At 67.9% G+C, this 57,671-nt stretch carries 40 protein-coding genes, 1 tRNA gene and 1 other RNA gene (2 of these 42 cut by a window edge); 27 read left to right on the forward strand and 15 right to left on the reverse strand.

The window, feature by feature from the left end; genetic code table 11:
* A protein-coding gene (locus RIA68_00520) for an AbiV family abortive infection protein (GenBank protein ID MEQ8315915.1) crosses the window boundary here: on the reverse strand, positions 1 to 64 show its beginning. The gene continues 650 nt to the left of window position 1, outside the view; 64 of the gene's 714 nt are visible here — the first part of the coding sequence; its start codon is at positions 62 to 64; its stop codon lies beyond the left edge, outside the window.
* Positions 65 to 932: 868 nt separating this feature from the next.
* Between RIA68_00520 and RIA68_00525 the strand changes: the two genes are divergently transcribed.
* Complete coding sequence (locus RIA68_00525; GenBank protein ID MEQ8315916.1) at positions 933 to 1,211, forward strand: hypothetical protein; 279 nt, start codon at positions 933 to 935, stop codon at positions 1,209 to 1,211.
* An 11-nt stretch (positions 1,212 to 1,222) separates the two neighbouring features.
* Here RIA68_00525 and RIA68_00530 read toward each other — a convergent pair whose 3' ends face one another.
* Positions 1,223 to 2,629 carry a hypothetical protein gene (locus RIA68_00530; protein ID MEQ8315917.1) on the reverse strand — a complete coding sequence of 469 codons (1,407 nt, stop codon included), beginning with the start codon at positions 2,627 to 2,629 and terminating at the stop codon, positions 1,223 to 1,225.
* A 248-nt stretch (positions 2,630 to 2,877) separates the two neighbouring features.
* On the opposite strand from RIA68_00530, the gene RIA68_00535 reads away from it, so the two are divergent.
* Entirely contained in the window at positions 2,878 to 4,068 is a 1,191-nt protein-coding gene (locus tag RIA68_00535; GenBank protein ID MEQ8315918.1) for a N(4)-(beta-N-acetylglucosaminyl)-L-asparaginase, read from the forward strand.
* A gap of 10 nt (positions 4,069 to 4,078) precedes the next feature.
* Here the strand turns inward: RIA68_00535 and RIA68_00540 are convergent, their stop codons facing one another.
* The 3 genes from RIA68_00540 to hrpA are packed head-to-tail and all read right to left on the reverse strand — an operon-like array spanning position 4,079 to position 9,158.
* Entirely contained in the window at positions 4,079 to 4,564 is a 486-nt protein-coding gene (locus tag RIA68_00540) for a hypothetical protein (GenBank protein MEQ8315919.1), read from the reverse strand.
* A 59-nt stretch (positions 4,565 to 4,623) separates the two neighbouring features.
* Positions 4,624 to 5,142 carry a hypothetical protein gene (locus RIA68_00545; GenBank protein ID MEQ8315920.1) on the reverse strand — a complete coding sequence of 173 codons (519 nt, stop codon included), beginning with the start codon at positions 5,140 to 5,142 and terminating at the stop codon, positions 4,624 to 4,626.
* 17 nt (positions 5,143 to 5,159) lie between these two features.
* Positions 5,160 to 9,158: an ATP-dependent RNA helicase HrpA gene (hrpA, locus tag RIA68_00550; protein ID MEQ8315921.1), complete on the reverse strand. Its 3,999-nt coding sequence runs from the start codon at positions 9,156 to 9,158 to the stop codon at positions 5,160 to 5,162.
* A gap of 169 nt (positions 9,159 to 9,327) precedes the next feature.
* On the opposite strand from hrpA, the gene RIA68_00555 reads away from it, so the two are divergent.
* Positions 9,328 to 10,134, forward strand: coding sequence for a GC-type dockerin domain-anchored protein (locus RIA68_00555; GenBank protein ID MEQ8315922.1), 807 nt, complete (start codon positions 9,328 to 9,330; stop codon positions 10,132 to 10,134).
* Position 10,135: 1 nt separating this feature from the next.
* On the opposite strand, the gene RIA68_00560 is transcribed toward RIA68_00555, so the two are convergent.
* On the reverse strand, positions 10,136 to 11,371 hold the full coding sequence (locus RIA68_00560) for a hypothetical protein (protein MEQ8315923.1): 1,236 nt from the start codon (positions 11,369 to 11,371) through the stop codon (positions 10,136 to 10,138).
* Between the two features lie 173 nt (positions 11,372 to 11,544).
* Between RIA68_00560 and ffs the strand changes: the two genes are divergently transcribed.
* The 3 genes from ffs to RIA68_00575 all read left to right on the forward strand — a co-directional run bounded on the left by ffs (position 11,545) and on the right by RIA68_00575 (position 17,289).
* Positions 11,545 to 11,644, forward strand: an RNA gene (gene ffs, locus RIA68_00565) — signal recognition particle sRNA small type.
* Between the two features lie 117 nt (positions 11,645 to 11,761).
* Positions 11,762 to 14,254, forward strand: a complete 2,493-nt coding sequence (locus RIA68_00570; protein MEQ8315924.1) for a hypothetical protein — start codon at positions 11,762 to 11,764, stop codon at positions 14,252 to 14,254.
* Complete coding sequence (locus tag RIA68_00575; protein MEQ8315925.1) at positions 14,251 to 17,289, forward strand: VWA domain-containing protein; 3,039 nt, start codon at positions 14,251 to 14,253, stop codon at positions 17,287 to 17,289. Before RIA68_00570 ends, RIA68_00575 begins: the two co-directional genes overlap by 4 nt.
* Positions 17,290 to 17,410: 121 nt before the next feature.
* Here the strand turns inward: RIA68_00575 and RIA68_00580 are convergent, their stop codons facing one another.
* On the reverse strand, positions 17,411 to 18,040 hold the full coding sequence (locus RIA68_00580) for a hypothetical protein (protein MEQ8315926.1): 630 nt from the start codon (positions 18,038 to 18,040) through the stop codon (positions 17,411 to 17,413).
* Positions 18,041 to 18,124: 84 nt separating this feature from the next.
* Positions 18,125 to 20,338 carry a GC-type dockerin domain-anchored protein gene (locus RIA68_00585; protein MEQ8315927.1) on the reverse strand — a complete coding sequence of 738 codons (2,214 nt, stop codon included), beginning with the start codon at positions 20,336 to 20,338 and terminating at the stop codon, positions 18,125 to 18,127.
* Between the two features lie 336 nt (positions 20,339 to 20,674).
* Here RIA68_00585 and RIA68_00590 point away from each other — a divergent pair, with 336 nt between their 5' ends.
* From RIA68_00590 to mnmG, 3 genes are read left to right on the forward strand one after another with little or no spacing between them, the layout of a single operon-like run.
* Positions 20,675 to 22,336: an ATP-binding protein gene (locus RIA68_00590; GenBank protein ID MEQ8315928.1), complete on the forward strand. Its 1,662-nt coding sequence runs from the start codon at positions 20,675 to 20,677 to the stop codon at positions 22,334 to 22,336.
* Positions 22,333 to 23,013, forward strand: a complete 681-nt coding sequence (locus RIA68_00595) for a response regulator transcription factor (protein MEQ8315929.1) — start codon at positions 22,333 to 22,335, stop codon at positions 23,011 to 23,013. Before RIA68_00590 ends, RIA68_00595 begins: the two co-directional genes overlap by 4 nt.
* Positions 23,014 to 23,038: 25 nt before the next feature.
* Positions 23,039 to 24,961, forward strand: coding sequence for a tRNA uridine-5-carboxymethylaminomethyl(34) synthesis enzyme MnmG (gene mnmG / locus RIA68_00600; protein ID MEQ8315930.1), 1,923 nt, complete (start codon positions 23,039 to 23,041; stop codon positions 24,959 to 24,961).
* Positions 24,962 to 24,964: 3 nt separating this feature from the next.
* On the opposite strand, the gene RIA68_00605 is transcribed toward mnmG, so the two are convergent.
* From RIA68_00605 to rpsB, 3 genes are all read right to left on the reverse strand, one after another.
* Complete coding sequence (locus RIA68_00605; protein ID MEQ8315931.1) at positions 24,965 to 25,561, reverse strand: hypothetical protein; 597 nt, start codon at positions 25,559 to 25,561, stop codon at positions 24,965 to 24,967.
* A gap of 22 nt (positions 25,562 to 25,583) precedes the next feature.
* Complete coding sequence (tsf, locus tag RIA68_00610) at positions 25,584 to 26,399, reverse strand: translation elongation factor Ts (protein ID MEQ8315932.1); 816 nt, start codon at positions 26,397 to 26,399, stop codon at positions 25,584 to 25,586.
* A gap of 106 nt (positions 26,400 to 26,505) precedes the next feature.
* The gene (rpsB, locus tag RIA68_00615; protein ID MEQ8315933.1) at positions 26,506 to 27,357 is read right to left on the reverse strand and encodes a 30S ribosomal protein S2; all 852 of its coding nucleotides are present in this window, start codon (positions 27,355 to 27,357) and stop codon (positions 26,506 to 26,508) included.
* Positions 27,358 to 27,706: 349 nt separating this feature from the next.
* Between rpsB and RIA68_00620 the strand changes: the two genes are divergently transcribed.
* From RIA68_00620 to RIA68_00630, 3 genes are read left to right on the forward strand one after another with little or no spacing between them, the layout of a single operon-like run.
* Positions 27,707 to 28,300, forward strand: coding sequence for a thioredoxin family protein (locus tag RIA68_00620; GenBank protein MEQ8315934.1), 594 nt, complete (start codon positions 27,707 to 27,709; stop codon positions 28,298 to 28,300).
* A 60-nt stretch (positions 28,301 to 28,360) separates the two neighbouring features.
* Entirely contained in the window at positions 28,361 to 29,008 is a 648-nt protein-coding gene (locus RIA68_00625; GenBank protein ID MEQ8315935.1) for a YceI family protein, read from the forward strand.
* 6 nt (positions 29,009 to 29,014) lie between these two features.
* Positions 29,015 to 29,995: a hypothetical protein gene (locus RIA68_00630; protein MEQ8315936.1), complete on the forward strand. Its 981-nt coding sequence runs from the start codon at positions 29,015 to 29,017 to the stop codon at positions 29,993 to 29,995.
* Here RIA68_00630 and RIA68_00635 read toward each other — a convergent pair.
* Together RIA68_00635 and RIA68_00640 are read right to left on the reverse strand one after the other, a co-directional pair.
* Positions 29,989 to 31,695 (reverse strand): pseudouridine synthase, encoded by a 1,707-nt coding sequence (locus RIA68_00635; protein ID MEQ8315937.1) that lies wholly within the window; start codon positions 31,693 to 31,695, stop codon positions 29,989 to 29,991. The two genes, RIA68_00630 and RIA68_00635, sit on opposite strands and share 7 nt — an antisense overlap.
* Positions 31,692 to 32,444, reverse strand: a complete 753-nt coding sequence (locus RIA68_00640) for a phosphopantothenoylcysteine decarboxylase (GenBank protein ID MEQ8315938.1) — start codon at positions 32,442 to 32,444, stop codon at positions 31,692 to 31,694. The genes RIA68_00635 and RIA68_00640 overlap by 4 nt, the downstream gene beginning before the upstream one ends.
* Positions 32,445 to 32,674: 230 nt before the next feature.
* Here RIA68_00640 and RIA68_00645 point away from each other — a divergent pair, with 230 nt between their 5' ends.
* From RIA68_00645 to RIA68_00715, 15 genes are all read left to right on the forward strand, one after another.
* Complete coding sequence (locus RIA68_00645) at positions 32,675 to 34,399, forward strand: ATPase, T2SS/T4P/T4SS family (protein MEQ8315939.1); 1,725 nt, start codon at positions 32,675 to 32,677, stop codon at positions 34,397 to 34,399.
* Between the two features lie 59 nt (positions 34,400 to 34,458).
* Positions 34,459 to 35,604 carry a type IV pilus twitching motility protein PilT gene (locus RIA68_00650; GenBank protein ID MEQ8315940.1) on the forward strand — a complete coding sequence of 382 codons (1,146 nt, stop codon included), beginning with the start codon at positions 34,459 to 34,461 and terminating at the stop codon, positions 35,602 to 35,604.
* Between the two features lie 184 nt (positions 35,605 to 35,788).
* Entirely contained in the window at positions 35,789 to 37,519 is a 1,731-nt protein-coding gene (locus tag RIA68_00655) for an ATPase, T2SS/T4P/T4SS family (protein ID MEQ8315941.1), read from the forward strand.
* 61 nt (positions 37,520 to 37,580) lie between these two features.
* A complete protein-coding gene (locus RIA68_00660) occupies positions 37,581 to 38,864 on the forward strand; it encodes a type II secretion system F family protein (GenBank protein ID MEQ8315942.1) in 1,284 nt (427 codons plus the stop codon).
* Positions 38,865 to 39,015: 151 nt separating this feature from the next.
* Positions 39,016 to 39,909: a hypothetical protein gene (locus RIA68_00665; GenBank protein MEQ8315943.1), complete on the forward strand. Its 894-nt coding sequence runs from the start codon at positions 39,016 to 39,018 to the stop codon at positions 39,907 to 39,909.
* Positions 39,906 to 41,039, forward strand: coding sequence for a prepilin-type N-terminal cleavage/methylation domain-containing protein (locus tag RIA68_00670; GenBank protein ID MEQ8315944.1), 1,134 nt, complete (start codon positions 39,906 to 39,908; stop codon positions 41,037 to 41,039). Before RIA68_00665 ends, RIA68_00670 begins: the two co-directional genes overlap by 4 nt.
* A 2-nt stretch (positions 41,040 to 41,041) precedes the next feature.
* Positions 41,042 to 42,244, forward strand: coding sequence for a hypothetical protein (locus RIA68_00675; GenBank protein ID MEQ8315945.1), 1,203 nt, complete (start codon positions 41,042 to 41,044; stop codon positions 42,242 to 42,244).
* Between the two features lie 86 nt (positions 42,245 to 42,330).
* Positions 42,331 to 44,178, forward strand: coding sequence for a hypothetical protein (locus RIA68_00680; protein MEQ8315946.1), 1,848 nt, complete (start codon positions 42,331 to 42,333; stop codon positions 44,176 to 44,178).
* A gap of 53 nt (positions 44,179 to 44,231) precedes the next feature.
* The gene (locus RIA68_00685; GenBank protein MEQ8315947.1) at positions 44,232 to 48,980 is read left to right on the forward strand and encodes a hypothetical protein; all 4,749 of its coding nucleotides are present in this window, start codon (positions 44,232 to 44,234) and stop codon (positions 48,978 to 48,980) included.
* Between the two features lie 147 nt (positions 48,981 to 49,127).
* Positions 49,128 to 49,201 (forward strand) — tRNA-Pro (locus RIA68_00690).
* Positions 49,202 to 49,302: 101 nt separating this feature from the next.
* Positions 49,303 to 50,529, forward strand: coding sequence for a hypothetical protein (locus tag RIA68_00695; GenBank protein ID MEQ8315948.1), 1,227 nt, complete (start codon positions 49,303 to 49,305; stop codon positions 50,527 to 50,529).
* Positions 50,530 to 50,625: 96 nt separating this feature from the next.
* Positions 50,626 to 51,705, forward strand: a complete 1,080-nt coding sequence (locus tag RIA68_00700) for an anhydro-N-acetylmuramic acid kinase (protein ID MEQ8315949.1) — start codon at positions 50,626 to 50,628, stop codon at positions 51,703 to 51,705.
* A 23-nt stretch (positions 51,706 to 51,728) separates the two neighbouring features.
* On the forward strand, positions 51,729 to 52,616 hold the full coding sequence (gene murQ, locus RIA68_00705) for an N-acetylmuramic acid 6-phosphate etherase (protein ID MEQ8315950.1): 888 nt from the start codon (positions 51,729 to 51,731) through the stop codon (positions 52,614 to 52,616).
* Positions 52,610 to 54,061, forward strand: coding sequence for a hypothetical protein (locus RIA68_00710; GenBank protein ID MEQ8315951.1), 1,452 nt, complete (start codon positions 52,610 to 52,612; stop codon positions 54,059 to 54,061). Before murQ ends, RIA68_00710 begins: the two co-directional genes overlap by 7 nt.
* Positions 54,058 to 55,116 (forward strand): glycoside hydrolase family 3 N-terminal domain-containing protein, encoded by a 1,059-nt coding sequence (locus tag RIA68_00715; GenBank protein MEQ8315952.1) that lies wholly within the window; start codon positions 54,058 to 54,060, stop codon positions 55,114 to 55,116. The genes RIA68_00710 and RIA68_00715 overlap by 4 nt, the downstream gene beginning before the upstream one ends.
* A 372-nt stretch (positions 55,117 to 55,488) precedes the next feature.
* On the opposite strand, the gene ccoS is transcribed toward RIA68_00715, so the two are convergent.
* On the reverse strand, positions 55,489 to 55,629 hold the full coding sequence (gene ccoS, locus RIA68_00720) for a cbb3-type cytochrome oxidase assembly protein CcoS (protein MEQ8315953.1): 141 nt from the start codon (positions 55,627 to 55,629) through the stop codon (positions 55,489 to 55,491).
* Positions 55,626 to 57,671 carry the 3' portion of a heavy metal translocating P-type ATPase metal-binding domain-containing protein gene (locus RIA68_00725; GenBank protein MEQ8315954.1) on the reverse strand. It continues 402 nt past the right edge of the window, so 2,046 of the gene's 2,448 nt are visible here — the last part of the coding sequence; its start codon lies off the right edge, out of view — the gene reads right to left on this strand; its stop codon occupies positions 55,626 to 55,628. Before RIA68_00725 ends, ccoS begins: the two co-directional genes overlap by 4 nt.

Raw genomic sequence — 57,671 nt, forward strand, 5'->3', positions numbered from 1 at the left:
GCAGGATCCTGGCCTCAGAGTAAAGCTGTTCCGCGTTATCGCGCACCTTGCTTGCTGCGTCCAAGATTTCGCGTAAAGTGTCCGTCTCGCTTGTGGAGTTCTCAGGCGGCGTTGGGTCCATATGACACCTATCAGCTCATCGCGCAAGGTTGCAGCTATGCACGGCTGTCGACCATGCGACGCGTAATCCAGTATAGGGGAGGGCCCGATGAACTCCGCGAATAGCGACCGCCCAACCCCTTCCCCCGCCCCGCCGTGGCGGCTCGCGAAGCGGAGTCGCTTGCGCCGGTTGCGCCGGCCCGCTTTACGTGACGGCTGCATTCGTGGCTCCAGCCCGTCGCCCCTTCGGAGCGGAAGACCCCCTCAGTCTCGGAAGACCTCGACAAACCCTCCACGGAGTGGCCCCGCTGGGAGCGGGGGAGCGGGTGCAAGACCCCTCACCCCAACCCTCTCCCCGCGGACGGGGCGAGGGAGCAAGATGGGCCGAGAACCCGGGTGCCGGTGGCGCGTCGAGCACGACCGCCCAAAGCCGTCCACGGAGTGGCCCCGTGCGGAGCACGTCCGATCACGAAAGCCGCCCTCACGGCCCGCCAGGGCCATCGGCGGCCCGGGGAAAGAGTTTTCCTCGCGAGGGAAATGATTTCCGTCGCGAGGAGAACTCCTTCCCCCGCAAGGACAACGGTTTCCGGCGCAAGGAGAACGCCTTCCGTCGCGGGGAGAACAGTTTCCGATGCGACGAGAACTTCCTCGATCGCGAGGAGAAGAGTTTTCGGTGCACGGAGAACGCCGTCCCTCGCGACGAGCAGGTGCGGCGTCGCCCCGACACCGCGCGCGCTCGCGACTCGCGTATGGCCCCGCACCCCCGAGAACGAAGCACCTCGGACCCAACCGGCGGCCGCTCGCGAGCGTCCGGCGATCTCTACACTCCGCCCATGGACGGCCAGCACGTGGGCATCGGCTTGGCGATCGGCAGCGGCCTCGGGGTCGTGCTCGGCTCGATGCTGGGGGCGCTCTCAGGCGACCTTGGCCTGTGGATCGCCCTGGGCGTGCCGCTGGGCGCGGGGCTGGGGCTCGCGGGGGCGCTCGTGTGGCACGAGATGACCCGGCCCGCCCCGCCGGACGCCTGCCCCAACTGCGGCTACGACACCAGCGGCCTGCCCCGCCGGCGCGGCGCCGTCACGTGCCCCGAGTGCGGCGAGGCGTGCACGTAGAGTCGCGTGGCCTACCGGGCCTGCAGGAACGCGTTGCGCGTCGAGACGACGTTCACCGGTTCGCCCGTCACGGGCGCGAAGCCGCCCAGCGGGAAGCGCTGCGTGTAGACGTCCAGGGTCGGGTTGGCCACCTGCCAGCCCCGGCTCCACAGCGGGCCGAAGCTGCGGCTGATGGTCGTGTCGTAGATCAGGCTGTCGAACTCGAAGTCGAAGTTGCCGCGGGCGACCTGGGCGGCGAAGTCGACGTCGAAGGTCAGGTCGGTGTCGTTGGTCAGCTCGGCCGCGAGCGTGTACGTCGGGCGGATGGCGACCTCGGTCGTGCCCATGTTCGTGCCGACGCGCACCTGCGGCACGTCGGCCAGCGGCAGCGGGCCCACGCTCGTGCCGCTGGTGATCGTGCCGTCGGGCCAGCGCAGGTCGACCGACCGCGAGAAGTCGAGCGTCACGAGCACGCCCGCGTCGAGCCCGAACGCCTGGCGGTAGCCGATCGCGTAGACGTTGTCGAAGTCGATGACGTCGTAGCCGGTATCGAGCACGATGTTGTCGCTCATGCTCACGCGGATGCCCGCGCCCGTCGCCACCGAGCCGCCGGTGATGGCCGAGTCGACGTCGATCAGCGCCGTCAGCATCGTGATCTCACCCTCGGCCGCGAGCCGATCGGGGCCGGCGACGCCGCCCGCAGCGTCGATGCGCCAGTCGCCGACCGTGATCTCGGCGGCGGGGGCCAGGGGGCTGCCGATGGTGATGACCTGGCCCACGCCGCCCACGTCGACGCCCTTCCAATAGAAGCGGCCGTCGCCATCGGGGTTGAAGCCGAAGAGCGTCTCGCGCAGGTCGATGTCGATGAGCGGGTAGCTGCGGTGCTGGAACGTGCCGCGCTCGATGCCGCCGAGGATGGCCGTCGCCGTGCTGCAGCTGACGATGGCCTCGGCGAACAGGTTGTTGGAGACCGCGAAGATGGCGTCGAGGTTGGCGTAGGCGTCGGGCGAGCGCGTAATGAGCTGCGAGGCCGGCGAGAGCGTGGCCTCGAACTCGAGATCGAAGAACCCGCCGCCGAGCACGAGGGTGGGGGCGGTCATGTCGATGTCGTAGAACATCGCCGCGTCGACGGTGCCGCTGTCGAGCCCGAAGCCCACGCCCACGCCCAGCTCGGCGACCGCGCTCACGGCGAACCGCGTGTCGACCGTGACGCCCGAGGCCGAGACCGGGGGCGGGTTGATCGGCAGCGAGCCGGTCTCAGCGCCCACGGTGTAGTCCTGCGCGAAGTCGTACACGAAGCCGCCGCCGCTGGCCCACATCGACTGCTCGATGCTGGTGAAGCGCGCGGTGGTCCGCGAGGTCTGCTGCGCGACGGCGGTGCCGGCGACGGCGAGCAGGGAAATGGCGGTGGCCAACGGTCGGAAGTTCGTACGCGGCATCGTTTCACCCTCCACGATCTCGACCACATCGGCGACGCGGCGGGGCCCATCCGCGCTGCATCCCCGGATCGATGGTAGCGATCCGCCCGCGACGGCGGTCGGAGCATGCCCCCCGGAACGAGGCGGTCGCGGCGGCTCGCACGCGTCGGTTCGGCCGCCGATCTCCCCGCCGATCACCCGCCCAGAACCCCAGCATGCACGCACTACCCGGCACCCCGCCGGCCATGCCCCCCCGGCTACGCTGCCCCATGACCATCTCACGGCGTGACGTGCTCTCGGGCGGGGTGATCGGGGCGGCCAGCATCGCCGGGGCGTCCATCGGCCTCGGGCTGCCCAGGCGGGCGTTGGCGGGGGCGCCGAAGCCGCGGCAGGATGGTGGGGGTGGTGGGGGTGATGGGAAGCCGGCCGGCCCCGTGGTCGTCGCCAGCGCGAACGGGCTGGGGGCGGTGGAGCGGGCGTACGGGCTCATGGCCAAAGCAGAGAGCCCGGCCGATCCGGCCGACGCCATCGTCGCCGGCGTGTCGCTCGTCGAGGATGATCCGAACGACCTGACCGTCGGCCTGGGCGGCCTGCCCAACGAGGAGGGCGTCATCCAGCTCGACGCGTCGGTCATGCACGGGCCGACGCACAAGAGCGGCGCGGTCGCGTGCATCGAGGGCATCAAGAACCCCGCCGCCGTCGCGCTGCTCGTGCTCAAGCGCACCGACCACTGCCTGATTGTCGGCGAGGGCGCGCGGCGCTTCGCGCTCGCGCACGGGTTCGAGAGCGAAGACCTCATGACCGACCGCACCCGCGCCCTGTGGATGCGCTGGAAGGCCAACCTCAACGACCGCGACGACTGGCTCGACGACGACCAGCTCGACTGGGACCCGCAGGACCCCATGAACCGTGGGCGTGGGCCGATCGGGAGGAACGAGATCGGGCAGGAACTCGAGCGCCTCGCCGCCGACCACGACGTGCGCTGGCGGCGCGGCGTGCCGTACACGACCGGCACCATCAACTGCTGCGCCGTCGACGCCAACGGCGACGTGGCGAGTTGCACCACCACCAGCGGACTCTCGTGGAAGATTCCCGGCCGCGTGGGCGACTCGCCGATCACCGGGGCGGGCATGTACTGCGACAATGAAGTTGGCGCCGCGGGCGCGACGGGCCGGGGCGAGGCCGTGATCCTGAACTGCGGCGGCTTCAGCATCGTCCGCGCGATGGAACGCGGGCTGGCACCGAGCGAGGCGTGCCTGGAAGTCGCCGGCGACATCGTCCGCCGCACGAAGGAGAAGCGCCTCCGCAGTGACGACGGCCGCGTCAACTTCGACGTCAAGCTCTACGCCGTCCGCAAGGACGGCGCCTTCGGCTCGGCGTCGATCATGCCCGGCGGCCGCTTCGCGGTGTGCGATGCGCAGGGGCCGCGGATCGAGCGGTGCGCGTCGGTGTACGAGTAGGGCGTGTCGACTAGTGGCCGCTGAGGAAGAGCATCGAGCCGACGTAGGCGATCGGGCACGCGACGAGCGGGCCGAATACCCACAGCCAGAACGCCGCCGGGGTCTCGATCCCTTGCATCAATCGACGAATCCGTAGGCCCACGATGATCGGCCCAACCACCCACGTCGCCAGCCAGAGCAGCAGGCAGTACAAGGCGCAACACGCGGCACAGGCCCCGAGTACGTCGATCCACGGGTAAGGCCCCGAGCCCGGTTGTGATGCCAGGAACATGTCCACGCCATAGACCAGGCGCGCGACAGCGTACGTCGCGATGGAAAAGGGCACGGCGAGCGCGATCGGGATCCACAGGACGGCGTAGACGATGCTAAGGACCTTGAGATCCTGGTCCGGCCGCCGAGAAGCGTCGGCGCGATCGCCCGGGTCCATGCCGCACTCAGGGCATGCGAAGTCGTCGGGGATGCCAAAGAGGTCATACTGGCAAAAGGGACAGCGCACGGCACTGGTACCGTGATAGTCTTGCTCGTGTTCGTCCCAGCACTCGGAACACGAAGCCGTCAATCCGGAAAGATCATCCAGCCCATCACGACCCAGATCACGAACGGCAACGCGAGGGGCAGTGGGAGCACCAGCCAGAGCCACCATCGGGGGAGTCGCTGGTGTCGCTCGGTCCACCGGATCCACGCGACGTATGCGAGCAGCACGAGCAGGAAGGGCCACAGCAGCACCGAGCCCATCAGGCCCAGCAGCGTCAGCCCCATCGTGACGTCGAGGATCACGAACTCGCCGGTCTCGGTGTGCCGCCAGCCCGGTCCGCCGGGCCGGGACCACAGGTAGGCCATGCCCGCCACGATGTTGATGGCCGCGGTGACCAGCGGTAGGGCGGCGAAGAACGCGATGGCCCAATAGCACGTCAGCCAGTGGAAGCGGTCCTCGCGCCGGTCGCGCATCTCCTTACGCGTGGCCGCGTCGGTGCCGCACTCGGGGCAATTGGCGCCCGAGTCGATGCCGCCGAGCTCGTATCCGCATCGCGGGCAGCACCGGCGGCGGGCGAGCGTCTTGAGCGCGAGACCCATGGCACCTCCGCACGAGGCTACGCGACGGTCGCCAGCTCGGGCGCCACGCCCGCGGCGTCCTCGAGCACGCGGCGCCACAGCGACTCGAGCTTCGCGTCGCTCACTGGCACCGCGACGCCCAGCTCCTGCGCATAGGTTGCCACGCGCAGCTCCTCGCACATCCAGCGATACTCGGCGAGCGCCGGGCAGCGGTCCATGGCCTCCTGCGCCGCATCGGGCCCGAGCGCCAGCACGCGCCGGCGGCGGGCCTCGTGGTGGGCGATCTGCTGCATCGCGCGGTGGTCGCGGTCGATCGCCGTGCCGCGGAGCTTGTCCAGCCGCAGGCGGTCGGCGTCGAGGTACCTCGGGAGCCGCGCGAGCCAGACCGGCGGCGTGCGCGACAGGAAGCCGCCCGGCGTCAGGGCGCGCACGTGCTCGGCGACGTCGGCGGCGGCCGGCCGCTGCGGCGGGGGGATGTCGGCTTCGGTGCGCGCCCGCAGCCGAACGGCCCTCGCCAGCACCTCGTCGGCGAGCGTGACGGCCGTGTCGGCGGCGCGGCCGAGGTCGTCCAGCCCGTCCTCGATGGCCGCGTCCATCTCGTCCTTCGTGCGTGGCAGGGGCTTGCCCTCCATGAACGCCACCTCGGCCACGAGCGCGAGCAGGTCGCCGCGGAGCTGGTCGGCCGCGCCCAGGACGGAGTAGGTCGCCAGCAGCCCGTCCATCGCCGGAAGCTTCTCGACGTGCTGCTTCAGCGCGCGGCGGGCGGCGAGCATCATCAGCCGGCGCACCCCGCGGCGGTTGACGGCCTCGGCCGCCTCGGGTCGCTCGAGCATGGCGGTGCGCACCGAGTCGCCCATGTCGACGACGGCCGGGTAGGCAACCACGTGCACGCCCGGCCTTCGGATCTCGAGCTGCTCGGGCAGGCGGCCGAAGTCCCACGACGTGATCTCGCGGCGGTCGGGCCAGCGCCGGTCGGCCTTGAGCAGCGCATCGCGCAGGCGGTTGGAAAGGCGGGCCTTGAGGCCCATCAGGTCGCGGCTCTGCGCGAGCTCGTGGCCCTTGCCGTCGATCACGCGGATGTTCGGCCGCGTGTGCTCGGGCACGGGGGCCGATGCGAGATCGTTCGCGTCGACGTCGACGCCGGCGAGCTTCGCCACGTGCGTCGCGAGCGCCTCGGCCAGCGTGGGCGCATCCGCCTGGTCCTTGGGCTGGTCCTTGGTCTGGGCGTTGGCCTCGGCGAACGCCTGGGCGACGGCTTTGGCGTCGATGTTCCGCCGGACGGCCTTGGGCAGCGCGCGGAGCATTGCCTGGGCGCGCTCGGCGAGCAGTCCCGGCACCATCCAGTCGAGGTCGCTCGTGCGCAGCCGACCGAGGGCCTCGATGGGTACGTTGACCGTCACGCCGTCGTCGGCCTCGCCCGGCTCGAAGCGATAGGTCAGCGGAAGCCGCGTGCCGCTGACGTCGGCCTTGTCGGGGTAGCGCTCGGGCGTAATGGCCGACGCGTCGTTCAGGAGCAGGTCGCCGGTCGTCATCTCGAGGCGGCCTGGTTCTTCCTTCTCGGCCTGGCGGCGCCAGGTCTCGAAGCGCTCGGCCGTCCACACGTTGTCGGGCAATCGCTTCTCGTAGAAGGCGAATCGCCGCTGGACGTCGGCGACGAGGTCTCGCCGTCGGGCCTTGTCCTCCAGCGTGCGGAGCTCGTCCTGGAGCTGCTTGTTGGCTTCGAGGGCCTTGGCGTCGGTCTTGAGCTGGCCGTCGACGAGCCCGTGGTGAATGAACAGCTCGCGCGCCTCGGCGGGGTTGACGCGCCCGTAGTCGACGCGGCGCTTGGCGATGATCTCGAGCCCGAAGAGCGAGACGCGCTCGAAGGCGTAGACCTTGCCGCTGCCGGCGCGGAAGTGGGGGTTTTCGTACGTCCGCTTGCAGAGGTCGCCGGCGACCTGCTCGATCCACGACGGCCGCACGCGGGCGCACGTGCGCGCGAACAGCTTGGTCGTGCGCACGAGCTCGGCCGACACGATCCAGTCGAGCGTCGGCGCGTCCTTTCGCTTGGCTCCCTCGAGGATCGCGCTGCTCGGGTGGATCACGAAGTTCTGGCCGACACCCTGGAACTCCTTCTTGTCGCCCCGTTTGCCGATGCCGCCGAGGAACCCCGCCAGGATGGCCTTGTGGATCTCGCTGTAGGTCGCCGGCTTGCTGTTGATGTGGTAGCCCAGCTCGGCCATCAGCCCGCGGAGCTGCTTCTGCGTGTCGATCCACTCGCGCATCCGCGTGAAGCTGAGCATCCGGCTGCGGCAGAGGTTGCCCAGTCGGCCGGTGGTGATGTTGCGCCGCCCGCCGTGGGCGATCTCCCAGAGGTTCCAGTACGCCAGGAAGTCGCTCTCGGGGTGGTCGTACTCGGCGTGCAGCTCGTCGGCCTGGTCGCGCTTGTCGAACGGGCGTTCGCGCGGGTCCTGCACGCTGAGCGCGCTGGCGATCACCAGGATCTCGTTGAGGCAATCTTCCCGGGCCGCGGCGATGAGGATGCGGCCGATGCGCGGGTCGATCGGCAGGCGCGCCAGCTCGCGGCCGATCTTCGTCAGCCGCTGCTCTTCGTCGATCGCGCTGAGCTCGCGGAGCGTCTGCAGGCCGTCCTGCACGGCCCGTCGATCCGGACGCTCGAGCAGCGGAAAGTCCTCGATGTCGCCCAGCTTGAGGGCCTTCATCTGCAGGATCACGCCGGCGAGGTTCGTGCGGACGATCTCGGGATCGGTAAACCGCGGCCGGCTCTCGTAGCTGTTCTCGTCGTGCAGGCGCACGCAGATGCCCGGGCCCACGCGGCCGCAGCGGCCGGCCCGCTGGTCGGCCGAGGCCCGGCTGATGTTCTCGATGGGCAGGCGCTGCACACGCGTGCGCGGGCTGTAGCGGTTGAGCCGCGCAAGGCCCGGGTCGACGACGTAGCGGATGCCAGGCACGGTGATCGACGTCTCGGCGACGTTGGTCGCCAGCACGATGCGTCGCCCGCCGCCGGGCCTGAAGACGCGGTTCTGTTCTTCGGCCGACAGTCGCGAGTAGAGCGGTAGCACCGAGCGGCCAACCTCCTTGCCCTTCTCCAGGCTCTTGGCGACCTCGCGGATCTCGCGCTCGCCGGGCAGGAAGACGAGTACGTCGCCCTGACCTTCATGGCAGACGTTGTTCACCGCGTCGACCGTGGCCTTGACCAGCTCCCGCGTGTCGGTCAGGTCGACGCCCGGCGGCTCGTATCGCAGCTCGACCGGATACGTGCGGCCCGAGACTTCCAGGATCGGTGCACCATCGAAGTGCTCGCTGAATCGCTCGGGATCGATCGTGGCGCTGGTGACGATGATCCGCAGGTCCGGGCGCCGGGGCATGAGGCGCTTGAGGTAGCCCAGCAGGAAGTCGATGTTCAGGCTGCGCTCGTGCGCCTCGTCGACGATGATCGTGTCGTACTTCTCAAGCCAGCGGTCGCGCTGGGTCTCGGCAAGCAGCACGCCATCGGTCATCACCTTGACGGCCGTGTCCTCGCCGTGCCGCTCGTCGAAACGAACCTGATAGCCGACGAGCCCGCCAAGGTCGACGCCCAGCTCTTCCGCGATGCGGGCCGACACGCTGCGCGCGGCGATGCGGCGTGGCTGGGTGTGCCCGATAAGCCCGCCCGCGCCCCTACCCAAACCAAGGCAGATCTTGGGTAGCTGGGTGGTCTTGCCCGAGCCGGTCTCGCCGCACACGACGACGACCTGGTGCTCGCGGATCGCCTCCTCGATCTCGGTGCGGGCCGCGAGCACCGGTAGGTCGAGATCGAAGTCGGGCTTCGGGATGGCCTTGACGCGCTCTGCACGGCGATCAATGGAGGCCTCGAGGGCGTTCTGGGCCCTCAGGAGGGCCTCGGATGCGTCCGAGGTGCCTTGGCCACGCGAGATCTCATCCCGCAGGGTGCGCAGCTGGCGACGCAAGCGGCGACGGTCGGCGACCATCGCGTCGTCCAGGCGACGGAGCAGGCCACGGACGCTCCTGAGAATATCTGGCTGGCTGTGACTCATGCGGCGAACAATCGTAGTTCGCATTTCGGCGGGGCCCGGACGCGTCGGCTTTGCGCGAAGATCTCCGTCGGATTGGTCCGTGTTCGGCGTTTCTTCTTCCCGCGAACGGGTGGATCGATTACAATGGCCGCGAGAGGGATCACTGGAACAGCTCAGTGGAGGTGCAGCCATGGTGTGGAAGTACGGGCCCTGCGTGTGCGTGGCAGGACTGGTCGTGTGCCAGTTCGCGGCGGCGCAGCAGCCGATCAACCCGGTCGATCGATCAGCCTCGGCCTCGGCGTTTGCCGACGGCGAGCAGCGCGTTCGCTTCGAGCAGCTCTACCGGACGTTCGATGTTGAGTTTTCCGTGGGCGAGGCTCCGGCCAGCGTCGCCTCGATCGACCTTGATGCCGGGCCGACGGGTGACCTGAGCTTCGTCGTCGATGCCGTTCTGGACGTGGACGCGACGACCGAGGGCGTGCCAGACGGTCGCGCCACGTCGTTTGCCACCGAAAACCTGTTGTTCGACGTCGACATCGCCACGCCTTTCACGCTCGCTGCCATCTACGGCCGGTCCGAAGCGGTCGGAGCTGCGGCCAATAGCGGCACCATCCGTCTGATCGTCGAAGGCGAGGGCGTCATCGTCCTCGACTCGGGCCAGCGCGTGTCCGAGGTCGTGCTTCGGACCAGCGACAGCGCAACCGGAGAGACGGCGGCCGGCGACCTCGAGCCCGGGCAGTATCGGCTTCGGGTTGACTTCTCGAGCAACGCGGCGGCGATCGGCGGCGACGCCTCGGCTCACTTCGAGGCGCGGGCGTTCTTCGCGACGACGTGCCGTGCGGACGTAACGGCGGATGGCACGCTCGACCTGTTCGATTTCCTGGATTACCAGATCCTGTTTACGAACCGCAACCCGCGCGCCGATTTTACGGGCGACGGCGTATTCGACATCTTCGACTTCCTCAGGTTCATCTCCGCCTTCCAGGACGGGTGCTGAACTAGCGCCTGGGATTGCGGCCCGTGCGCGGGCGTGCGGGCGTTCGCGGAGGGGGGCCGAGCCGCCGAGTGGGCTGGGGCGATGCCGGTTCTGGCATTGGCTCGGCATCTTCCGTGGCCTCGATGGGCGATTGGGCCTCCGGCGGCGCGCCCGAGCCTTCCTCGTTCACGCGAGCGAACACGAGCCGGCCCGCCGATGTCTGCAGGGTCGAGCGCACCGTCAGCACGACCCGCTCGCCGATGCAGTCACCGCCATCCTCGGCGACGATCATCGTGCCGTCGTCGAGGTAGCCCACGGCTTGGCCCTGCTGCTCGCCGGCCCGGAGCAGGTGGACCTCGATCCGCTCGCCCGGCATGACGTTCGATCGCATCGACTGGGCAATGGAATGAAGGTTGAGTACGCGAACGCCGTGGATGCTGGCGGCGCGCTCGAGGCCGCTGTCGGTCGTGATGATGGTGGCGGGGGTGCGCTGGCCGAGTTCAATAAGAGCCTGGTCGACCTCGGCTGCGTGCTGGGTGACCGATTCGACGCTGACCTCGATGGCGCTGGACCGCTGCAACCGGCGGACGGCGTCGAGCCCTGCCCGGCCCCTGGTCCGCTTCATCTTGTCATGGCTGTCGCTCAGTCGCTGGAGCTCATCGAGCACGAACTGCGCGACGATGAGCCTGCTCTGGAACAGGCCCGTCTCGGCCATCGCGATCACGCGGCCATCGATGAGTGCGCTCGTGTCGAGCAGCCACGGCTGCGGACCGCGGATCTGCCGGCTGAACTCGACGTAGGGGATCACGAGGCGGAGGTCGTCCTGCGTCTGGAAGACGGTGACGATGGCGAGGTAGGCAAGACCAATGCCCAGCAGGATCTTGCCCATGGCCATGAGCTCGGGTAGATCGATGCCCCAGGCCTGCACGACGACGTCGATCACGGCCCACAAGACCAGCGTGGCGACGGTCGCGAGCACGAGCCCGACGAACACGCTCACGAGCGTTGCGATCTTCTTGCGGGGCGTCAGCAGGTCGACGGCGATCGCCGAGGCCGCGATGACGAACGCGGCGATCATCGTGGCCCACCAGTAGAGGCTGGCCAGCGGGGTCTCGTCAGGGTCGCCCTCGATGGGCGGACGCAGCACGAACAGCAGGGCCACGGTCAGGAAGAGCGCGAAGAACCCCACGCGCACGATCGTGACCAGCAGGAATCGCTGGCGACGCTGGCTCTCAATAGGATCGATCGGTGCCGACATGGGGTCCCCGGGTGCTCGTGCGGCAGGTCGCTCGCGACCGCCATACCCACCATCGACCATACGTTGCCAGCGGCCGCCGTGTTGCCCGCGGGGCCGGCGGGGGCTTCTCGGGGCCGTTGCAATCTGCTACAGCGTCCGGTATCATCCGCCCGCCCGCACCCCCTCTGGTTGGTGGCCGGGCCCGGTGCGTGGGTGGCCTCGTGAACCGGGTCAGGGCCTGACCGCAGCAGCCCTAAGCGGCGGTTGCCCGGCGCCGCCGGTGTCCTGGCCACCAACCACGGTGGGTGCCGCAGATGCGTCAAGGGTTCCCCGTCTGCCCGGCCCGGGCCGCACCGCCCGGCGTTCGTTGTCGTATCAATGCGTGTACGGACGATGGATTCTCGTACGCCCATGACCACCGAGCGCCCCAACCTCCCGACGCCCACACGCACGCTGCGGCTTGCCAGACTGATCGTCCGCCGACGGAGACTCTCGCACGCCGTGTGGTTGCTGGAGCGAAGCCTCGTCGTTGCCGGGCTCGCGGCTCTCGTGCTCGTTGTCGTGGCGCGGGGCCTCGGGGATGCGGCATGGGCGACGCCCGCCGTTGCTGGACTGGTCATCGTGTCCGCGCTCGCTGCAGCCGTGTGGGCCTTGTCGCGGCGCCGCTCAACCGAGAGCGCGGCCGCTGAGGCCGATGCCCACGCGGGGCTTCGCGATGCGCTCGTAAGCGCCGTCTTGCTCTCGCGTGGCAAGCCCAGCGAAGATCCGGGCTTCTCAGCGCTCGCCGTGTCGCGTGCCGAGTCGGTTGCGAGCCAGATCAAGCCAACCGAGGTTGTGCCGGTGCGGCTGGGCCGTGGCTCGATCGTCGGTCCGCTGGTCGTCGCGGTTGCTGTTGCGGCGGCCGCCTTGCTCCCGCCTTGGGGACGACAGCCGATCGCCCAGGAAGCGTCGGTCGTACGAACCGATCCGCAGCAGGTCGAGCAAGCACGGCAGGGCATCGAGGGCCTGGCCGAGGCGCTGGAGCAGCAAGCCGCCGAGGCAGGGCTCGACGAGCAGGACGAGGCGAGCGATCGCGTGCAGCGAGAGCTCGAACGCCTGCGCGAAATCGAGGACGAACTTGCCCAAGGATCGCGTGATCCGCAGGAGGCGATGACTGAGGCGGCGGCTGCCGCCACAGAAGCCGCCGAGGCGATTGAGGACGACGCCCGACGCCGTGAGCTCGCCGACGAGGCACTCCGGGACGCCCTGTCGAGGCTCGAGCAAACCGCCGACGCCGAGCGACTGGCGGAAGACTCGCTGCGCGGCGCCGCCGAGCGACTGGCGGACGCGATGGAGCGCGGCGACCTGGAACGGGCCGCCGAGGCCGCCGAGGAATTGCGCGAGCGGTCCGAAGATGCCGGCGTCACCGAAGAGGAACGGCGTGAGGCCGCCGAGCGGCTCCGCGATATGGCCGAGCGCCTCGATCAGCAAGCCGGCCGGGCAGAGCCCACGCCGCCCGCGACCGAGCAGCAAGACCCAGCGACGCCGCAGGATCCTCGGCAGAGCCAAACGCCGCAACCGGAGCAGTCGCCCGAGCAGGAACCGCAAGATCCCGGTGACTCATCGGCGCCGCAGCCCGAAGACCGCGATGCGCAGCCGGGCGAGCGGGATCAAGGAATCAACGATCAGCAATCGGATGCCCAGCAGGAGCCGGCGCGCGACGAGCAATCCGGCGACCGCGAACGAAGCGAACAACAGGACCAGACCGGTTCCGAGGCCAACTCCGAAGAGCAGCAGCGCGAGCAGGCCCGGCGCGACGCCCAGGACCAGCAGCAGCGGCTCAGCGAGTCGATCCGCGAGCAGGCCGACGAGATCGAACAGCAGCCCGGCGAGTCACAAGAGCAACCGCAAGAAGGCCAGGAGCAGTCGCAGGAGCAGGGGCAACCGGAGCCCGGTCAGGGCGAGCGGCAAGGGGCGCAAGATCAACGCGAGCAGGCGGGCGAGCCGTCCGAGTCCGGGCAACGCGAGTCCGGCCAGACCGAGCCGAGGCAGGCCGAGCCGGGTGGAGAGCAACCCGGAGAGCAACCGCAGCAGCCCAGCCAGGAACCGTCGCAGTCCGAGCAAGGCCAGTCCGAGCCGGGCCAACAAGAGCCGGGTCAGCAAGAGCAAACGTCTCGAGAACTAACGCCGGGCGCTTCGTCCGATCCATCGCAGACGGGTGACCAGGCGTCCGAGCAGCGACCGGGCGAGCAACCCGGCGAACAGTCCGGCGAACAGGCCCAGGAACAGGAAGGCGAGCAGGAAGGCCGAGAGCATGGCGAGTCGCAGGGTGATCAGCGACAAGGCCTGTCCGAACGACTTCGGGACCTTGCCGACCGGCCGCGCGATGCCCAGCGTCAGCAGCAGCAAGCCGAAGACCTGCGGCGTCGGGCTCGCGAAGCGTTCGACAACATGTCGCCCGAGGAGCAGCAGGAGTTGCTGGACCGCCTGCGTGAGCAGGGACGCCAAGACCCGGAGGGCCAGGAGGGCATGGCGCCCGGCGGCGAGCCGGGAGACGAGCAGGGCGGACCGGGCGAAGAGCTCGTGCCCGATGACGATCGTCGGCCGGGCGAAGGGCCAGACGACGTCGATCCCTGGCAGCGCGAACTCATGGACATGACTCGGTCCGAGGCAGGCCAGGACGAGGCCATGCGTACCGTGGCCGAGTGGTTCGGCGAAGGACGTGACGTACCTGGCGACGGGTCCTCGCCAGCAGCGCAAGACGTGCAGCGAGCCGCGCGAGGCGCCCAAGACGCCATCGAGCGGGAACGCGTGCCGAGGCGTCGCAGCGAGCTCATTCGCAAGGTGTTCCAGCGGTACGCCGAGCGATTCGGCCAGCAGGCGCCGACGCCCGCCGGCGAGTCCTCAGGCGGTGGTGGCTCGTGAGGCAGTTCGCGTTCGAGAACGCCTGGTGGCTAATGGCGGCGATTGCCGCAGTGCCCCTCGGCGTGATGGCGCTGGCAGCGTTCCGCACCATGACACGCACGCGGCGGAGCACCGCGGCCATCGCACGGCTCGTGCTCTTCTCGTTGATCGCCGTCGCGCTGGCCGGCATCAGCGGCATTCGCGAGAACGATCGCATGGCCGTCGTGATCGCCGTCGACGTGTCCGGGTCCGTACTCCGCTACGGCCCATCCGACGACGCGAGCGGCTCGCCCGTGCTGAACGCTCGTCGGTTCATCGAACAAGCCGGCGAAGACCGCGAGCGCGACGACATGCTGGGGGTGCTTGCTTTCGCCGATCAGCCTGCCCCCGTGCTGTCCCCCTCGTCTGGCCCGGTAGCCGACCGTGGCCTGCCCGAACTCGGCGAGGCCGGCACCGACATCGCTTCGGCCCTCAACGCGGCGGCCGCGATGATTCCGACCGACGCGGCCGGGCGAATCGTGCTCATCACCGATGGCAACGCAACGATCGGCGACGAGCTCGCCGCTGCCGAACGCCTCGCGCGTGCACGCACGCTCGGCGAGGCCGCTCGCGGCGGACTACCGATTGACGTGGTGCCCATCGAGTACTTCGTGCGACGCGAGGTGCTCGTCGAGTTCGTTGACGCGCCGCCGCGCGCCGCCAGGGGCTCGGTCACACCAATACGCGTCGGCCTGCGCGCAACCGCGCCCGCCGCCGGCACGCTCCGACTCCTGCTGAACGGCCGGGACATCGGCCAGGAGCGACGCGTCCTGCTCGACGAAGGGCGGAGCGTCGAGCTCTTCCAGGTACCTCTGCCCGAAGGACGCATCCATCGATTCGAAGCCGTATTCGAGCCCGAGGAACGCGAGGGCGTCGTGGCCGACACGACGCTTGCCAACAACAGCGGCCGGGCCTTTACCATCTCGCCCGGCGACGGAGCCGTGCTTTTCGTTCGCGGCGACGGGACCGCCCAGGGTCAGACACTGATCGAGACGCTCGAACGCCTGGGCCTGACAATCGAACGCCGCTCGCCCGTAGGCGTCCCAACCGATCTGGTCGAGTTCGAGGCGTACGACCTGGTGTTGCTGGTCGGCGTCGGCGCGGACGAAGTGCCCCAGGATGCACAGGAAGCACTCGCGACGTTCGTGACCGAGTTGGGCGGCGGATTGATCATGGTGGGCGGCGACCGCTCGTTCGGCTCGGGCGGCTGGCGTGGCTCTCCCATAGAGGCAATCCTTCCCGTCCACCTCGACCTCCCGCAGCGTGTCCAGACGCCCGAGGTCGCCATCGCCATCGTGCTCGACAACTCCGGCAGCATGCGACGCAGCGTGCTCGGCTCGGCGCGGTCGCAGCAGCGCATCGCCAACGAGGCCGCATCGCTGGCCGTGCTCAACCTGCACGACACCGATCAGGTCGCGGTCATCTCCTTCAACAACTCGACGAACCTGGTCGTACCGATCGGCCCCAACACCGACCCGCGCGATACTGCAGCCAAGATCCGGGGCATTCCTTCGGGCGGCGGCACGCGCGTCGGTCCAGCGCTCCGCCTCGCAGCCGACCAGGTTGGTAGCGTCGAAGCCAAGAGCCGGCACATCATCGTGCTGACCGACGGACTGTCGACCGATGCGCAGGTCCTGCCAGGGTTGGCGTCGCAGATCCACGCGCGAGACATCACGATCAGCACGATCGCGGTGGGGGATGCCGCCGACACCGACACCATGAAGCAGGTGGCCGAGGCCGCCGATGGCACGTTCTATAACGTCATCAACCCAAACGTGCTGCCGCAGGTGTTCCTCAGCGAAGTGCAAGTCACGCGCTCGCCGCTGGTGCGCGAGGGGCAGATCACGCCGGTCTTGCTGCCTTCGCCCTCGCCTGCCACCGTCGGCCTGGGGACACCACCGCTGCTGGCGGGCATCAACCTGACCCGCGCGAAAGACGATCCGACCATTACGCTTGCGATGGCGACCCGCCAAGGCGAGCCGCTGCTGGCTCACTGGAATGCCGGGCTGGGCCAGGTCGCGGCGTTCACTTCCGACACCGATCGATGGGCCGAGCGGTGGGTTTCGTGGGCAGGATACGAGCGGTTCTGGGGCCAGCTCACGCGGGCGATGAGCCGGAACACCGAGGATGCCGGGCTGACCATGCGTGTCAGGCACGACGATGGTCGGCTGACGCTGCAGGTCGAGGCCTACGACGAGGACGGCGTGCCGATCGATGGCATTGCCGCGACGGGCACGATCTACGACCCCCAGGGCCGGGCGTTCGACGCCGCATTGGGCCAGGTCGGGCCGGGCACGTACGAAGCATCGCGGGCCATCACGGGCGCCGGCTCGTACGTCGTGGTCGTGCGACCGACGCGCGAGGGGCGGCCGTTGCCGCCGATGCTCGCTGGCGTTCCTGTCTCTGGTGGCGTCGAGTATCGCAGCCTGTCTTCGAATGCTACTGCCGTGCGCGCGATCGCCGAGGCAACCGGCGGCCGGGTACTGAGCTTCGCCGACGCAGAGCGCGTCTTCGATCGCGGCGACGTCCGCCCGAGCGAATCGCGCAACCCACTCTGGCAGATCGCGCTTGGTTGGGCCCTGGCCGTCCTGGTGCTCGACATCGGCACGCGCCGTGTTGCTTGGGATCGGCTGCTCAGCAGCGCGTTCGGGGCCGACTGGCTCCGTGCGACGGCGACGCTCACGTCGCAGGGTCGCGCCGCCGGCCGATCGATCGGTGCCCTGCGGACCCAGGCTGGTGCGAAAGCCGACGACCGCGTCCGCCGGACGCGGAACGCCGACGTCGACGTTTCGGCGACCGCCGCCGATGCACAGCGATCGGCTCACGAGGCTCAGCAGCGCATCCTCCGCGCTCGGGCCGAGCGGCTGGCGGCCCGAGCCAGAGAGTCCGCGGCCCCATCTGATCCGAGCGTGCCGACTGAGCCGCGGAAAACGCCGCCGCCCAAGGCCGAGCCCGAGGCCGAAAGCGGGTTGCTCGCAGCCAAGCGACGGGCGCGGCAGAGGTTCGAGGAAGATTGACCGACCCGGGCCGTACGCCTCACAACGCGGTCGCACGAAATACGCCCCGTGGCCTTTCGACCACGGGGCGTGTGTCAATCAGGTACGGCCGACGAGCGGACTCGTCAGCAGAGGGTCGGGCTCAGTTGCCCGCGGTCTGGCCCGAGCTCGCCTCGAGGGCGACGGCCACCTCTTCCTCCTGCGGGCTGAAGCGGCGGATCTGGGCGGCGACATCGTCGAGGATGCCGGCCATGGACTGCTCGCTCAGCGTCTCGTTCTGGGCCAGCAGGCCGTCGATCTTGTCGGCCGAGAACGGCTTGATGCCCGCGGCGTCGGCCAGGGCCGACTCCTGCGCGATGCGGTTGGCATCGACGCGCTCGGGCAGTTCGGGCGTGCCGAACCAGATCTTGACCTTGCTCAGGTCCATGGCCTGCTCGCCGGTGATCTCGGCGCCGACGACGGCGACGACATGGCCCGAGCGATAGCCAACGTTGAGGCGCTGCGCGGTGGTGTCGCCGACGTAGAGCACCGGCTCGGCGCTCTGACGCGGGTACACCAGGTCGGGGTTGACCTTCAGCACGATGATGTAGCCGCTGTCGACGACCGGGCGCTCGGCGCGCCAGGTGCTGACCTCACCCTGGTCGAGGGTGAACGGCTGGGCAAAAACGATGTCCTGCACCGCCGCCGGCGTTGCAGGCGTCTGCGGGGGAGCGGCGACGACGACGGCAGCAGCCAGGACGGACGCCGCGAGCGTGGTGTTCAGAAACTTCATGGCTCTCTGACTCCGATTGTTATCGGTGATCGTTCAGTTTAGTCCGCGTCCCGAAGGACGCGGACCCCGTGGTGAGGTGCAGGGTTAGCGGAGCAGTTCCAGGTCGTCGAACCCGATGCGGCCGCGGTTGGAGCCGAAGGACGGCCCGAACTCGAAGCGGACGCGGTCGATGTTCGAGAGGTCCAGGGTCGTTCCGTCACGCAGGAAGTCCTGCACGTTGATGCGGAACGTCTCGAACTCGTTGCCCCAGCCCGCGCCCGAACCGGCGCCGGTGCGGGGGAAGGGCTCGTTCAGGCCCGCGTTGCCGTAGGCGCCGATGTTGATCGAGCTGCTGTTGCCGTCGCCATCGATGACCGTGACCGTGAAGGTCTGGTTGGCGGAGATCGCCACGGTATCGGGGTGACGCGTGCCCTGGCAGGCCCGGAAGCTCAGCGTGCTGTACTGCGTCCAGTCCGTGAACTGGGCCGTGCCGAGCAGGTCCCACTGCAGGAAGCGGTCGATGTTGTAGTCGAACACGATGCCACGGGTCTGATCGCCGCCGTTGTTACCGCGGGTCATGCCGTTCATCGGGTCGGACGCGGTCCACGTGAACGACGTGTTGTTGTCGTCCAGGCGTCCCTCGGTGAAGTTGGTGACGTTGAAGCTCACCGTCGCGCCAGAGCTGGCGATCGTCGAGGACGACTGCGTCTGGAAGTCATCGATGATGGTCTTCTCGGACAGGTCGAACGGCGCCTTGTACTCGTTGACGACGTTGGTCGAACTGCGGACACCCAGGGGTCGGGTCGACTCCTTCTCGCGCTGGACGTACTCCATGGCGACCTCGTTGCCGCGGGCCGCGTTCTGGATCAGCACCAGCCACGCGATCTTGGCAACCTGCTGGGCCTCCGCCCGACCGATCTGCAAGGCAGCCGGTCCGCGGTAGTCGTTGAAGCCGCAGCAGTTGAAGTCGTTGTGGTCAGCGCCGAGCACGTACGTGTTCGTGCGCTGGTTGTCGCCCACCTCGGTGTTCGCCCGCTCATAGATGGCGAAGTACTGGACGATGGGCGAGGTCGGCCCACCGTTCACGTCGCCATCGCCCGAACCGGCGATGTGGTGGTGGTTCGAGCCGTGCGGGTTCGAACGCGTCGTCAGCAGGAAGTCGGTCGGCGCGATGCTCGACACGAGGTTGATGTCCGAGATGTCGTAGTTGACCGGGTTGTACGCGCCGTCGAGCAGCTTGTCGTACGCGCGGGCCACGCCCTCGCCGCCACGGCTGTGGCCGATCCACGAGGTGTTGCTCTTGTCCAAGCGGCCATTCAGAGCGCCGCCGGCGATCGTCGCCAGGTTGCCCCAGAAGTAGTCGGTGTGGCGCAGGATCGTCTCGCTGGCCGTCTCGATGCCCGGAACGGTGTCGTTCTGGTGGCTCATCACGACGAAGCCGTGGCTGGCGAAGTGATCATGCATGTAGTCGTACCAGCGGTAGTCCTGGCCGTTGCCGTGCGCGATGATCACGACCGGCACGTCCGTGCGGCTGCCGATGTCGCTCGGGTAGGTCAGGCGCTGCTGGTTGCGGCTGCCCGGGATGCCCGGGAACGATGCCGTGTAGGTTTCCACGCGGGTCCGGGCGGCCGGGCCGAGCGTGGTCAAGTCCTTGAAGAGCCACATGCCGGCATCATCGAGGCCATCGATGATGTCGCCCTCGTCGAGCATGCCGTTGCGGTTGGCATCGACCACGATGTCGTAGGGAACGCCGAGGTTCTCGCCAGCGTCGGCGTTGAGGAAGGCAATGCCACCCTGCTCGAGCTGGTTGTTCGCGGTCGAGGCGCCTCCGCCGAAGGTGCCGGGCTGCGGGAAGCCGCGGGCATCAGTCAGTGAAGGATCGCTGCCCCACTCGGACGCGGTCTTGTCTTCGACGATGTAAACGTCCACGACGCCAGTGGGGGGCGTCACCACGCCGGGGTCGATCGACACCCAGAACGACCGATCGGCCTGGAACGCCTTGACGTAGTCGGCATGCGGGAACTGCGACAGGTCCTCCGAGGCCAGCTCGGCCGAGACGATCTCGCCCGTCGGGCAGCCCATCGCGAACTCGTTCTGGAACTGCAGGAAGTCGAAGATGTCCAGGCGACCGTTGCCGTCGAAGTCGGCGCGCAGGTCGCCAGCCGCGAACAGGTTCTGGAACTCCAGGAAGTCGAAGACGGTCAACTCGCCGTCTCCGTCAAGGTCGGCGCGGCAAGTGCCTTGGGCGTTCGCCGTTGCGGCGAAAACAAGGCCAGCCGCGGCAGCCAAAGAGGCCGCGCGACGGAATTGCATCGGCATGGGTGCTCTCCTCTGAAATTGGGTGTATCGTGATCTCTCTGTACCGGTCCGCTGGTCCAGTGTACCAGCAGCCCCCCGCAACCGGGAGGAAAATGCGGATAATTGACGGGGCTCACAAGGTTCTGGGACCTGACAGTCCCACCCCTGAACTCCCTCCTTCTAATGCTACAAGGCCGCAGTGCGACCCGTTACCCCCTGCATGGCCCGGGAGCATGCCGGCTCTGGCGGTCGGCCGGAATACCTGATCACCCGTAAGAGTTCACCGCATCGTATAGGGAATGCCCTCTTTCGGCCGCATGGCCCTCGGGGGTGGTTCTTGAATAGGGGGTGGCCACGATGAGCCCATCTTCGCCACGCAACCAGAACGCACGCCCACAACGCAACTTCGACCCGATGATCCGCAACGACCAGCAACCCGACCAGCCTCTCGACGCGACGCCAACGACGGCGTCGGCGCGGCTCTTGGAGTGTCATCCAGCGCCGGCCTACGCCGTGCGGTGGAGCGACGGCAAGATGGTGGTCGACTGGGCCAACGCGATCGCCCGCAGCCTGGGCAACCCTTCTGCAGCATTGGAGGCATTCGGCGTCGACGAGCACGTTCGCACCGAGATGACCGACGCGCTCCGCGAATGCCGAGCATGTTGCCTGCGAGATGCGGGCAACCGGGAGGTTCGGGTCGAGTTGGTCCGCCAGCCCGGGTCCGAGGACGCGGCATGGTTGCTGATGATCGAGCGCGATCGTGGCCCCGCGGCCGGCGATATCAAGGCCGGACTGAGCGGCGGAGCGGGCGGCACGATGGAACTGCTCGTGGCCGCGCTGGACGTCATGCCGGCCGAGGTTGCGCTGCTGGACAACTCGGGCCGGATCATGGCGGTCAACAAGGCCTGGCGTGAATTCGCACGCCTCAACGGTCTCGAATCAGACGACGCGTGCATCGGCTCGAACTACCTCGAAGCGTGCGATCAGGCCGACGGAGAAGCCGCGATCGAGGCCAACGCCGTCGCGAGCGGACTTCGATCCGTGCTCGCCGGCCAGAAGTCGGCCACGTACGTTGAGTATCCGTGCGACAGCCCGGACGAGCAACGCTGGTTTCAGGTGAGAGCCTCTGGATTCGAGTGGAGCGGAACGAGATACGCGGTCGTCGCGCACGAGTCGCTGACCGAGTCGAAGCGTGCCGAGCAGCAGCACCGCCAGCAACTCGACGAGATGACGCACCAGTGGCAGAAGAACTCGCTGGGAGAGCTCGCCAGCGGCATCGCGCACGAGCTCAACCAGCCTCTGGGTGCCATCACGAACTACATGAACGGATGCCTGCGCCGCCTGGAGGCGGGCACCATCGATCGGGAGCAGCTCATCAAGACCGTGCGGGGCTGCGCCGAACTCGCCGAGTTCGCCGGCGGGATCATCAAGCGGATGCGCGGCTTCGCGTCGACGACTTCATGCCAATACCAGCCCATGTCGCTCAACGACTCGGTTCGTCAGGCAATCAAGTTCTTCAAGGCGAGCCCCGAGAGCGCGAAGGTCCGGCTCCGAGCCGAGCTCGCCCAAGACTTGCCGATCGTCCGTGCCGACGAAGTCCAGATCCAGCAGGTGGCGCTCAACCTGCTGCGCAATGCGCGGGACGCGGTTCTCGCTGCGGGCTGCTCGCCGGCCATCGTCCGCGTGCGGACGTACGTGGACGACGAGAACATGGTGTGTCTCGCGGTTTCCGATAACGGCAAGGGGCTGCCCAACGGCGTCGAGGGCCGGCTGTTCGAGCCATTCTTTTCCACGAAGAGCAAGGGGATGGGCTTGGGCCTGTCCATCAGCAAGACCATCGCCGAAGTGCACGGCGGTCGTTTGACCGCGTGCAACGCAAAGGGCGAAGGGGCGTTGTTCGAGCTTCGGCTGCCTGCGCATCAGCGGGCCGCAGGCATCAACGGAGATCGGACCGCCGAACGGGGCGACTCGCTCGCCCAACATTCATCACGATCCAAGAACCAAGGAGGCGTCGCATGAGCCAGGTACAGACAGAAGAAACCCCCATGACCAAGGCGGCGACCGTGTTCATCGTCGACGATGATCCGTCGATGCGTGACTCGCTCCGCTGGTTGATCGAGTCGGTCGGCCTCAACGTCGAACCGTTCTCAAACGCTGACGCGTTCCTCGAAGAATTCTCGGGCGACGCGCCCGGCTGCTTGGTACTCGACGTACGCATGCCCGGTACGAGCGGCATGGAGTTGCTCGACATGCTGAAGGGGCGTGGCGTCAAGCTGCCCATCATCATGATCAGTGGCCACGGCGACGTCCCCATGGCAGTGCAGGCACTCAAGCGCGGCGCGATCGACTTCCTCGAGAAGCCCTTCCGCGACCAGGAACTGCTCGAGCAGATCTCCCGCGCGATCGAAGTCGACGAGGAACGACGCTCGCAGGCCGCCAGCGTCGCTGGCATCCGTGGCCGGCTCGAGAAGCTGACCCCGCGCGAGCGTGAGGTCATGGAGCTGGTGGTCGACGGCTACGCCAACAAGCAGGTGGCCGCCAAGCTGGGCCTGAGCGAGAAGACCATCGAGGTCCACCGCTCTCGGGTCATGAGCAAGATGCGGGCCCGGACCCTGCCGTGCCTGGTCAAGATGGCCGTCGCCGTCGGCGTGGCCGAGGCGACCGATTGCGCCGAGCAGGACACCAGCACGGTCTGACCGGCTCGCTTCTACACTTGGCTGTATGACGAGCCAGTCGGCGGGCCATGAGCATCAAGTGATCGTGATCGGCGGCGGACACGCTGGCGCAGAAGCCGCGTGGGCCGTCGCCAATCTGTTGGGCGGCGAGAAATCCGTCGCGCTCGTCACGCTCCGCATCGACACCATCGGAGCGATGAGCTGCAACCCGGCCATCGGTGGGCTCGCCAAGGGCCAACTCGTCAACGAGATCGACGCGATGGGCGGGCTCATGGGGCTTGCGGCCGACGCGACGGGCATCAACTTCGCGCTGCTCAACCGCAGCCGCGGGCCGGCCGTTCGGGGTCCGCGCACCCAGAGCGACAAGCTGGCCTATCCGCGGGCCATCCGATCGATGCTCGACGCCCGTCCGGAAATCGAGATCATCGAAGCGGCGGTCGAAGCGTTCGTGCTCGAGGGCGATCGCGTGGTCGGCGTCCGGCTCGGGCCGGGGACCGGCGAGCAGCGCTCTTTTCCTGCGGAACTACGCACCAGCGCCGTCGTCCTGACCACCGGGACGTTCATGCGCGGGCTCATGCACACCGGCGAGCAGAAGTCGGCCGGCGGCCGTCACGGCGAAGCGCCGTCCGTTGGCATCTCGGCGGAGCTCACCAGGCTTGGCTTCGAACTCGGCCGGCTTCGCACGGGAACGCCGCCGAGGATCCAGAAGTCCTCGATCGAGTGGGATCGCCTGGAAGACCAGCCGCCCGACGATAGCCCCGAGCCCTTCAGCCGCCTCACGCCGCTGCCTGGACAGGCGGTCGGCTGGACGGTGGGGGGCGTGGCGGCGCCGCACTTCCCCGTTCTGACGCCGACGCCCTGCAAGAAGACGAGCACGTCGCCCGTGGCCCACGAGTTCGTCCGCCAGAACCTGCACCGAGCACCGATGTTCCGCGGCGACCTCGCGCCCGGCCCGCGCTATTGCCCGAGCATCGAGGACAAGGTCCATCGGTTCGCCGAGCGCACGTCGCACACGGTCTTCCTCGAGCCCGAGAGCCTCAAGAGTGACTGGGTCTATTGCAACGGCATCGCGACGAGCCTGCCCGCCGACGTGCAGGACGTCGTCGTCCACACCATGCCCGGTTGCGAGAAGGCCCGCGTCTACCGCTGGGGCTACGCCGTCGAGTACGACATGGTCCGCCCGCACCAGATCGAGGCGACCGGCCGCACCAAGCGGTACGAGGGGCTCTTCCTCGCCGGACAGATCAATGGCACCAGCGGCTACGAAGAGGCGGCGGCCCAGGGCCTCGTTGCCGGCATTAACGCGGCGTTGCTCGCGAGCGGTTACGAGGCCAACTTCGTGCTCGGCCGCGACGAGGCCTACGTCGGCGTCTTGATGGATGACCTCGTGACGCGGACGCCGGTCGAGCCCTACCGGATGTTTACCAGCCGGGCCGAGCACCGCCTGCTGCTGCGGAGCGACAATGCAGCCGAGCGCCTCACGCCGAAGGCGATCGAGCTCGGCCTGCTGCAGTCGACCGAGATCGGCCGGCAGCGCATCGAGAGCTTCGAGCGGAGTACGAGCGAAGCTGATGCACTCCGCTCGCTCGTTGCCTCGGCAACCATCAACGGCCGACCAATGTCTCACGCGCTCCGCCAACCGCAGTACGACGACGCCAGCTTCGAGCGCGACGTCTCGCAGATCGCAGGCCGATCGTTCGACCCGCGCGTGCTCCGCATGGTTGCGGCCGAGCACCGCTACGAGCCCTACATCAAGCGGCAGGCCAACGAGATCAAGCGGCAGCGCGAGATGGAGCGTCGCCGCATCCCCTCGCACGTCGACTACAAGACGATGTCGAGCCTGCGTACCGAGGCGCGGCAATCGCTCGATCGTTTCCGTCCCGCGACGTTCGGCCAGGCGTCCAGGCTCGAGGGCGTGACGCCGGCCGATCTCACGCTGCTGGCGGTGCTCGTCGGCCGGCAGGGCTAGGCGTTAACTCCTCTGGCGGCCCTCGATGACCGCCGTCAGCACGCCGATGCCGATGAGCATGAGGTCATCGAGTTGCTCGCTATCCTGCAGCACGGCCACGCCCATCTTGAAGACGAACGGATTGAAGTGCTGGCGGAAGATGGCGATCTCGCCGCCGCTCATATCGGTCAGGTAGTACTTCTGGGGCATGAACGTCGCCGCCGCGTCGATCGTCCGGCGGAGCAATCCGCGAAACGTCGAATCCTCGCGAAGCGTGCCGATCTGCTCGCCCCGGTCGTCAAAGACCATCCATTCGTCGCGTACGAACGTGCTCTTGAGCCCCTTGCGCCGGAGCGAGCCGATGGACTGGCCGTTGGGCAGCACGACGTCGTAGGTCGCGCCGAAGTCGATGATCTGTCGGGCCTTGATGCGCAAGAGTTCGGTATCACGCGAGCGGTCCGTAAAGAGGACGATCTCCTCCTTGAACTTAAACAGCTTCTGTCGGCAGTAGCCGACCATCTGGCCGTCGCGGTCGGTAATAAAAAACTGCGGGACAAGGTCGAAGACCTTGGCCCGGATGGTGTACTGCTCGTTGTGGTTGCGAGAGTGGGTGGCGGCCATGGTGGCCCATGTTAGGTCCGGCTCAGTCCTCGGCGGTCTCGCCGACGACCCACCGCTCGAAGTGCACGAGCTTGCCCTTGGAGCCCACGAGGTCCTTGATCTTCGTGGCCGGGTCCTTCACGAAGGGCTGCTCGACCAGGGCGACGGTCTCGAAGAACTTGCGCATGCCGCCCTCGACCATCTTCTCGGCGATTTCCTGGGGCTTGCCGCTCTCCATGGCTTGGGCAAGGCGGAACTGCCGCTCCTTCTCCACCAGCTCGGCCGGCACGTCGTCGGGGTTCACGCCCGCGGGGGTGGGCACCGCCGCCACGATGTGCATGCAGATGTCCTTCATGGTCGAGTCATCGACGTCGCCCTCGGCCTGCAGCAGCACGCCCGTCTTGCCGTCGTGGTGCACGTAGCTGGCGAACTTGCCGCCCTGCAGGGCCTTGCCGCGGGCGTAGCTGATGTTCTCGCCGGTGGTGATGCGGATCTCGTCGAGCGTGCCCGACGCCGAGTCGGGCATCGCGACCTCACCGGCCCCGGCGTCCTTGGCGGCGCTGGCGATGTCCTGGGTCATCTGCACGAACTTCTCGTTCTTGGCGGTGAAGTCGGTCTCGGCCCGGATCTCAACGATGGCGGCCTTGTCGCCGTCGATCGCCACGCCGATGCGGCCCTCGCCCGCGGCCCGATCGGTCCGAGTCTCCATCTTGCCCTTGAGCTTCTTGCGCAGCAGCTCCTCGGCGGCGTCCTGATCGCCGCCCGCCTCGGTGAGTGCCTTCTTGCACTCCATCATCGAGAGGCCCGTCTTTTGACGCAGCTTCATGACGTCCTTTGCGCTCACTTCGACTTGTGCCATGCTCAGTCTTCTCCGGCTCGATGGGCCGACCGCTGCTCGGGGTCGGCGGGTGTCTCGTGGTTCGTGTTGGGCCGCGATCCCGGGAGCGGGGCCGCGGGGGAGTGGCTCAGTTTTCGGTAGCCGTCGCGGCGGGCTGGTCGGCCTCACCCTCGGCAGCGGGGGTGGGCGTGGGCGCATCGGCCGAGTACTGGGCCCGGCGGCTGCGGCGGCGGGGCTGCTCGGCGGCGCTCTCGTCCTTGTCGCTGGCGGCTTCGCTCACGCTGCGTCCCTGCTTGCCCTCGGACACGGCCTTGCACAGCTCGCGGATGATCACATCGATCGATCGCATGCTGTCGTCGTTGCCCGGGATCGGGATGTCGACCACGTCCGGGTCGCCATCGGTGTCGATGAGCGCGATCGTGGGGATGCCAAGCTTGCGGGCCTCGCGGATGGCGGTCATCTCGCGCTTCACGTCGATGATCATCAGGGCGCCGGGCAGCTTGTCCATGCCGCGCACGCCGTCGAGGTTGCGGCGGATCTTGGTCATCTCGCGGCGGAGCTGGCTCTCCATCTTCTTGGAGTAGCTGGCGAAGTTGTCTTCCTGCTCGATCGCCTCGAGCTCTTCGAGCCGCTTCAGCCGCGTGCGGATGGTGCGGAAGTTGGTCAGCATGCCGCCGAGCCAGCGCTCGGTCACGCAGTGCATGCCCACGTCCTTGGCCCGCTCTTCGAGGATGTCCTTGGCTTGGCGCTTCGTGCCCACGAAGCACACGTCCTTGCCCTCGGACACCGTCTTGGCCAGGAACCGCTTGGCCAGCAGCAGGCCCTTGACGGTCTCCTTGATGTCGATGATGTGCAGACCGTTGCGCCGGTCGTAGATGTAGCGGTTCATCTTCGGGTTCCAGGCGCTGGAGCGCTGGCCGAAGTGGATGCCCGCTTCGATGAGGTCCTTGACGAGAGAGTTTTCGGTTGCTTCGGCCATGGCGAGAGCCTTTCGTGCAGCGTCACCGGCGGTAGCAAGGCCCGACCCCGACGCTCGGCACGTGCCGGCCTCAAGGGTGCCCCGCCCAGGGCGCTTCTCGTGGGACGGCCGGACTCGGCCGCTCCGGAATCAAAAAAGCGCCGGCTCCCATCCCGTAAGCCCGCCTCCGAACGAATGGGGCGAGACTCGGGGTTCGGGATTGCCCGCGTCGGCACACTCGGACCACCGTGCCGAGGCAAAGTATAGCCGTTGCCGAGGGGCCTGCCCTTGCATGCGCCCACCCGATCGACGGCCATAGGCTGAGGCCGACGCCCATCCCCGAGTTTGGCTTCCGCCAGGAGACCCCGCCATGCCGCCCGTCGAGTCAACGATGCTGCCCCTGGGTTCGAAGGCCCCCGACTTCAGCCTGCTGGACTACTCGGGCTCGAACCCGCCCGGCACCGTCATCGACCTCGACGGGTTCCAGGGTGCCAAGGTGCTGGTGGTGGCCTTCATCTGCAACCACTGCCCCTTCGTGAAGCACGTTATGGACGAGCTGGCCCGCCTGGGACGGGATTGCACGCATAAGGGCGTCGCGTTCGTGGCCATCATGCCCAACGACGTCGACACCCACCCCGACGACGCCCCCGAACGCATGGCGGAGATCGCCCGCGAGCAGGGCTTCGAGTTCCCCTACCTCTACGACGCCGACCAGTCGGTGGCCAAGGCCTACCAGGCCTCGTGCACGCCCGACTTCTTCGTGTTCGACGCGAACTTCGAGCTGGCCTACCGCGGCCAGCTCGACGACAGCCGCCCGGGCACCGACGAGCCCGTGACCGGCCGCGACCTGCGGATGGCCATCGAGGCGGTCATGACCGGCGAACCCATCGACTGGCCCCAGAAGCCGAGCATCGGCTGTTCGATCAAGTGGAAGCCCGGCAACGAGCCGGAATACGCCCGCTGAGCCATCGGTTGCCCGCACACCCCCCGTGGGAGCAGCGAACCCTCTTTGGAGATCATCGACATGCAGATTCGAAAGATCCTCGCAGGCGGCGGCCTGGTCGCCCTGGGCGCCATCGGCGCGACCGGCGTGGCGGTCCTGTCCAACGGCCAGCCCCCGGCCGCGGCGTCGGCCGCGATCACGCCGGCGTCGTTTACTGCAGCGGCGGCTGCGGGAGAGATCGACGGCGTGCATTCGGGCGTGGTGTTCCGCATCATGCACGGTGGGTCGTCGCCCTTCCACGGCATCTTCCCGGGCATCGAGGGCACGCTCGACCTCGATCCCTCGAACCCTGAGGCTGCGTCCATCGACGTGACCATCGACGTCACGCGCGTGCTCACGGGCAACAACTCCCGCGACGAACACCTCCGAGCCCCGGACTACTTCAACGTCCGCCAGTTCCCCACGAGCACGTTCAAGGCCAACGGCGGCACCGCCAACGGCGACGGCAGCGTGACCGTCGACGGCGAGCTCACCCTGCTGGGCAAGACCCTGCCCGTCTCGGCAACCATCACCAAGACCGGCGAGGCCGACTTCCGCGGCCAGCCGTACTCGGGCTTCGAGGCGACCATGAGCTTCGATCGCAGCGACTTCGGCATGATGACCGCGATCGAGAACGGCGGGCTCGGCGACACCGTCGAGCTGACCGTGTTCGTCAAGGCCGCCCAGTAGCGCCGCATGGATCCTCGCATCAACGCTGCGCTGTACGGCGGCGTCGTGCCGGGCGTGATCGCCACGCTCGTGCTGCTGCTGGCCGGCCTGCTGGTAGCGCTCAAGCGCGGCCCGCTGCCCCCGCCGACGGCGCCGCCGTTCAAGCGGTGGCCGATGACCCCCAGAGGCGCCGTCGAGCGCGGCATCGTCCTCGTCGCGACGCTGCTCGTCGGGGCGGGGGCCGTGCTCTCGATGCGCCTCGTCGAGAGCTACGACGGCTGGTGGCCCGAGAACGTCAACCTGCGCACGCCCGCGCTCGTAGCGATCGGAGCGATCGTCGCGGCGCTCGTGGCGGCGGGGCCGGCCCGGTGGTGGTTTGCGCTGCCACTGTGCCTGCTCGGCGGCGTGGCGATCAGCTACGGCATCCGAGAGCCGCTGTGGTTCACCGAGAACCTGGCGCTCGACATCGCCCTCGATGCGCCCGCCATCGGCGTTTCGGCGTTCCTGGTGCAGGTGTTGCTGAACCGCCTGGCGAACCTCGACCGCGGCGTGGTCACGCGGCCCGTACCCGTTGTCGTGTTCGCCGCGTTGCTCGTGACGATTCCGGCGATCATTTTCCACTTCGGCGTCAGCGTGTCGTCCCAGCAGGCGGGCATGGTCCAGGCCGTGCTCGTGTCGGGAGCGATCGCGTTGGGCCTGTACGCGCACTCGGCGGGACACGTCGTCGTACGTGGGCTGGGCGTGCTGGCCGCGATGGCCATCAGCGTGTGGATGCTGCTGGGCCGGACCGTGGGCTCGCCGCTGCTGACCGAGTGGTCGGTCGCGCTGCTCCTGATCGCCGCGTTGGGCTGCGGCGTTGCGGCCCTCGTCGTCCCCCGGCTCAAGAGCTGGTGGACGCCCGCGTTGCTCGTGATCGTGGTGGTCGGAGCGCCGTTGGTCGCCGCGACGCTCGTCCAGCACGCCGCGTTCACCAAGAAGGAATCGGCCTCCGAGGACTACGGCTACTGACCCTCGGCCGTCGGCGCGAGCCGAGCCCGCCACGCCAGGAACAGCGGAATCTCCCGCCGGGCCCGGTTCTCCTCGTCGGCCCTGGGGCCGGGCTCACTCTGCCGTTGGCTGGGCCACTCTTCGAGCGCCTCGATCACGAAGCCACAGCGCGCCAGCGCCGATACATAGGCCTGCATCGGGCGGTGGTGGGTCGTCGTCGTCACGGGCCGACGGCCACGGGCCGCGGCGCCGGGATTCATCACGATCGGGTGCGCGTACGGGGTGAGGTAGCCATCGACGCGGCGGTACTGCCGCTGGTCTGATTTGGGGGTTCGCCCCGGACCCGAACTCTCATGCTCATCCCACTCCCAGCTCGTCTGCCCCGGCGCGCGAAACGCCGGGTGCAGCACGACGGCCACGAACCGTCCGCCCGGCTTGAGCGACTGCGCCACGCCTCGGAACACCGCCTCGAGCGTGTCGATGTTCATGAGCGCCATGATGCAAGCCGCGGCGTCGTACTCGCCGCCCAGCTTCAGTGCGTCGAGCTGCCGGGCATCGCCAGTCTCATAGCCTTCCAAACCTCCCGCTCGCTTCTTCGCGGCGTCGATCAACCGTCCCGACGCATCGACGCCCGTGACGCGTACGCCGAGCTGGGCCGCAGCCCGCGCCAGCACGCCCTCGCCGCAGGCAACGTCGAGCAGCTGCTCGCCCTCGCGCAGGTCAAGCAATCGCAGCGTGCCCGGGATGATGACCGCAGAGTGGTGGTCGCTCTGCCCCTCGCCCACCAGCTTGTCGTACCACGCGGCCACGTGGTCCCAGCCCTTGGCCGCCGATTGCTGGGGCTTGGGTCCGGGTTCCCTGGGCTTCTCGATCGACTCGTCGGGCGCCTTCTCGCCCACGAGCGTGTAGAACCGGGCAGGCGGGGGCGACTCGAACACGAGCCGCTGGCCCGTGCCCGGGTGGTGCAGCGAGAGCTTGCTCGCGTGCAGGCATAGGCGCAGGTTCTTGTTCTTCTTCTCGGCCGGCGTGGGCTCGGGGCCATAGAGGCGATCGCCCAGGATCGGGTGCCCGGCGTGCTTGAGCTGCACGCGGAGCTGGTGCCGCCGGCCGGTTTCCAGCCGAAGCGTGACCATCGCGCGCCCCTTGCCCGCGTGCAGCACCCTGGCGTGCGTCACGGCGTTGCGCGCCGTCGTCGACGTCGGCGGCGCCACCAGCACCGTCCGGTGCTCGGGCCCGTCGAGCAAGCGATCCGCCAGCGTGAGCTCGCCCTGCCACTCCGGCGCGCCACTCACGACGGCCGTGTACTCCCGTTCGACACGGTGGGCCCGGAGGTCTTCCTTCAGCCAGGCGTAAACCTCGGGCGTGGTCGCGAAGAGCAGAAGCCCGCTGGCGTCCTTATCGAGCCGGTGCACGACCCACACCCGCGCGTCGGGCCTCGTGTTCTTGAGCCACCGCTTCACGTGCGCGAGCACCGAGTCGCGGGTGGGGTCCTTGTCGGCCGTCACGATGCCCGGGGGCTTCTCGACCACCACCACGCCGTCGTGCTCGCCCAGGATGGTCGGCCGAACCTGCGGCGCCTTGGGCCGGGGGCTCGAGCCGCGCACGTGCTGCCTGGGCCGGAACTCGACGTGCTGCGAGCGGTCGCTACGCGGCGGCTTGCGCTTGGGCTTGCCGCCGCCGTTGCGCGGCTGGCCGGCTGGCTTGCGAGGGGCTGGGCTCACGATGCGGATCCTTGACGATGCGCCCACAGGCCAAGCGAAACCTCGATCAGGCGGCGGGCGAACGCGTCCTTCGAGAGCGGGCCGGGCACGAGCGGCGGCGACCCGTCGGCGAACAGGATTGTCGCGTCGATGCCCGGCGAGTCCATCGTCGCCAGCGGATTCAGCACGATCGCGTGGCAGCCCTTGCGCGCCATCTTGGCCATCGCACGCTCGTGGCTTCCGGCATCTTCCTCGAGGGCGAAGCCGATCGCGATCGCCCCCGGCTTGAGCGTCTTGGTCGCCATCGCCAGCAGGTCTGGCACGGGCTCGAGCGCAAGCGTGAGGGTTTCGCCGGTCCTCGGGAGCTTGCCGGCGACCGGGCTCGTCGGCCGATAGTCGGCGACCGCGGCCGCCATGATTAGCACGTCGCACGCGGGCGATTCCCGCGTCAGCAGGGCCTCGAGATCGGTCGACGAGCGGAACCGATGCACGGCAGGCCCCGAATCTGGTGCTTGCTCAGGGTCGGCGTTCGCGGGCCCAGTTTGGGTATTGGTCAGTACATCTCCGAGTCCGCCGACGGGCCCGAGCAGCAGCGTCGTCCGGCATCCCTGCCCCCGCGCGGCTTCGGCCAGCGAGAGCCCGAGACGGCCGGATGATCGGTTGGCCAGATAGCGGACCGCGTCGATCGGCTCGTGCGTGGGCCCCGCAGTGATGAGCACCGAGGGCGGCGCGGCTTCGTGCGGGCGATGCGATGGAGTACGGCTGGGCATGACGGCTCGAAGAGGGAGGCGGCGCTCGGGGCGGTCAAGGCTAGGTTTGGCGGAGGTTGGACCGGTGCAATGTCTGCTAGCACCGCCCCAGCGGCGGCCTCCGGGCGTACGCTGTCTGGGAGCACCGCCGGGCCAGTCGGTTCGTGCGGGGCTATCACAGACTTCACGCTGGATCGGCCGAGGTCGGTCGGCGTCCGAGTTCGAAGCGTCAATCGGGACACAAGGGCGTTATGGCACGAAATCGCAAGAAGCTCGGTGAGATCCTGGTGGCCAGCGGCGTGGTCACGCAGGAAGACATGGACAAGGCCGTCGGCATCGCCAAGGGCTCGCGTCGGCGCGTCGGCCAGGCGCTGGTCGAGGCCGGATTCGCCACCGACGAGCAGGTCGCCCAGGCACTGGCCGAGCAGTACGGCGTGCCCTACGTCAACCCCAACGACCCGGCCACCAAGGAGACCGTCCAGGTCGACCTGATCCCCAAGGAGATCGTCCGCAAGCACATGGTGCTGCCGGTGGCCAAGGACGGCGGGCGGCTCAAGCTGATCGTCTCGGATCCGATGGATCTGGAACTGCAGGACATGCTGCGGTTCCGCCTGAATCTCGAGATCGATCCGTTGCTTGCTTCCAAGTCGGCCATCCGGACTTTTCTTGAGGGCGGCCCGGAGAACGGCCAAGCACAAGCTGCGCCCGACCAGCAGCAGGAGGGCAAGCCCGGCGAGAAGGGGCTCGTCACCGCGTCGATCGACCGGTCGGTGGACCGCTCGGTCGACAAGTCGATCGACGTGGCGTCCGAAGACGCGCCGATCGTGAAGCTGGTGAACCGCATCCTGAGCGAAGCCGTCCGCATGCGAGCGAGCGACGTGCACATCGAGCCCATGAGCGACCGGGTCCGGCTGCGCTACCGCATCGACGGCGTGTGCATCGAGCGTGACAATCTGCCCAAGCGCATGCAGCCCGCGCTGCTCAGCCGCGTGAAGCTGAGCGCGGGCATGAACATCGCCGAGAAGCGCATCCCGCAGGATGGCCGCATCAAGCTGCCCGTCGACCAGACTGACATCGACTTCCGCGTCTCGGCCTGCCCGACCTACCACGGCGAGAGCGTGGTGCTGCGTATCCTGCGGCCCGACGCCGTCCGCATCGGCCTGGTGAACCTGGGATTCGAGCAGGACAACCTGGACGTCTTCAACAAGATCATCCGCCGGCCCAACGGCATCTTCCTGGTGACCGGTCCCACGGGCTCGGGCAAGACCACGACGCTGTACTCGGCGCTCGATGTGCTCAACCGACCCGACCGCAAGATCATCACCGCCGAAGACCCGGTCGAGTACAACTTCGAGGGCATCAACCAGTGCCAGGTCCGCGAGGCCATCGGCCTGACGTTCCCGGCGATCCTGCGAAGCATGCTTCGTCAGGCCCCCAACATCATCCTGGTCGGTGAGATCCGCGATCGGGAAGTGGGCGAGATCGCCATCCAGGCGGCCCTGACCGGCCACCTCGTGTTCAGCACGCTGCACACCAACGACGCCCCGAGTGCCATCACGCGCCTGATCGACATGGGCATCAAGCCCTTCCTCGTGGCCAGCTCGATCCAGGCGGTCATGGCCCAGCGGCTCATCCGCATGCTTCACCAGCCCAGCAAGGTGCTCGACGACAACCCCGACCCCAAGTTCCTGCACCTGTGCGGCATCAAGGCCGGCGAGTGGGAAGGCCGGATCTACAAGCCCGGCAACGCCCCCGAGGCGCCGACCGGGTACAAGGGCCGAAAGGCCATCTTCGAGATGATGCTCATGAACAGCAACATCCGCGAGATGGCCTTCCGCAAGGCCCCCGTAGCCGAGCTCCGCGTTGCGGCGCTCCAGAGCGGCATGAAGACGCTGACAGAGGACGGCAAGCGGAAGATCCTCAGCGGGCAGACCACGCCCGACGAGGTCGCCCGAGTGACGCAGACTAGCGACTGACGAACACCCCCGCGAGCTGCATCCATTCGGGCGGCTCGTTCGACTTGAGGAGACCATGCATGGCCTCGTACGACGATTCGGGCGACCGCGGAGGCGCCACCGTTCAGATCGACCGACTGCTCGACACCGTGGTCCGCACGGGCGCGAGTGACCTCCACCTGACCGTTGGTCGCAAGCCGACCGTCCGCCTCCACGGCGGGCTCAAGAACCTGGAGACCAAGGTCCTCGATTCGGATGACATGGTCTCGCTCATGAAGTCGATCACGCCCGAGCGCAACCAGCAGGAAATCAACGAGATGGGCGGCACGGACTTCGGGTTCGGCTACGGCGACGCCGCCCGCTTCCGCGTCTCGATCTTCAAGCAGCGCGGCGACCTGGCCCTGGTGCTCCGCCTCATTCCCAACGAGCTGCTGACCTTCGAGCAGATCGGCCTGCCCGAGGCCGTCCGCGACCTCAGCCGCCGCCCCCGTGGCCTCTTCCTGGTGACCGGGCCGACCGGCTCGGGCAAGACGACCAGCCTCGCGACGGTGCTGGACTACATCAACACCTACTACGACCGCCACATCGTGACGATGGAAGACCCCATCGAGTACTTCCACTACCACAAGAAGAGCGTGGTGAACCAGCGCGAGGTCGGCAACGACGTGCCCAGCTTCGCCGAGGCCCTCCGCCGCGTGCTCCGCTCAGACCCCGACGTCATCCTCGTCGGCGAGATGCGCGACCTGGAGACCATCGAGGCGGCCATCCGAGCCGCCGAGACGGGCCACTTGGTGTTCGGCACCCTGCACACCACCGGCGCCGCCAAGACCATCGACCGCGTGGTGGACGCCTTCCCGGTCAGCCAGCAGAACCAGATCCGCGTGCAGCTCTCCACGGCCCTCATCGCCGTGCTGAGTCAGGCCCTGCTCAAGCGGGTCGACAAGCCGGGCCGGATCGCGGCCTACGAGTTCCTCCTGGTCACCCCGGCCATCGCGAACCTGATCCGCGAAGGCAAGACCTTCCGTATCGATTCCTCGATCCAGACGGGCGCCAAGTTCGGCATGCAGCTGCTCGATGACCACCTCTGGAACCTGTACACCAAGGGCATCATCAGCGCCGAGGAGATGGTCGATAAGGCCAAGGATCCAGGTGCCCTTCGTGATCGCGTGCACCAGGCTGGCAAGACCATCGGCCGTCCGGAGCTCGACGAAGACGACGTGGCGTGATCGAAGTGTTTGCAACATGTATGGATACTGGCTGAATCAAGCGATTGATTTAGCCAAGTATCCATGTGTCTTATATCATTTTGTCCCGAGAATCGTCCGAGTTCCTGGCATCATCACGGCGTGATGGGCGAAGATATCTGGACGCCCGCTCGTGCGGGCTCTCGGGACACCGAAGGACCCTGGCATGGCCACAACAAATCCCGAAGAGCTGAAGGGCCGGAAGATCGGCCGCGTGCTCACCAAGATGGGCAAGGTGTCTCGCGAGCAGGTGCACGAGGCGCTGGCCATCCAGCGGACTCGCAAGAAGAAGATCGGCGAGGTGCTCGTCGAGCTCGAGTACTGCACCGAGGCCGACGTTCAGGCGGCTCTGGCGGGGCAGGCCGGCATGGCCTACGTCGACCTAGCCGGCAAGTCGCTCGATGACGCGACGGTCGATGCGGTGCCCGCCGAGAGCGCGAGGGCGTACGGGATTGTCCCGATCGAATTCAACCAGACGGCCCGCCGCGTGAAGATCGCCATGAAGAGCGCGAACAACTTCCGGGCGGTCGACGACCTCCGGCTGTTGTTGGGCATGACCGTTGAGGCGGTGGTGGCCGATCCCGAGCAGATCGACGCGCTGCTGGCCAAGCACTATACCAAGAGCGAGTCGGTCGTCGACGTGGTGAGCAACCTTGCCTCGGACAGCAAGTTCGACGCGCTGGCGGGCCATAGCAGCGACTCGATCGACCTGGACGCCATCGCGACGGCCGCGAGCGACAACCAGGTGGTCAAGCTGCTGAACCTGGTGCTGCTGCAGGCCATCAAGGACAAGGCCAGCGACATCCACTTCGAGCCCTTCGAGGACGAGTTCAAGATGCGATACCGCATCGACGGCGTCCTCTACGAGATGGTGCCGCCACCGAAGCACCTGGGTCCGGCCATCACGAGCCGTATCAAGGTCATGGCGAACCTGGACATCGCCGAGCGGCGCCTGCCCCAGGACGGCCGCATCGAGCTTCAGGTCGGCGGCAAGCCAGTCGACCTCCGCATCGCGGTGCTGCCCACCATGCACGGCGAGAGCGTCGTGATGCGTGTGCTCGATCGCTCGAACGTCGAGCTGAACCTCGAGCGCATTGGCTTCCGCGAGGACGACCTGGTCCGCTTCCGGGCGCTCATCGAGAAGCCAAACGGCATCGTGGTCGTGACCGGGCCAACCGGTTCGGGCAAGACGACCACGCTGTACGCGGCCCTGGCCGAGCTCAACCGCATCGAGACCAAGATCCTGACCAGCGAAGACCCGGTCGAGTACGACATCGACGGCCTTTGCCAGGTGCAGGTGAACGACGACGTGGGCCTCACGTTCGCCAAGGCATTGCGGAGCTTCCTGCGTCAGGACCCCGACGTGATCCTGGTCGGCGAGATCCGTGACCTCGAGACCGCGCAGATCGCCGTGCAGGCATCGCTGACGGGCCACTTGGTGCTGAGCACGTTGCACACCAACGACGCGCCGAGTTCGATCGTGCGCCTGATCGACCTGGGGCTCGAGCCCTTCCTGCTCACCGCGACGATCGAGGGCATCGTGGCCCAGCGACTCGTGCGCAAGATCGCACCGTCGGCCCGAGAGGCGTACGAGCCCACCGAAGAAGAGCTCATGGAGCTGGGGCTGCGCCCCTCGGACGTGGCCGGCAAGTCGTTCTACCGGCCACGCAGCGACGCGGAGTACGGCGGATACAAGGGCCGGATGGCGCTCTTCGAGATCATGACGATGGACGACACGATCCGCGACATGGTGATGCGCGAGGAGAGCTTGAACCTCGTGCGCGAGCATGCTCGTGGACGGGGGATGCGTTCGCTCCGAGAGAGCGGATTGCTGGCGATCTACGAGGGGCAGACGTCGATCGACGAGGTCGTTCGCGAGACGCTGGTCGAGGAATAGAGCCCGGGGGCCGAGACGGGAATGGATGCGGCGATGAGCCGTGGATCAGGAGTTCGAAGGCATGGCAACGTTCACGTACGAAGCCCGCGACGCCCAGGGCAAGATGCGCAAGGGCACCCTGGAGGCCAACACCGACGAGGAGGCCATCGGCCGGCTGAAGAGCCAGAGCCTCTACCCCACGTCGGTGCGCGAGCAAAAGGTGAAGAAGTCCGAGGGCGCGGAAGGCCCGGCAGTCAACAAGAAGAAGCGCGGTGGCGGGATCGTGCTCTTCGGCAAGGTCAAGAAGAAGCAGCTCACGCAGTTCACGCGTCAGTTGTCGACCCTGCAGGACGCGGGCCTTCCGCTGCTCCGGAGCCTCCAGATCCTTGAGGGCCAGGCCAAGCCCGGCCCGCTCAAGAACGTGCTCATCGACCTGACCGACGAGGTGCAGGGTGGCTCGAGCCTTTCGGAGGCGATGGCCAAGCACCCCAAGGCGTTCGACCGCCTGTTCGTCAAGATGATCGCGGCCGGCGAGGTCGGCGGCGTGCTGGACATCATCCTCCAGCGCCTGGCCGAGTTCATGGAGAAGGCCCAGCGGCTGAAGCGGCAGATCCGCGGCGCGCTGGTCTATCCGATGGTGGTCGTGTTCGTGGCGGTGGCCATCCTGGTCATGATCATGGTGGTCATCATCCCGCAGTTCCAGAAGATCTTCGAGGACTTCGGCGTCGAGCTGCCCTGGCTCACCATCTGGCTGACCGACACCAGCATGTGGATGGCCGGCCGCCAGCCGGGCCAGGTCGTCCCGGGCGCCGTCATCTTCGTGGGCACCCTCGTTGCCATCCCGTTCGTGTGGAAGATGGTCCGCCTGGCCAAGCCCGGCCGGGCGCTGACCGACCGGATGGTGCTGTGGACGCCGGTAATCGGCAAGGTGAGCCGCAAGTCGACGGTTGCCAAGTTCACTCGAACGCTGGGCACGCTGATCTCCGCGGGCGTGCCGATCCTCGAAGCCATCCGCATCACGGCCGACACATCGGGCAACGCGGTGTTCGAGAAGGCGCTGCTGCGGGTGCACGACGCGGTGCGCGAGGGCGAGAGCTTTGCCGTGCCGTTGCGCGAGAGCAAGACCTGCGAGCCCATCGTGGTGAACATGGTGGACGTGGGCGAAGAGACCGGTGAGCTGGACGTCATGCTCATGAAGGTCGCCGACAACTACGACGAGGAGGTCGACGTGGCGGTGAAGGCCGCGCTGTCCCTGCTCGAACCCATCATGGTCGTCTTGATCGGCGGCATGGTGGGCACGATCGTGATCGCGATGTTCCTGCCGATGGTGGCGATGATCGAGTCGCTCAACGGCGGGGGCCTGTGAATACGTCGGGGCTGCGTGCCGGCGCGAGGCGGCTTGGGGAGGGCGCCTTCGCGTCGGCACGCCCCGGCGGTTTTGGGGGACCGGGCCGGTCGGCCCAGATGCATCGAAGGGGCCGCGGATTCACGCCGGCCCATGGAAGGAAAGACGCCCGATGGCAGGACTGACCCGGACAACTCGGACGGCTTCGCACCAGGGCTCGGCCGCGCGATCGGGCTTTACCATCGTTGAGCTTGGCGTCTCGATCCTGGTGATCGCCATCCTGATCGGGCTGCTGCTGGTCGGTCTCAATCGCCTCTCGCGGACCGCCCAGAGCGGGGCCGAGCGGGCGAACGTGAACGCGCTGAAGATCGCCATCGAGTCGTTCAAGAACGACTTTGGCTTCGCGCCTCCGCTGGTCAAGGACGGCCTGACCTATCCCGGTGGCACGCCGACGACCTCGCCGCTCGTGAGCATGAGCGGATCGAACTTCGTCGACGTCTACCGCACCGACGTCGACACGGATGTCGAGTTCTTGCAGGGCGACGTTTCGGGCATGGAAGACATGCGATTCAGCGTGTACAGCCTTTCGTACTACCTGATCGGCGTGCTCGATGCCGACTACGACGGCAACGATGGCGTGGGCTTCCGCGAGCCGAGCCGCGATGGCACGTTCCGCAAGGCAGGCGGCCGGCTGACCGATCCGCTATTCGACGCGGCGGGCGACTCCGATCGGCTCGTCGAAGTCGACGCCGAGGAGGGGCGATTCGAGCTCCGCGATCGCAACGGCGTGCCGTACCGCTACTACCGGTGGCTGCCCATCGATTCCTCGGCGGCAAGCAACGTGACGGACCTCCGCCGCGTGCCGAGCCTGGTCGGAGATCCGGCCGAGAACATCGAGCTTCGCGATGCCAAGTACGCGATCGTGGCGGCCGGCCCCAACCGCGTGTTCGGCGACCTGTCGACCGAAGACCGCGAGCTGCTCGAAGCCGAGCTCGGGCGCGGCCTGACCGATGCGGAACTCGAGGCCGCGGGTCGCGCCGACAACATCGTGGAGGTGGGGCGATGAGGACGACGCGCAACTTCGAGCGTGAGCATCGGGGCCTGCATCGACGGGCGTTCACGCTGGTCGAGCTGATCCTGGTGATCATCATCATCCTGATCCTGGCGGCGATTGCCATCCCGGCGTACGCCTCGCTGACCTATAGCAGCAACCAGAGCGGGGCGGCCAACGCCGTGCAGGCGGCGCTCCAGAGCGCTCGTGATGCGGCCGTGCGGGCCGGCTCGGGCCGCGACGCGGCGGCCGTGTTCCTGCTGGGCGACGACGGCCGCGTGCGCATCGTGGTGGCCCAGGCCGAGGCGAGCATCCTGGACGACGCGGGCGGCGGAAGCGAAGTCCTTCGCGACATCCTCGTGCCGTCGCCGGGCGTCGAGGTCGTGGTACTGCCGCGGAACTGGTCGGTGCGGGGCTACGCAAGGTCGACGGCGCTCTCGACCGCCGGCGGCTCGCTGCCCGACAACCTGGGCTGGTACGAGGACACGTATACCGGAGGCGACCGCGACGTCGGCCAGTGGGTGTTTCCTGAGACGATCTTCTACGACCAGGCCCAGGGCAACAACGGCGACAAGCGCCAGTCGTTCATGGTGCGGTTCGAGGGCGGCACCGGTCGTTTCCTGAGCTCTGCCAGCGGAAAGGCGCTGTACATCGATCCCGCGCCGACGCTCGCGTTCCGTGACCCGGGCACGCCGCCATGGAGTGCGAACCGGGTCGATCGCGAAGAGAACCTGGGTCGGTTCGTACGCAAGGTGCTCGCCGATCCTTCGATCTCCATCGGGGATAAGCGTCTGCTACTCGGCGACGTGTCGAGCGACACGGTCCTGGTCGGGCCGGTCGGGCAGATCGCCGTCTACAACGAGAAGCGGCTGGCCAACGCCATCGGCGCCGATGGCCTGAGCCGCAACACCGACACGCTCTACAGCCCGATCGGTGGATCGGTGAGCGGACCCGAGTACGACAGCGCGATCTTCGGCTCGGTCACCGATCCAGAGATCAACCTGCGCATCGGCCTGTGGATGCGTGCGAGCGGTCTGGAGGCCGGGGCGCTTCCGGCGTCCGAGACCTCCGACGCCCGCATCTTCCTGGTGTCGCGGTACCTGGGCCAGCCCATCGAGGCCGCCCGCCTTGCGGAGGGAGACTGAGCATGCGCGGTCGGACCATGAGCCAGCGGCAGCGACGACGCACCCGCGCGGTAGCGGCGTTCACGCTCATCGAAGTGCTGATGTCGATTTTCGTGCTCGCGCTCGGGCTGCTGGGGCTCGGGGCGCTCATCCCCGGCATCATCCGCGAGCAGCGCGTTGCGTCGGACCGCACGCTGGGCATCGTCGTCGCCAACGACGCGAAGACCTACCTCAACGCACGGTCGGACCTGCTGCGCCTTGGTCTCAAGCCGCCGGTCGGCACCGGCCTGAGCACGGGCACCGGGCGCGAGTTCGGCTTCGGCTCGCTGCTGCTCGACGACGAGTGGTCGCCGACGTACACCTGGGATCTTGCCTCGCTGGACGTCAACCTGTACGAGGACGAGGGCAACGTCGTTATCGGTGACCCTGTCGACACCGTCGATCCGGCCCGCATTCCGCTCAGCGATCGGCTGTATCCGACGGCCTCGTCGAACCTCGACGAGCCGCAGTTCGTGTGGGACTTCGTGGCGCGCCGGCTGCCGCCGACCGAGGACGACGGCTTCGCGCTGCTGGCCGATTCGGAGTACACGCTGACCCCGTCGACGCCCGAGCAGTGGCGGGCCGGTCTTGAGATCGCCGTGTTCGTGCGGCGCGTCGATACGGGCATCCGCGTTCCCGCGGGCGAGACCGGGTACACGGTCATGCTGGGCTTGGCGTCGACGACGGTGTTGCCGGTCGGCATCACCGAGATGGGTGCGTTGACCGGCGCCGGAGGCGACACGGGCCAGAACCAGATCTACGCGCCGCCGATGACATTGGCGGCGGAGTACGACGGCGTGCGTTCGAACGTCCTTCGTCTCGATGGTGATGCCGCGCCCTCCGGCGCGATCCCGGGCGGATCGGTCACGCTCGAGAACCGGCTGCGGCTGGCGAGCCAGGTCGGCCAGCAGCTTGTCGACAACCTGGGCAACGTCTACACCGTTGAGGAAGTGTTGAGCTCGGGTTCGAGCTTCGCCGAGGTCCGCGTGCGGCCGGGCATCGAGGGTTGGATCCCGCGGACGTCGGGCAGCCCGTCGGGTTGGGACGACGAGCGAGCGTGGACGCAGGTCCGGCAAGTGGTGTTCGTGCCCCAGCCGCCGGCGACCGTCGTCGTGTTCCGCGTGGGCATCGATCCGGACGAGATCGAATCGCCGTCGGGTTCGGGCGCAGGGAGGCTGCCGCTGTGAAGAAGCTAAGGGGAGCCAAGAGAAGCAACCGGGCACGGGCCCTGGCAAGCGCGAGCGGCCGGGCGGCAGGCTTTACGCTCGTCGAGATGCTCGTTGCCGTCGGTGCCGTGGCGTTCGTGGCCGTGGGCATCGCGAGCATCTTCGGGTCGGTGGGCGACACGGTGTCGCGCGGCCGCAGCGTGAGCGCGATCACGCAGTACGCCGCCGTGCTCGAGCGCCAGATGCGCGAAGACTTCGAGGCCATGACCCGCGACGGGTACCTGATCATCCGGCACGAGTCGGCCGACAACGGGAACGACGTCCCGCTGTATGCCGACCAGCCGATCGGCGACTGGCGTCCGCGGCGGATCGACGAGATCATGTTCTTCATCGACGAGCCGTCGGCCTCGGCCCGCGAGCCGCTCGTTCCGGGCTTCGTGCCCGAGGGAGCGAGCGCCCGGATCTACTACGGCATCGGTCAGCGGATGGAAGTCGATCCAGACCAATCCAGTCCGTACGCGCGACCCGACGTTACGACGCTCAACCGCACACCGGACACGACGTCCGGCCACCTTCCGGGGTCGACCGTGCCGGGCAACGCGAATCGCCTCGCCAACCAGTGGACGTTGCTGCGCCACTCGACGGCGCTCGTGAGCATCGGTGGAGGCGTGGGCGATGCGCCGTTCTCTTCGGGGCCGTTCTCGGCTCCGGCCGTCTGGCGGGACAACCGCCTGCAGGCCGGGCTGCAGCCCGCGGCCGAGAGCATCTTCCGATCGATCAACGCGCTCGACTATTCGAGCTGTCCGAACATCTTCCCGCTCGCCGAGGGCGTTCGCGAGACCGCCGGCGTGAGCGACCGCAACGTGAGCCCCCGGTTCGAGTCGGGCCTGGTCGACGTCGCGACGACCAACCTCGAGGAGATCCGCGGCATCGTGCAGTCGTCGCCGGGCCTGCTGGTCGATACCGCGACCACGCCCTTCCAGTATGCCTATCTCTCGCCGGCCCAGCTGACCGACTGTGCGCTGTACGTCGGGCCCGGCAGGGTCGTTGGCCCGGTGGGCGTGCAGCAGGCCTGGATGCGCGATGGCATGCCCGCGCCGAGCCACCGATCCGAGATCGACTTCGATCCCTCGCAGTTCGTAAGCCCGGGCCAGGAGCTGAACTACCGGTCGGTCAATCTGAACATCGATCAGGTCGCGCGCATGCGGTACGAGCCGGCGCCGCCCGACCTGCACAGCCAGCTCTTCGAGGCCAGCGATCCCGCGCTGGCGGTCCGCGGCGGCATCCGCCTGGCCGACCAAAATGCGCTGGCGTCCGCGGCGTTCATCCCGCGCGTCTCGGAGTTCATCGTCGAGTGGAGCTTCGGCAAGACCGACGAAGAGGGACGAATGATCTGGCACGGGGCCGAGCGAGAAGTCGACTACGACGACGACGGCACCCCCGAAGAGACCATCTTCCCGTATCCGGCGTACGACCAGACGGTGCGCGGCACGCCCGCGGACCTGGCCGGCTCGTTCTTCGTGCCGTATCGCCTCCAGCAGTCCTTCGGCAGCGGCGTGATGGGCGTGGGCGACGAGCCGCGCGAGTTCACCAGCCTCCCGAGGCTCGGCCCACCGCTCTTCACCTTCCTGGCGGGCGACTTTGCCGATGAAGGCGATACGCACGCCAGCTATCCGGTCTTGCCCGAGGTCATCCACGGCGTGCAGACGTCGGCGCTGGGCGGCAGCGGTCCGGCCAACGCGGTGGTGTCGTACTTCGGCTACACGCTGCCGTTCTTTGATGCAGACGACCCCGACGGCGATGGCAACCTTGCGGACGCCGCGGCGGTCGACACGCTTGACTGGCCCTGGCCCGAGCTCGTTCGCGTCACGGTGACGCTGACCGATCCGGGCGACGAGACCATCGAACGAACCTTCCAGTACGTCTTCCCCACGCCGGGCAACCCGGTGCGATGACTGGAGCGAGCGACGCCGCGAGGCGGAACCACGCAATCGGGGAGGGAATGAACATGCGACGCATGCGAATGAACATGGGAGCGACCAAGGCCTTGCGGGCCGCCAGCGGCAACCTCGCCGCGCGACGGGGCTCGACGCTCATCCTCGTCGTGGCCACGCTTGCGCTGCTGGCCGTGCTGACGGTTGCTTACGTCAGCATCGGCGGCGGTGACCGGCGCTCGGCCCGCACCACGACGCAGGCGGCCGAGATCGAGCGGCAGGCCGAGCACATCGGCGACTACCTCGTCGGCATCGTCGGCGACGATGCGCTCTCGGTCTACTTCGAGGGCTTCGATCCCTCGGGCCAGCCCGTGTTCAAGACCGAAGCGGTCGACATGCCGCGGACCGACTTCAACCGCACCTTCGACGGCGAGCCGGCCAGCGGTCCGTCGACGCCCCAGCCCCAAGACAACTACTACGGCCTCGCGTTCACGCCCACGGGCTCGCTGCCGCCGCTCCGCGCGAGCGATGACCCGAGCGATCCGGCGATCTCCCTCTTCACCGCGAACGGCGACCTACTGCCCTTCGGCCCCAGCGACCCGTGGCTGGCCGCAAGCGAGCCGACCTACGTCCGCGAGGCGAGCGGCACGTTCAGCTCGCCCGCGTACGTCGATCGCGTCGACTGGGCGAAGATCTCCAACATCGGTCCCAACGGGCTGTTCAGCAACCTGTTCAACATGCGCGGCAACTTCGACGCGGCGCCGGGCGTGGGCTCGGGCGAGATGAGCGACCCGAGCAGGATGTACGTGACCGATCGCAATGGCGATCCGGTGCAGGTCTTGATCTACGGCGGATCGGCGACGCCCGAGATTCCGGCCCATTTCGACAGCCTGCAGGTCGGCTCGTTCCGGCCCGTGAACTTCGACAACGGCTTCGGCGTCGGTGACGCCGAGTACATGCCCTACATGTGGGCCGACGCCGACGGCGACGGGTTCTTTGACTCGCGCTGGCAGGAGCTCGTCGACGTGACGGTGCCGGGCGCTTCGGCGGGCACGTTCATCCCGCGATCGGTGATCCCGACCGAGGGCCAGCTGCGCTGGTTCGTGGCGGCGCGCATCGTCGACCTCTCGGGCCGCGTCAACATCAACACGGCCCGGGGCCTGCTGCAGCCGATCGTGACCAGCGCCGGGTACGACGGTGCGCCGACGAATGCCGACCGTCTCGGCGCCTCGCCAGCCGACATCGATGCGCGACGCGTGCTGACCCATGAGAACGCCTGGGCACAGTTCAACAGGTTCCTGGACGAGGCCCCGCAGCCGGCAACGGCGGGCGCCCAGGACTACGAGGACTACGAGGACGAGGTCATCGCCCGCGACGTCGGCGAGCAGGGATTCATCGCCGTGCGCCGCGTGCTGGACGGCGAGCAGCCTCCGGCCGGCTTCTTGATGCCCGAGCCGCGAGACGAGCCGCTCATGCCCGATGAGCGTCGATTCGAGTACAGCGAGTTCCGGCGCAGCGGCGGCGGCATCCTGCAGAACGACGTCGAGGGTACCTATCGGCAGTACGGCTTCGGCCTCGAGGACCTCGCCGACCTGCTCGCCTTCGAGGGGCTGAATAACCCGCAGAGCCTCTCGAGCCTCGAGCGTGCGGTCGGCGGTCGCGATGGTGCCGAGGACAACCTGAGCCCGCTGCGCGAGAACCGATCGCTGCAGGTCGAGCGCGACCTGTCGGACCCCGACGCCGCGCTCGCCCAGAAGCACATCGGCGTACGGCAGCACCTCACGACGCTCAGCGGAGGCATTCCTCGCGTTCCCTCGCGGGTCCAACTCGTGTCGTCGCCAACGGCGCTGGACGTGTTCACGAGCATCTCGTCGCTGCCCGACAGCACGGTGGCGCTCGATCCGCTGAGCCAGGATCCGACCGTGCTGCAGGACGGCTATCGCCTGCTCGGTCTCGCGGCGCCGCAGGACCTTCCGACGGGCAGCACGACGGGCGAGATCTCGGCTCGGCTGCGTCGAAACGTGCACCCCATGTTCCGCACGTACGCCAGCGCCCTCGTGCCCTCGGCCGAGGAATCCGGCGCGTGGTCCGACGACGCGTGGCAGACCACGTTCTACGGCTTCGATCGCCTCTTCGCGCTGCGCACCGCGGCCCACGCCGTGGCGAACACAATCGACATGTTCGATGGCGACGACGTACCCAGCGCCTTCACGCTGCTCGTCGACGGCGACGGCTCGACCCGCGCCGACCTCGAGAACGATCCTGCGTGGCAGGACGCGTTCCCCTGGTGGAGCCAGCCCGAGGTGCTGGGTTCGTCGGCCCCTCCCGGCGTGAGCGGGCGCCTCGACTTCGGCGATGCGCGACTGCCGGCTGGGCTCATCGAAACCGATGGCGTCGCCGCGATGAACGTGTATGGGCTCGAGGTCCATCCATTCATCACGCAGGTATCGCTGTACAACATGTTCACCGATGCACCGGAAGCGGTGGGTGGCGACATGGAGTACGTACCACCGACTGGTCCTGGTGGTGGTCCGATCTTCGGGCCCGGTGGCGGCGGTGGTGCCCAGCCGATCACGATCGACTTCGACACGAGCACGTCAAACACCGACTTTGTCGGACAAGTGCTCGCTGTCCAGCTCAGCAACCCATACACGACCGACATTGTCGTCCGGAACGATCAGTACTACGTCCGATTCGGCGAACTTGGCGGACCCGTGGCGATCCCGCAGCTGCCCGATGGTCTCGAAGTGCCGGCCGGAACGCGCATCCCCGCCGGTGGCAGCATCGTGCTGTACGTCGACACGCAGGTCAGCGCGAACGAGCGAGTTCCGCAGCGAGCGGCTCGCGCAGCCGCCTCTTTCTTTGGCGTCCAGGCGAGCGACGTGGAGTCGTGGCTGAACCTCCACTTCGGCGACGATCCGAACGTGGACGTCACTCGATTCGACGTCGATGCGTCGGGCGTCGATGACTTCCTGGCCGGTTCACCCGGTGGGGTGGCCCTCGATTCCGATGCCAACCGAGAAGTGACGCTGTGGACGCGGCTCAACCGCGTTGCCGTTGGCACCGATCCCAATGCATTCACCGACGTCATGCTCGACCGCCTGCTCGACCCCGTGCCGCTCAGCGATCGGCCGACGCTCGATCGGCGACCCCCCGGCACCAACACCGATGTCGATACGACCGTCGCCGGGCCCGAGGGCATGACGCCCGCCGAGGCAATCGACAACACCGGTTTCTCGATCGTGACGTGGGGCACCATCGCCCGGCCGGCGGGAGCGGTCTCCGCACCGCTTGGCGCCTTACCCGCGTACATCCTCGAGAAGCCATTCGTCGAAGTCGGCGCCCCGCTGAACGATGCCGCGACCGACGACCTCATGCTTCCTGCGCCGCTCACGCCCGGGTTCTCGCTCAATCGAGGCCAGTTCGTGGGTGGGAACAAGCTCCGCAGCGCCGAACGGTCGCTCCTTGACATCGTGCGCGATCCCGCCGGCACGAAGGGGCAGACCGCCCAGGTTCCTTCGGACATCGTCCTCGACGTCGAAGATACCTCGCACCGGGTGCGGATCACGGTGTCGCCTACCGAACACACCCGTGGCCTCGCATTCAGCGACCTCTACGCCAGCCCCCTCCGCAACGACAACCGCGGCCTGCTTGATTCCTCGTCGACGCAGTCGTCGCGTATGCTCCGGCCGGGTGACTTCCTGGGTGCGCCAGCCGTGGGGCCGGTGCAGATGCCGGCGCGAGACGGCGGCGTGGACCCGTTGCTGCTCGATTGGTTTACCACCGGCGAACTGCTGACGCTCGCCCTCGGGTACGACGAAGCACTCGGGCCGAACCAGCCGGGGTCGTATCCGGGCCTGCCCGAAGACACGTTCGAGTTGCTCGATCGCGGCCACCTGTCGCTCAACCTGCCGGCGCCGTTCGTCGACGTCGACACGAGCGGCGACTTTTCGGCGGGCGACGAACGCCGCGGCCTGGGCGTGCCCCACGCGATGGCGATCACCAGCAACATCACCACCATCGAGGCGCCCGTCAACACGCGGACGCCCATCGCCGGCCTTGTGAACCTGAACACGGCGACCGAGGTGGCTTCGAGCGTGCTGCCCGGGTTGACGCCGACCTTCGAGAGCACGGTCGATCCGACGCTCGCGTGGATCGAGGATGGTTCCACGCCGCTTCACGATGCGCGGTCCGACGTCGCCGCCGGCATTCGCTCGTATCGGGATAAGTCGGCGGCGTTGACCCGTGCCGGGGCCTCGGACGCGTTCTTCAGCACGTCGGCCTGGGGCGACAGCGACCCCGAAGACCTCTTTGGCCGCCAGGATTCCACGGGCATCATCGGCCTCCGTGAGGACGGCGGCCTGTTGTCGGTCGGCGAGATGCTCGCTGCCGACACGCTGCCCGCGGGCGGGCCGGTCCTTGGTCCGTCCACGTACGCCCGTCCGCACATGATCCGCCGCTTGGGGCAGGACGGCCGGTCGCTCGACGTCGACGGCGTCGACGCCGTCCGCTACGCCGTCGGCGGTGCGGTTGACCGCGGCGTGAGCGGTGGGGGCTTCAACGACGACGGCATCGCCGACGACTACGACGAGCAGCTCGCGCTCTTCAACGGCGTGGCGAACACCGTGACGGTCCGAAGCGACGTGTACGCCATCTGGTTCGTCATGCACGGCTACGCCCGCGAAGACGTCGAGGGCCTGCGTCCCGACGATCCGATGGTGCCGTCGGTGGCCAGGCGTTATCTGATGGTGGTCGACCGCTCGAACGTGCGTCGGGCCGGCGACAAGCCGAATATTCTCCTGTTCGACGAGCTTCCGCTGTAGGCGGCAAGGGGAGTCTGCCTCAGTCGAAGCACGATCAACAGGACTGCGTGGGGTGGCGGCCGGGCGGCAACCAGGGAGGCGCCCGGTCGTCTCTTTTTGTATCTCGTCGGGGTCCGCTCCAGCGGCCTCGGTCTACAGTTGGAAGGCCAGGGTGTAGCTCAGCTTGGTAGAGCACCTGCTTTGGGAGCAGGAAGTCGCAGGTTCAAATCCTGTCACCCTGATTCGATCCCACGCGCCGCGGCCCGCACGAATCGAGACGCACGCGATACTCGTTCCAAGGCAGCATGCACCACTAGACCAAGTGGTGCAGGAGGGAGCCGTCATGGAACGCGTCTTTGCCTGGATCGCCCTGGCCCTGATGGCAGGCCTCGTGCTCGCCCGCCCGGCGACCGCGAAGACGGATCGGTTCTACCTCGATCAACACGTGGCATCGGCAGGAAACGTTGTCCGGCTCGATGCGACGTCTCCCGACAACGCGGGCGAGCGTCCCCGGCCGTTTGCGCGAGACTTCACGTACGTGCTCACGCGAGTCTCCGATGGCAAGAGGCTCTGGAGCCACAAGCAGGGCGTCGGCGAGCCATCGCCCATCCGCGCGTTCGTGCACGACGACGGATGGGTGGTCGTGTGGAACGCGCGGCACGAGCTCATGGTGCTCGACAAGGACACGGGCGCCGTCAAGGCGAGGGACTCCATCCTCGACCAGTTTCCCGAGGCCGAGGCGCAGCAGTACGTGCATCAATCGACTGCGGGGCCGATATGGTCCTCGGGGTCGAGTTGGACGTTCGTGACGGTCGAGGACCGCACGTTGTTTGTCATCACGACGGGCTGGGGCCGACGCCTGGTGATGGACCTCGCGAAGGGTGAGTACGTCCGGCTCGGCGGTGCGGCCGGGGCGCAGCTCGAAGAGTCGGTCCTCGCGGCGGCCCGTGAGACACTGCGCGTCGCCGTCGAAGATCTCGAGGCACTGTGCGGCGCACGCCGCGTGGTCGAGGGCAAGCCGGTCGAGCCACCGGTCAGCGCCGGAGAAGTCTCGGCCGCCCTGGCCATGCTGCTGCGGGCCGAAGACCGTCGGGTCGTGCTGCACTTGCTCGAGCTTGAGAAGTGCACGTACGTCGGGTCTTCGGGTGGCTGGTGGGACATCGACGGCAAGTACGAGGGCGGCATCAACCCGTTCCAGCAGCGCGAGTTCACGCTGCGGCGCGTGGCCCAGTTGGGGCTCAGGCGGCTGGGCGAAACGCCGGCGGCGCCCTCGGGCGTGCAGATCTCGGGCGGCCACGCCATCGGAGTCAACCTGCCCGCGCCGCGAGCCGAGCGCGTCGACCTCCTACGGCCGGGTATGAAGCCCCGCGAGATCCTCGAAACCATCGGCCACCCCGACCAGCTCCGCTTCGGGCGTCGGGGCACGTGGGAGTACGACATCGACGCCGAAGAGCCTTTCACGCTGGTAATCCACTTCGACGCGGACCACCTTCAGGTCGATCGCACCGAGCGCGTCCCGCCCAAGTGGATGGGCAAGGAGCGATGGGACGACGTGTTCGGCCTGAACTAGCAGGAGGGCCCTACCGATCTCGGGGCACCCGATGAGCGATCAGCTAGGGGACCAGCTTCTGGGGATCGGGTCGGGTCGCTCGCCGATAGTGTGTCGATGGTGCGTTACGCGATCGGCTGCATGACCGGGACCAGCCTGGACGGGCTGGACGCCGCCCTCGTCGAGGCGGAGGGCAAGGGACTGGACCTCCGCGTTCGCACGGCCGGATACGTGAGTGCCGGGCTCGGCGATCTCGTTGATGGACTACGTGCGGCAGCGACTGGGGCCCCGATCAACGCCGGAGAATTCGCGCGGCTTGCGCTGGACTTCGGTGGACTGCATGCTCGGGTGTTAGGAGACATGCTCGACGGCGCTGGCGTCGAGCCGGCGGTATGCGTCCTGCCTGGTCAGACGATCGTCCACAAGCCTCCAGTATCGCTGCAGCTCATCAACCCGTGGCCCGTCGCGCGGCGACTGGGCTGTCCGGTGCTGTACGATCTGCGTGGCGCCGACCTTGCAGCGGGCGGACAGGGTGCCCCGATTACCCCCATCGCGGACTGGGTGCTGTTTCGGTCCGAAGACGAGGATCGCGCGATCGTGAACCTCGGCGGGTTCTGCAACATCACGACGCTACCGGCTGCGTCGAGGCCCGACGGCGTACGAGGGTCCGACGTATGCGCCTGCAACCAAGTGCTCGACGCGTGCGCCAGACGAGCATTGGGAAAGGCGTACGACGAGGACGGGCGAGCGGCCCTGGCGGGTCGGCCCGATGACGAAGCCGTGGGCACGCTGCGTGACATACTCCGTGCGCAGTCGTCCGGTGATCGCTCACTAGGCACCGGCGACGAATGTGGGGCGTGGGTAGACCGGTACGATTCGCTGGATGGACGCGATCTCTTGGCCAGCGCCGCCCATGCGGTCGGTACCGTGATCGGTGAACGGGCACGTTCAGAGGGCGTTGCGGTGCTCGCCGGCGGTGGAGTTCGAAACGCGGCGCTCGTGCGCTCCATCGAGGCTGCCGCAGGTGCGTGCCGGTTCACCGACGCACTCGGCGTGGGTGCACACCAACGCGAGGCGACGTGCATCGCAGTACTTGGCCTGCTCGCGCTCGACAATGTCGTGTACACGCAGAGAGCTATCACCGGGCGGCGGGAGGACCTCGTGGCCGAGGGCGCGTGGATCGGGGTACGACCGTGAGATTGCCGCCAGACCGCTCAAGCGTGCCGACCGAGCGTGTCCACCCGCGTGCCGTGGGCATGGATGCGCTGCCGACAAAGGATCTGCTCGCGCTCATGGCCGAGGAAGACGAGCACGCCGTGCGTGCTGTGAAGGCCCAGACGGCGCGTATCGCGGCGCTGGTCGATGAGGTCGTTCCACGGTTTCGAGCGGGCGGTCGCCTGGTTTATGTCGGTGCCGGAACGTCGGGGCGCCTGGGCGTGCTCGACGCCTCCGAGTGTCCGCCCACGTTCCTGGTTGACCCATCGCGTGTTGTCGGGATCATCGCGGGCGGCGATGCCGCGTTGCGCCGATCGAGCGAGTCGCTCGAGGACGACCTGCAGGGCGCTCGGGCAGAGTTCGACCGACTCGGCGTGGGCGAACTCGACACGGTCATCGGGCTGACGGCGGGCGGGACCACGCCCTATCCGATCGGAGCGATCGAGATCGCGCGGTCGCGGGGTGCGCTGACCGGGCTGGTGACGTGCGCCGACGTACCCGAGGGCCACGTCGCGGACCACGTGATCCGCCTCGAGACCGGGCCGGAAGTACTGGCGGGTTCGACGCGCCTGAAGGCGGGGACCGCGACGAAGCTGACGCTCAACATGATCTCGACCGCCCTCATGGTGCGCCTGGGCAAGGTGTACGACGGGCTCATGGTCGACGTCAGCGCCACGAACGATAAGCTTCGCGACCGGGCGGCTCGGATCGTGGTGCGCCTGGTCGGCGGATCGCGCGACGAAGCGTTCGTACTGCTCGACGAGGCGGGCGGTCGCGTGAAGACCGCGGTCGTCATGCGTTCGCTGGGGATTCCGCGAGCCGAGGCGGAGGCATTGCTCGAGGCCTCGGACGGATCGCTGCGGGACGCGCTGGAACGGGGTCCATCGTGCTGACGGTGCTCGACGGCGTGGTCTTTGCGGCGTACGCGCTTGCGGTACTGGCGATCGGCTGGCTCGCCGCCCGCCGAGTCCGAACCGCCGAGTCGATATACACGGGCGATCGGCGGGTTCCGGCATGGGCGATCGCGGTCTCAGTCGTCGCGACGTCGGTCTCGGGCGCGACCTTCATCGGCGGGCCGCAGCAGTCGTACGCGTCGGACCTGACGTACCTGTCGGCGTCGATTGCGTCGGTGCTCGGAGCGGTTCTGGTCGCGTGGCTGCTGCTGCCGAAGTTCTACGCGGCCAACGCGACGACCGTGTACGAGCCCATCGGCGCACGGCACGGCGTGCTCGCGCAGAAGTCCTGCGCCGCAGCGTTTCTGTTCGGGCGCCTGCTCGCGAGCGGCTCGCGGCTCTACATCGCGGCGGTGCCGTGCAGCCTCATCGTGTTCGGCGACCTGGCGACCGGCCACCTGCTGGCCTGCGTGGCCGCGCTGGGGACGCTGGCGCTCATCTACACCTCGTGGGGCGGCATCAAGGCGGTCATCTGGACCGACGCGCTCCAGGCGTTGGTGATGGTCGTCGCGGTGGTCGCCAGCATCTGGGTGCTGGTGGGGCAGATCGGCGTCGCACCGAGCGACCTGCCGAGCGCGATCGCCGAGGCCGATCCGACGGGCGACAAGCTCGTGCTGATCGACCTGTCGTGGGATCTGGGCGCTCCATTCACGCTGTGGGCCGTGCTGCTGGGGCTGACGCTCTTCAACGCCGCGGCGTTCGGCACGGACCAGGACATCGCGCAACGCCTCCTCACCTGTCGGAGCGCCCCGCGAGCGGCGTGGTCGCTCGTCGCATCGAGCCTGCTGGGGACGCTCGTCGTGGGGCTGTTCCTGTGCGTAGGACTGTTACTCTTCGTGCGCGACGCCTCGGGCGGCGCGGTGGTCGAGGGCGACACGCGCGGCGTGTACCTTGCCTTTATCCTTGACGACCTACCCACGGGCCTGCGGGGCCTCTTGATTGCCGGCCTCTTCGCAGCCGCGATGAGCAGCACCGATTCGGCCCTCAACGCGATGTCGAGCTCGGTGGTGGTGGACTTCGGCTTCGGCAAGAAGGACACCGACGCTCGGACCGCCCGCATCGTCAACGCGCTCTGCGGCTCGGCGTTGATCGTGATGGCGTGCGTGTTTGTTCTCGTCGAAGGCGGAAAGGACGAGGGGCTGATCCCCTTCGCGCTTGGCGTGATGATCTATGCGTACGCGGGGCTCCTGGGTGTCTTCGTGTCGACGCTTCTGCTCGAGCGCGGCAGCGCGCTGTCCATCCTGTGCGCGTTGGTCTGCGGCGCGGCTACTGTCGTCGTGCTGCAGTTCGTCGTTGATCCCACCCCGTCGCTGGGGTGGCGCATGCTCGGTGGGTTCCTCGTGAGCCTTGCCGTCTGCTCGCTCGCCTGGGGTCCGAAGCGATGAGCGCCGCACTGCGCCAACTCGGGGCGATGACCATGCTCGGGATCCGCGGCGCGACGCCGGGCGACGCTAAGCTGGAAGAGGACCTGGACGCCTGTGCGCACGCAGGGGTGCGTATGGTGATCCTCTTCGACCGCGACGTCGCCACCGGCGCAGAACGGAACGTTCGATCTCCTGGACAGGTCCGGGCGCTCACGGAGCACATACGCGCGCGCCTCGGCAACGGCGCGCTGGTCGCGATCGACCAGGAGGGTGGCCGTGTGCAGCGCTTGTCTTGTGCGCATGGCTTCAAAGGCTGGCCCTCGGCGCGTGCACATGCAGTGCTGGCGGTAGGGGAGCAGTCAGAACGATCGCAGGAGATGGCGCGCGCGTTGGCCGAGGCAGGGGTCGACCTGAACTTCGCACCGTGCGTTGACGTGAACATCAATCCCGCCTCGCCGGTGATCGGGGCGCTCGATCGTGCGTACTCGGATGAACCAGCGGAAGTCGCGGCATGCGCCCTCCGTGTGGTGCGTGCACATCAAGCGACGGGTGTCGGTTGCGTGCTCAAGCACTTTCCCGGACACGGGTCCGCGTCGACCGATTCCCACCATGATCTCGTCGACGTCTCGAAGAGTTGGGACCGCGAGCGAGAGCTGGCGCCCTACCGCGTGCTTCTGGACGAGAACGTCGGCGTAATGACAGGGCATCTGATACTGTCCCAATTCGATGTAGACCGCCCGGCCTCACTGTCGCGGTCCATCACGACGGGGCTGCTCCGTGACGAGCTCGGATTCACCGGTCCCGTGTTCACCGACGCCTTGGACATGGAGGGAGTGCGAGCGCGTTGGTCGCTCCGGGAGACAATCCGCCTTGCGTTCGAGGCTGGCGCGGACGTATTCGTGCACGCCTGCAATTCGGCCAGGGGCGAGTACGCGCCCGATGTCGTTCGAGCGATGGAGGCGTTGGCGACGGAACTCGGAAGCCTCGAGGCCCGGGCTGCCCGGTCGCTCGAACGCGTGCGGCTTCTGGCAGAGCCCCGATCGAGCACGAACCGGGGATCGACGCCTTACGAGTGAGTCGCGGGTGATCGTCGAAGGAAGGACCAAGCGGAAAGCGTCGATGCGCCGCGTGAGGCTTCCGGGAAGAACACCAACTTGCGCTCACATCCGTCCGTGATCTTGCGGGGATGTTGCTGCGATCTACTCTGTCCCCGGGGTCGCTCTTGCGCGTTGCTTATAGAGCAATGCATAGGGAGTCGCCTGCTCATTCGTCGCACGGCACGTCTGTATGGGCATGCCATGCCAAGTCTTGTGCACAAAAGAAGGCCGGCCTGGGGGAGCCAGTGCCTACGTGCAGAGAGGACGACTTAGCATGTCGATCCCCGGTCCGCGTGTTGGGGCGACTGCCGTGCTTCCCAAGCGAGCCGATGAAAGTCCCTCTGCGCGGGGTCAGTCTTCGTCAATAAGCACGCGCGAGGCTGGCGTGTCGAGATCGTCGCATTGACCGGAACGGACCATCCAGACGAAACCCCAGACCGCGGCCGTCGCGAGCACGAGGGCGATGGGCAGGACGATGAACAGGACGCTCATGGCGTGGCCTCCGTGTGGCTTGCCTGGGGCTTGGACCGGCCAGCGCCGAGCGCGATGGCCAAGACGGTGAGCGAACTCGCCGGCATGATGATGGCGGCAACGATCGGAGACATCAGGCCCAGCAGCGTCAGCGATGCGGCGATGATGTTGTAGCTGACCGCCAGCGCCAGACAAAGGCGGATGCGCGAGATCACGCCCCGGCTCGTCTGCGCCAGATCGACGAGTGGAGATAGTCCGGGCCGGCCGAGGTAGACGTCGGATGCGGCCATGGACGCCTCCGCGCCGCCGCGGACCGCGATCCCGACGGTCGCGGTGGCGAGTGCGGCCGCATCATTGACACCGTCGCCGACCATGACGGTCGCGTCATCCTCGTTCAATTCCTGGATGCGGTCGCGTTTGATCTCTGGTAGGGCATCACCACGCGCGTCTTCGACGCCCACCGATCGGGCAACGGCCCTCACCGTGCGCTCATCGTCGCCCGAGAGCACGCGTGGCTTCCAGCCCATGTCTCGCAACGTGGCGATGGAAGCCCTGGCATCTTCACGCGGTGCGTCGCCGAGGACGGCCACGGCCCCGACACCGTCAGACGTGCCAACGAATACTGCGGTAAGCCCAGCCTCACGTGCACGGCTTGCGGAATCATCGGCCCATCGGGGGACGGGAATGCCCCGCTGGGCCATGAGCCGGGAGGAGCCGACCGCCAGGCATCGTCCGCTGAGCGTGCCCGTGACGCCCAGACCGGTGTGGTGCTCGATGTTCTCGACGGCGAGGTCGGTGAATTCGGCGCACTCTGCCAGCGCCTGTGCAATCGGGTGCCGTCCGCCCGCTTCCAGGGCGGCGATCGCGGGCTTGAGCGACGGATCGCCGATCCAGTCTCGCAGTCGGTACGCTCCCTCGGTGATTGTGCCGGTCTTGTCGAGCACGAGCGTGGGTGCTCTTGCAAGGGTCTCGAACGTGTCGCCACCCTTCACCAGCGTACCGCGGCCCGCGAGGCGGCCGATCGCCATGGATGTCGCCAATGGGGTCGCCAACGCTACGGCACAAGGACAACAAACGATCAGCATTGCGACCGTTGATTCGAACGCAGCGTCCAGGCCCGCCGGCAAGCGAATGAGAAAGCACGCGACAGAGAGCGCGATGACGCCGAGCACGAACGGCCGGGCGAGCCTGTCGGCGCTGCCGATGACTGGCGTTCGGGAGCGGCTGAGCCGCTCGATATCGGCCATCAGGCGGCCGACGCGCGTCTCGCGACCCGTCGCGGTCACACGAACGCGGATCGTACTGGAGAGGTTCAGGGCGCCGGCGGCGACCACCGATCCGACGATGCCAACGAGCGGTTTGCTCTCGCCGGTGAGCACGGCGCTATCGATGTGGGTCGAACCGGTCTCGATGATGCCGTCGACCGGGATGCATCTCTGGGGCGAGACCTCGACGAGGTCGCCGGTCTTGACCGCGTCGATGGCGGCGTCCGTGGGCTGGCCGTCGCGGATCAGTGTGACCCGACGGGGCGTGATCGAGAACAGCATTTCGATGGCATCCGCCGCCCGGCGCTGCTGCCGCATCTGAAGCCAGCGGCCGATGAGTAGCAGAAAGATGAGCATGGTGATGGAATCGAAATAGATCTCACCGGTGTCGAGCCCGACGGCGAACAAGCCGGCGATGGTGCCGGCAACCAGTGCGAGGGCGATCGGCGAGTCGAGATGCCACGTGCGCGTACGTAGTGACGCAACGGCACCCTCTACGAACACGCGGCCCGGCCACAGGAGTGCGACCAGCCCGATCGCGGCACTGAGGTAGCGGAACGCCGTGCGATAGGGTTCGGCGATCGCGTCGAAGTGGCCGCTGTAGAGCGCGAATGCGAGCAGCATGACGTTGCCCGCACAGGCCGCGGCCACGCCGATACGGATGAGGTACGCGCGGTCTTCCATCCGTCGCGCGTCGCGGGCAGCCGACGGTTCGACCGGATGCGGCGGATAGCCAAAGCTGCTAAACGCTCGGGCGATGGTCGACAGGTGGGTCTCCGACGGCTGCCAGACGACCGT

Source organism: Phycisphaerales bacterium (genome assembly GCA_040217175.1).
In the GTDB taxonomy this organism is placed as follows: Bacteria; Planctomycetota; Phycisphaerae; order Phycisphaerales; family UBA1924; genus JAHCJI01.

What these genes read in the sequence shown, in the direction of transcription:
- RIA68_00525 (MEQ8315916.1), top strand. Translation starts at nt 933, where the DNA reads ATGGACGGCCAGCACGTGGGCATCGGCTTGGCGATCGGCAGCGGCCTC.
- RIA68_00530 (MEQ8315917.1), bottom strand. Translation starts at nt 2,629, where the DNA reads ATGCCGCGTACGAACTTCCGACCGTTGGCCACCGCCATTTCCCTGCTC.
- RIA68_00535 (MEQ8315918.1), top strand. Translation starts at nt 2,878, where the DNA reads ATGACCATCTCACGGCGTGACGTGCTCTCGGGCGGGGTGATCGGGGCG.
- RIA68_00545 (MEQ8315920.1), bottom strand. Translation starts at nt 5,142, where the DNA reads ATGGGTCTCGCGCTCAAGACGCTCGCCCGCCGCCGGTGCTGCCCGCGA.
- hrpA (MEQ8315921.1), bottom strand. Translation starts at nt 9,158, where the DNA reads ATGAGTCACAGCCAGCCAGATATTCTCAGGAGCGTCCGTGGCCTGCTC.
- RIA68_00555 (MEQ8315922.1), top strand. Translation starts at nt 9,328, where the DNA reads ATGGTGTGGAAGTACGGGCCCTGCGTGTGCGTGGCAGGACTGGTCGTG.
- RIA68_00560 (MEQ8315923.1), bottom strand. Translation starts at nt 11,371, where the DNA reads ATGTCGGCACCGATCGATCCTATTGAGAGCCAGCGTCGCCAGCGATTC.
- RIA68_00570 (MEQ8315924.1), top strand. Translation starts at nt 11,762, where the DNA reads ATGACCACCGAGCGCCCCAACCTCCCGACGCCCACACGCACGCTGCGG.
- RIA68_00580 (MEQ8315926.1), bottom strand. Translation starts at nt 18,040, where the DNA reads ATGAAGTTTCTGAACACCACGCTCGCGGCGTCCGTCCTGGCTGCTGCC.
- RIA68_00585 (MEQ8315927.1), bottom strand. Translation starts at nt 20,338, where the DNA reads ATGCCGATGCAATTCCGTCGCGCGGCCTCTTTGGCTGCCGCGGCTGGC.
- RIA68_00590 (MEQ8315928.1), top strand. Translation starts at nt 20,675, where the DNA reads ATGAGCCCATCTTCGCCACGCAACCAGAACGCACGCCCACAACGCAAC.
- RIA68_00595 (MEQ8315929.1), top strand. Translation starts at nt 22,333, where the DNA reads ATGAGCCAGGTACAGACAGAAGAAACCCCCATGACCAAGGCGGCGACC.
- mnmG (MEQ8315930.1), top strand. Translation starts at nt 23,039, where the DNA reads ATGACGAGCCAGTCGGCGGGCCATGAGCATCAAGTGATCGTGATCGGC.
- RIA68_00605 (MEQ8315931.1), bottom strand. Translation starts at nt 25,561, where the DNA reads ATGGCCGCCACCCACTCTCGCAACCACAACGAGCAGTACACCATCCGG.
- tsf (MEQ8315932.1), bottom strand. Translation starts at nt 26,399, where the DNA reads ATGGCACAAGTCGAAGTGAGCGCAAAGGACGTCATGAAGCTGCGTCAA.
- rpsB (MEQ8315933.1), bottom strand. Translation starts at nt 27,357, where the DNA reads ATGGCCGAAGCAACCGAAAACTCTCTCGTCAAGGACCTCATCGAAGCG.
- RIA68_00620 (MEQ8315934.1), top strand. Translation starts at nt 27,707, where the DNA reads ATGCCGCCCGTCGAGTCAACGATGCTGCCCCTGGGTTCGAAGGCCCCC.
- RIA68_00625 (MEQ8315935.1), top strand. Translation starts at nt 28,361, where the DNA reads ATGCAGATTCGAAAGATCCTCGCAGGCGGCGGCCTGGTCGCCCTGGGC.
- RIA68_00630 (MEQ8315936.1), top strand. Translation starts at nt 29,015, where the DNA reads ATGGATCCTCGCATCAACGCTGCGCTGTACGGCGGCGTCGTGCCGGGC.
- RIA68_00640 (MEQ8315938.1), bottom strand. Translation starts at nt 32,444, where the DNA reads ATGCCCAGCCGTACTCCATCGCATCGCCCGCACGAAGCCGCGCCGCCC.
- RIA68_00645 (MEQ8315939.1), top strand. Translation starts at nt 32,675, where the DNA reads ATGGCACGAAATCGCAAGAAGCTCGGTGAGATCCTGGTGGCCAGCGGC.
- RIA68_00650 (MEQ8315940.1), top strand. Translation starts at nt 34,459, where the DNA reads ATGGCCTCGTACGACGATTCGGGCGACCGCGGAGGCGCCACCGTTCAG.
- RIA68_00655 (MEQ8315941.1), top strand. Translation starts at nt 35,789, where the DNA reads ATGGCCACAACAAATCCCGAAGAGCTGAAGGGCCGGAAGATCGGCCGC.
- RIA68_00660 (MEQ8315942.1), top strand. Translation starts at nt 37,581, where the DNA reads ATGGCAACGTTCACGTACGAAGCCCGCGACGCCCAGGGCAAGATGCGC.
- RIA68_00665 (MEQ8315943.1), top strand. Translation starts at nt 39,016, where the DNA reads ATGGCAGGACTGACCCGGACAACTCGGACGGCTTCGCACCAGGGCTCG.
- RIA68_00670 (MEQ8315944.1), top strand. Translation starts at nt 39,906, where the DNA reads ATGAGGACGACGCGCAACTTCGAGCGTGAGCATCGGGGCCTGCATCGA.
- RIA68_00675 (MEQ8315945.1), top strand. Translation starts at nt 41,042, where the DNA reads ATGCGCGGTCGGACCATGAGCCAGCGGCAGCGACGACGCACCCGCGCG.
- RIA68_00680 (MEQ8315946.1), top strand. Translation starts at nt 42,331, where the DNA reads ATGCTCGTTGCCGTCGGTGCCGTGGCGTTCGTGGCCGTGGGCATCGCG.
- RIA68_00685 (MEQ8315947.1), top strand. Translation starts at nt 44,232, where the DNA reads ATGCGACGCATGCGAATGAACATGGGAGCGACCAAGGCCTTGCGGGCC.
- RIA68_00695 (MEQ8315948.1), top strand. Translation starts at nt 49,303, where the DNA reads ATGGAACGCGTCTTTGCCTGGATCGCCCTGGCCCTGATGGCAGGCCTC.
- RIA68_00700 (MEQ8315949.1), top strand. Translation starts at nt 50,626, where the DNA reads ATGGTGCGTTACGCGATCGGCTGCATGACCGGGACCAGCCTGGACGGG.
- RIA68_00715 (MEQ8315952.1), top strand. Translation starts at nt 54,058, where the DNA reads ATGAGCGCCGCACTGCGCCAACTCGGGGCGATGACCATGCTCGGGATC.
- ccoS (MEQ8315953.1), bottom strand. Translation starts at nt 55,629, where the DNA reads ATGAGCGTCCTGTTCATCGTCCTGCCCATCGCCCTCGTGCTCGCGACG.